This is a genomic window from Aquimarina sp. ERC-38 (genome assembly GCF_026222555.1).
In the GTDB taxonomy this organism is placed as follows: domain Bacteria; phylum Bacteroidota; class Bacteroidia; order Flavobacteriales; family Flavobacteriaceae; genus Aquimarina.
Window position 1 is genome coordinate 4,319,843 of record NZ_CP098511.1, and the last position, 57,671, is coordinate 4,377,513.

Below are 57,671 nucleotides of genomic sequence, written 5' to 3' on the forward strand. Positions count from 1 at the left end.
TTTTTTTTAAACCAGAAAAATAAGTATTTATCTAAATAAATTCTTAATGAAGCACCATTTATTCTCAAAATAATTCATTTTATCAGTGTGACAGAAAACAATTATCTTTGGGCTTATGGGATTAACAAACAACGATATTTTTAAAAAATTACGAGTAGCACATAAATTAAGAGATGATGATATTATTAAGATATGTTCGCTAGTAGATTTTAAGGTTACTAAAAGCGAACTGGGAGCTTTTTTTAGAAAAGAAGACCATCCAAAATATATGGAATGTGGGGATCAGATTTTACGTAATTTTTTAAATGGACTAATCATTCATCTTAGAGGTCCTATGCCTACAAAAAAGCAAGAAAAACATATTCCTTTAAAAAAGTAATAGTTGCTTTAACCCTTTTTAATCTATTTCTACAATTTCAATACAGGAAGGAGCCTGTACTTGTATTTCATCTTCTAATTTTTGTAACAAACCTGTAGTAGCATTTCGCCTGAAAAAAGTGACGTTATTTGAAAACTGATTCGCTACTATGAGTAGGTCTCCTGAAGATGATATTCCAAAATTGCGAGGATGTACCCCATAGGTTGGAATATGACCTATAATTGTTAATTTTCCGTTTTCCTGATTGATAGCAAATATAGCAACCGTATCTTCTTTAGGCCCCCGATTAGAAACATACAAAAATTTTCCATCTGGCGAACAATGAATATCCGCGGTTCGATATAAATCTTGCTCCTGTTGATAGGACAATATATCTTCTATAAATTCCAATTCACCATCTTTATAATTAAATTGCGAAACCATCCCATTTAATTCAGCTACCCCGTACGCAAAATTTCCATCAGGGTGAAAAGTAAAATGTCTCGGACCAGCACCGGGTTTGGCTATAAACTCTTTTTCAGGTTGTAGCACTAAAGGTTTCTGATAATTAGGTTTAAATTGTAAGCTATAAATTCGATCCCTTCCTAAATCTTGAACTAACAGATATTTTTGATCTGGTGTAAAATTAGAAGAATGGATATGCGCTTGCTTTTGTCGATTCTTAACTACATTGCTTCCAGGTTGGTCAAAAGTTATTTTTTGCGTATACAGTTGTAAACCACCATTTTTAGCTACAGAATATAGGGTCAATCCGGGATCTGTGTAATTTGAATTAGCTAGGTACGTTTCTTCTTGATTTAAAGCTAAATGCACCGGATTTCTTCCGCCGGAATCAACAGTTGATATCAAACTTAGTTTTCCGCTATTGATGTCTCTTCTAAAAGAAGCGATTTTTCCGGGAGTATCTCCCTGACTTTCGGAAACACTAAATAATATGGTTTTATTTTTATTAAACTTTAAAAAGGAAGGATTTACCAGGTCATCAATAACCTGAATTTCTTGAAGCGAATTCTCTCGGATATTAAATTGGTATACGTAGATACCTCTATCCGGATGTCCATCTGTATATGAACCTATATAAATATGCATCTTTTGTGCGTTACTATTTTTAAAATTTAGGAAAAAGCATGCAACTAAGAAAGTAGTATAGATACTTCTTAAATTTACTAACCCCTGTACATATCTGAATGTATTACTCATGTTACATTTCTCTCAAAAGCTAATCTACTAATTGTTTCGTGATATATATGACTTCTTAAAACAAATGTAATCCGGTACACTTTGATCTTATAAAATAGAGGTATGAAGAATGTACTAGTTCATTTTTAAAGTAAAATCAACAGTAAATAACATGGATCTTTATACAAAAAGCTATCAGTGGGATCTTCGGATTCCATTGATAGCTTTTATTTCTAACATAGTTTATTATTGTACCGCTTTTAAAGCGTTAATATTACCGTACCCAAAGCGTTTATCTCTTCTTGGATAAAATTCTCCTGACCTTTTTAATTTATCTAAAACCTGATTTCGGTTAAGACGTGGGTTTTTTGCCCAGATCAACGCTGCAATACCAGAGGTCATAGCCGTAGCAACTGAAGAACCACTGGAATAGCGAGTAGTTCCATTATTGAATCCTAAAACAGGTACGTTTCTGTCAGGATTAGACCTACGTTGCATAACAATGGTAAAGTCCATATTACCATCATGACATATATCACATCTTTTGTATCCATTATCACTAATTCCGGTAACCGCAACGGTTTCCCTCATACTAGCCGGAAAAATAATTCCGTACCAATTGGTAAAATTAGTAGAGGTTCCCCCCGCACAAATAATTAATTTTCCTTTGCTATAAGCGTATTTTACCGCATCCCTAATATTCCCTATGGTATATAAGAAACCAATAGACATGGATATAATTTTAACATCAGACCTATTTGCCAGTGCAACCAAAGCATTACTTACTCCTTTTCTTTCGTGAAAATCGTCAAGTAACACATCTGAAGTACCCCGGTATACTACCAAATTTGAATTATAAGCCACTCCTACCGGCATTCCTTTATTATTTCTTGGAGACCCTATTACTGCACTCATTTGTGTACCATGACCGCATCGATCTTCCGGACCATCTACCCCTTTTGCCCATGGCCATGGTGATTCAATATAGGTTCCAAAACGCTTTACTGACCTTCCCCTTGAAGCTCCATTATTGATGTCACCATTTAGTAATGACTGACTTGAAGACAACCCGGTATCAATAACCCCGATGGTTACTCCGGCACCAGTACTCTTTGCCCATGCTTGCGGAATTTTGTGAATAGCAAAATTCCAGGGTAGTAAAGCATTGGGTGTAATCTTGCTCACGTCTCTACTGTTTATAGGTTCGTTCACCATATCACAGCCTGCGTTTTTCTGCTGATAACCTTGTCCGGAGGGTGCAAACTGGTTGTATCCCATAGGATCCAAGTACCGTATTTGACTAGTTGACAAGAGTGCCTTTACCGTTTCGAGTTTAGAAATCGGGACATCAATAACATTTAACACTCCGTCTGTCTCTTCAAAACGTGATTTCAACACTCCTTCGTTTTCTGCGACAATATTCATAACATTTTGTCGTGCATTTAACGTACTTTTAGTTTTACTACCATTTGAGAAGCTTTCTCCTTTATCTCCGTAACCGACACTCAGTACTTCTCCGCCACGCATGACTGCACTATAGAGCATTTTAGCTTCGGCTTTTTTCCAGTCTACATCGCCGAAAGTTTTGATTTGATCTTCCATAAAAGCGTTAATTTCTTTTACCGAATACAAATCCTGGTCTTGTAAAACTTCAATTTCTTTTTCTTCTTTTGAGCATGCCATAAAAAGGTGTAAGCCCACACATAAAGCAATAATTTTTTTCATTTTTAAAATGTTGAGTTTAAAAGTAATTATTGATAGGAACCAAAAACTACTTAAATTAGTAAATTGATAAAAATATAGGCTAATTTAGTAATATTATTGTGAAATTCATTGTAAAATGGAGATCTAGATCACAAATTATTAACTTATAAAGCTATTAGTATTAACGCTATCGATAAATCTAAAAAAGAGAAGTAATTTTATAGAATTGTAAAATCAAAAGAATCCATTCTTAGTATTTTAAAATCTTACTTTTTCAAAAAGCTATTACAGATGTCATTAGTAATTTTACTTAAAAGTACGTTTGACCGAGCCGGTTATTTCGTCAAGGTCTTTTTTAACATCTTTAAATTGTTCAGAAACATTATTAGATACGGATTTTGGTAGTTCGGAATTGATACCGTTTTTTTCAGCACTTTTAGTGATTTCACTTTTAATATCATTAGTTGCATCCTTAACAATGCGCATTCCTTTTCCTAAGCCTCGAGCTATTTCGGGAATTTTATCGGCACCAAACACCATTACTACAATAAAGATGATAAATGCAATTTCAGTACCACTAATAAATAAAAAGGTGCTAAACATAGACTACAAAGATACGTAGAATCTTTTTTTGTAAAGTAAAGAGTATACCAAAAAATTGATGGATAGGGTACAGTTGTTTATTAATATTAATGTCTGGTAAAGATTTAAGACCCACCTGCGGATAGACGAGTCGCTATCGCTTCTAGAATCAAGGCTAATTATTATAACATTGAAAATTAAGATTATAAAATTATTCGCGTTAAAAGACAAACCGCCTTTATTCTACTATACTTTTTAAGCTATTATCTAGCTTAACCGAACACTAAGGGTATATGAACTAAAAAGGTTCGGTTTGTTATGAACAAACCGAACCTTGCTTTACTTTTTTAATAAGAGATTACTGCCCTTTTACCTTTTCTTTAAATTTTTCAAACCTACTAGGTTGATTAGAAGAAGGCCAGCTATTATTAGTAATATCAATATCTGCCGTTTCCAGATTAGGATCCACCGTGATTTTGGTAATTGCTTTTTCTGAGGCTATTGCTTTTTTGACCCGATCGTCATTTTTTCTCCAGATTTCTGCCGGATACGTAATCATTTCCTTAGTTCCGTCATCATAGGTATATTCTACAATTAAGGGCATTACCAATCCACCCGGTTTGTTAAAAACTACTTCGTAAAAATATTTAGGTTGTTTAATTGTAGCTCTCTCCTCTTTAGTAAAATTATCCATTAAATATTCATTCATAGTCACCGGATCTTCCAGAATAGCTCCATTTTCTTTTAGGCGTTTATAATCTTTACCTCCTTCTTCTACCATAAAGATATTGTTACCATAGGTTCTCACCGATTTACTTTGTGCATTTACCATGGCTGTTGCTTCCAGAGTAGGTACTTTTGATACTACGAATTTTTTTACCTCTTCTACCCCGATATCTGTATAGTCTGTCGTATAAAACCATCCTCTCCAAAACCAATCCAGGTCTACCGCAGAGGCATCCTCCATCGTTCTAAAAAAGTCCTCAGGGGTAGGATGTTTAAACATCCAGCGTTGCGAATAGGTTCTAAAAGCGTAATCAAAAAGATCTCGTCCCATTACAGTTTCCCGTAAAATATTTAATCCGGTAGCTGGCTTAGAATACGCATTAGGACCAAATTGATGGATATTATTGGATTGCGTCATAATAGGTGAGATACGGCGTTGATCGCCACTCATATACGGTACAATTTTAGCTGCCGGCCCCCTTTGAGAAGGATAAGCTTTATTAGGAGCAACCGCTTTAGGATAGTTTTCACCAAAATCCTGTTCGGCTACGTATTGTACAAATGTGTTTAATCCTTCGTCCATCCAGGTCCATTGCCGTTCGTCGCTATTAACGATCATAGGGAAGAAGTTATGACCTACTTCATGGATGATCACACTCATCATTCCAAATTTGGTACGATCGTCATACGAACCATTGGGTTCAGGACGTCCGTAATTCCAGCAAATCATAGGATATTCCATACCCTGATTTTTTGCATGTACAGAGATCGCTTTGTGATACGGATAATCAAAGGTCATCCGACTATAGGATTTTAAGGTACTTGCCACTACTTTAGTAGACCATTCTTCCCATAAAGGGTTTCCTTCTTTAGGATACAGCGATACGGCCATTACGTCTTTTTGACCTACTTTAACTGCCATCATATCCCAAATAAACCTTCGGGAAGAAGCAAATCCAAAGTCCCTGACCATTTCTGCTTTGAACTTCCAGGTTTTTTTATCTTCGGCAAATTTCTTTTCTTTTGCTTTTGCTTCTTTTTCAGTTACAATAAAAACCGGTTTGTCATAAGATTTCTTAGCTTTTTCATAGCGAGCCACCATTTCGTCAGTAAAAACTTCTTTGCGATTGCTCAGTCTGCCTGTAGCATCCAGGATATGGTCTGCAGGAACGGTAATATTTACTTCAAAGTTCCCAAAAGGCAAAGCAAACTCTCCTCTACCCCAAAACTGATGAACCTGCCATCCTTCAACATCGTTATAGACTGCCATCCTGGGATAGAATTGTGCGATTACAAAAGACCGGTTACCATCTTCAAACTCTTCATATCCCGACCGACCACGATCTTTAGTATGTTCATTAATATTATACCACCAATCGATTGAAAAAGTAAATTTTTCACCTGGTTTTAACTTCTTATCCATTTCAACCCGCATCATGGTGCTGTTGATCATATAGGTGATTTTTTTTCCATCTGCTCCTTTTACAGAAGTAATATTAAATCCTCCGTCAAAAGGTTCTGACAAATATTTCTTTTTAAAGAAAGTAGAAGGTGTTGCCGGATCAATACCATCACCCTGGATTAACGGTGTCTTAGAATTCTTTGCCCGCATGTTCTGATCCAGTTGTACCCATAAAAACTCTAAGGGGTCCGGTGAATTATTATGATAGGTTATGGTTTCTTTACCATATAACTTAGCGTTTTTATCGTCCAGTTCGATATCCATTTTATAATCAGCCTGTTGCTGATAATATTGAGGCCCAGGAGCCCCGGAACCGTTACGGTATACATTAGGCGTAGCAAACTCATCATATAGTTGCTTAAACTTGTTTTGATTGGTATGTCCTAAGGCTCTTTGATTAGTATTATTTTCCTGAGCATAAGAATTTGAAACTAATACCGCCATAAAAACGGCAATCATAAAATAAGCTTTCTTCATATGAAATCCTGTTGAGTTATTAATCTAAGTAATACTACTTCCTATGGCAAAATAATATATTTTAAAGGTTTATATTTTTATTCACCAAACTTTAACATGCCTTTAATTTCTTCATCCTGTAAAATGATACTTTTACGTTCCTTCTCGGTAATTACATGGATAATATTTTGTTGTTCAGAAAATAAATCTAACAACAGCGAATTTTCTACGGTAATTTGAGCTAATTCTTTTACATTATTTACTTCAAGATAACATAGTAACAAATCGTTCTCATATTCCATTCCTATAAAAACAGTTTCTACTTTCTGATCATTCACTTCCAGATTGAATTTCTTATGAAAATAGTTGTTTACGTATTTTTGAATTTCAGGTTGTTCTTTTTCAGGATCTAACCGAAAGTTCGTTCCAAAACGCTCGTTAAGCACCTTCTCGATATCATCAACAAAAACACGTGAAATAATTTGTAATGCTTTTTTTTCTTTTACAAATTCGATTTGGGTAACACTTACGTAAAATTTATGGAGGTTTATAAAAGAAACCAGTATAGAAATCAATAGTAAAAAAGAAACGTATTTAAAAAAACGGAAGTAAAAAGATCCCATACTTGATATATTATAAAGATCATGCCAAGATAGTTTAAAAATCAGTCAATAGCGATCGGTGTTTGTAGGTTTACATAATCTTTAGCTTTTTCCTGTAAAAATTCAAAGAGTTGATAGGTTTGTTCTTCTTTAATGTACTTTTTATACAAAGCATCTTCTTCACAGAAATACAAAAAATCATCTACGGAATCTATAGGTATTCCTAGTCCTTCAGAAAGTAAGCGTAGCGAAAGTACCTGTTTGGTTTTAGCAATCCTAGCTTCGGTTTTTTCAATTTCAATTAATTTTTTAATCATTTTAATCTTCCCGTTAAGCAGGTTTATAATCAAATCCAAAGGGATACCACTTGCAGAAGTAGTGGCCGTATACAATTTACGCTCAGCAGGTGTTTTTTCTTTTTTAGTCCTATAAGGTAACCCCAGATTTTTTGCGGTAAGTACCGGAGCGGAAGTAATCCCTCTTACGTCTTTATCTAACCTGCCGGATAGACTAATATTACTAATAGTTACGGGTTCCAGTTCTTGTGTTTGCGTAGTAAGCTGTACAATCAAATTCTGTTTACGAAAATCCGCCTGATTAATCACTACTATTTTTTGTTCGTATTGCACAGACGAGAATATAACAGAATCCCCTACTTTTACTGGAATGGTAAAATTACCAAATGCATCGTTAGTAGTTCCTAGGTTTTGAGTTAAGTTAATAATATTGATAGCATATCCCTGTAGCTGATCCGCTATAATTCGACCTTCAATCTCCTGTGCTTGTAGACCTTGCCAAGAAGAGATCAAACTAAAAGTTGTAAAAAGTAATTTTTTGACCATACTTTTAAAAAGACCTGGTCTCCTGAGAAATGTGACTAAAAAGGATCTATTTTTTTATGTGATCCTTATAAGCCTCACTTTGTACAATTAAAAATTCGATCAGATCTAGTTCTTTTCCTTTTTTCAGATAAGAAGCATTCAGGCCTTTTTGTTCGGCGTAATCCATAAAGTCATCAATTTGGGTCAACTCCAGATTTAGATTTTCTTTAAAAAAGCGATCGTCATACATTCTTTTTACTGCAACGTCCACGTTTTCTATAGTTTTTTTATTTTTTTTACTTCCGAAGGCTGCCTTAAATAAGTTAATAAAATTAAGTCCATATTTCATCCGAATCCCAAAAGGAATATTTGTTTCGGCAGTAGACAATTCATCCGGAGTCCAGCGATAATCAACGTCATTAATCGGTGCGCTTGCCTGCTCTTCTACGTTAGCTAAATTCCCATAGTTTACCGCTACCCGAGACACATCTGCCTTTACATTTCCGGAAAGGTCATAAGGCGTTACCACTACTTCATCCAATAGATTAACGGATTCATTAAGATAAACCGTCATCTTTTTAGTATCAATTATACTTTTATCCACTACCACCGTAAAGGTTTGATACTGCATGGCCGTAATTTCAATTTTATTATCCAGTGCTGCATTTATTTCAAACTCCCCCTTTTTATTAGTGATCGTAGCTTGATTTAAACTTTTATTATAAATTACAATCCCTTCTACATCATCTCCTACCGGAGCATTTATTTTTCCTGTAATGGTAATATCTTTTTCTTGAGCTATGACACATCCTACGGTCACCAGAAATAGTAATAAAAGAAGTTTAGTTTTCATAAATATTGAATAGTTTCAATCAAATTACCAAATTTTTGAAGATACACCATTAATTTTTTCACAAATAAATATATACTATCTAAAAACAAGAATAAATACTACAAATCTCTCCGTAAAAGTTAGAATTTTTAAGTTAACACGCTATATCAACCAAATTGATTTTTATCATTCTAGTATAGCTTTCTACTATCTACGATCTTACGTACCACTAATTATTATTTAGCTATAGTGTACCTTTACAAAAATTCTTTTTATGGCAAATTGTATTATCGCAAGTACTTCTTCCCTTTTTGGTCAACAACCTTTAGCATATTTTAAAGACACAATACAAGAATTGTATAAAGGGTGTAGAAAGGTACTTTTTATTCCTTATGCCCGTCCGGGCGGAAGAACCCACGATCAATACACAGCACTCGTGGTTCCTATATTTAAGGAACTCGGAATTACCTTAGTGGGTATTCACACCTTTGAAAATGCCGTACAAGCGATTCAAAATACTGAAGCTTTTTATACAGGAGGTGGTAATACCTTTATGCTAGTACACCAGTTATACCAAAACCAATTAATAACAAAATTAAAAGAAGAAATCTTAAAAGGAAAACCGTATTTAGGAACTAGTGCGGGAAGTAATATTTGCGGACTCACCATGCAAACCACAAATGATATGCCCATCGTACAACCTCAAAGTTTTAAGACTTTGGGAATTTTACCTTTTAATATCAACCCACATTATCTAGACCCTAACCCGGATTCTACACATAACGGAGAAACCCGGGAAACCCGAATTAAAGAATACCACGCGTTTAATACGCCCCCGGTAATCGGCCTGAGAGAAGGTAGTTGGATAAAAATAAAGGACGAAAAAATTACCCTACAAGGCAAGCTAACCGCACGGATTTTTGAGCAAAATAAAACCCCTTATGAAATTACCCCGGAGACGGATGTAAGCTTTTTAAAATAATTATGGAATACGCAGACATACTAAAAACCATTGAACAAGAGATTAAACAACAAAAACTTACCGGAAAAGTTGCTAATTATATCCCGGAACTGGCTAAAGTAGACCCAAATGCTTTTGGGATGCACGTACTTTGTAACGACGGGAGTCATTTTGGGTTCGGTGAACAACATACTCCTTTTTCTATTCAGAGTATTTCTAAAGTATTTATGCTTACCCTGGCTTTTAAGTATCTTGAAGAACAAGAAATTTTTAAGCGTGTAGGAGTTGAACCTTCCGGTGATCCTTTTAATTCGTTGATTCAATTAGAACAAGAAAAAGGAATCCCCAGAAATCCTTTTATCAATGCCGGTGCCCTTGTAATCTGTGATATTTTGCTGGAGGTTTGTGGCAACCCTCAAGCAGAATTGGTTAAAATGATACAAAGAATGGCTGATATAGATAAAGTTCCGATCAATCAGGATGTTTTTGATTCTGAAATGAAGTGTAGCCAACGTAATCAAGCGCTTATTAACTTTATGAAATCCTTTGGTAACATAAAACACGAAATAAACGAAGTATTGACGTTATACACCCATTTTTGTGCAATCGAATTAACCTGTGCGGAACTTGCTGGAAGTTTTACTGTTTATGCGAAAAACGGTAAGTTATCTGACGGAACACAACTTATTACCGCTTCTCAAACAAAACGGATTAATGCCCTGATGCAAACCTGCGGATTTTATGATGAAGCCGGCGAATTTAGTTACCGTATCGGTTTACCTGGTAAAAGTGGCGTAGGTGGCGGTATTGCAGCGGTACACCCTAATGAATTATCCGTAACTGTCTGGAGCCCCCCATTAAATAAAAAAGGAAATTCGGAATTAGGAATGTATGCCTTAGAACGTTTTACGACCTTAAGTGGAGTTTCGGTTTTTTAAATTGGATTTTAAAGTTGTTTGGCAATTGAATGATCATAGTAGTTTTCTGCATAAATTGATAAATCCCACAACATATCGTAAATTATGCCTGCTAATACGACTATGTATATAAGCTTATGAAAAAGTATTTGGAAGGTTTTATAGAAGCAATTACAGGAACGCTTAACTGGACCTGGCAATCCATATGTTTTGAAGTCCCCTGGTATACAAACTATTTTTATGGATTGATCGCTATTTCTTTGTTCGTTTGGGGTTTAGAAATTATATTCCCCTGGCGGAAAGAACAGGCGGTATTGAGAAAAGACTTCTGGTTAGATGCGTTTTATATGTTCTTTAATTTTTTTGCTTTTTCCATAGCCATCAGTGGGTTCTATAAAATATTACAACTAGTTTTTACAGATATAGGTATTCAGGAAAACTCACTGGCCCTTTTTGATCCATCGGATTGGCCTCTCTGGACGCAACTCCTGGTGTTTTTTATTGTTTTGGATTTTGTACAATGGTTTACACATACTTTATTGCATAAATACGCTGTTTTATGGAGATATCATAAAGTGCACCATAGTGTAAAAGAAATGGGCTTTGCCGCACACCTTCGCTATCACTGGATGGAAAATATTTTATATAAACCTTTAAAGACTTTTGCCGTTATGATCTTGTTTGGCTTTGAACCCCAACAAGCCTACGTTGCACATTTTCTTGCAATTACCATTGGTCATATAAATCATGCTAATATTAAAATTACCTGGGGACCTTTAAAGTATATTTTAAACAACCCGGTAATGCATTTATACCACCATGCCTACGAGCTTCCTGAAGGTACCTACGGAGTAAATTTTGGGATTAGCTTAAGTCTGTGGGATTACCTTTTTAAAACAAATTACATTCCTGAGGATAGTGGCACCATACCTTTGGGCTTTCCTGGAGACGAGGCTTTTCCTTCTTCTTTTATTGGTCAAAACACATACGGTTTTAAAAAAGGGCAACACTAATTTACAGCTGGATTAGGCTTAAAAGATAATAGAGCTCTTCATCTATTAAATCAGAACTTTTTTATTCCTTTGTGAAGCCATTGTGACCAATTTTTATCATAGGTATGCACTTCTTGGGTACTACCAGTATCATTGTAGACAGGTTGATCCTGATGTACCCATTCAAAAATACCACCATATAAATTAGAGACATTGGTAAATCCGGCATTCACTAATTTTTCGGCAATTTTCTCACTTCTATACCCTACGGTACAGTATACAATTATTTTTTGGTCTTTGGGAATATCCCTTACTTTTTTTAAAGCAAATGAATTATAACCTACCCAGGTAGCACCTTTAATACGACTTACTTTATATTCCTTTTTTTCCCGGGTATCCAGGTATATACAATCCTGTTCCATAGCAATATCTCCCGGTAGAACTTCCTGAACCTGATGGGTAAGTAACGAATCTAACATTTGTTCAAACCGGGGGTTCGTCAGCTTTGCCTGTCCGAAGGAGGTAAATGCTATTTGAATAACTAAAAGTAATAATCCAACTTTTCTCATAATCCTAATAATTTATCTTACTAAAGATAAGCCGAATTTAGAAAGGTTATATCTTTTATCTTACTTAATAGATAACACTTCCCAGACTATTCAGGGAAGTACGGCGAGCAATAGCGATCTTAAATCTTTACCAAACTTTAATATCTTAAATTCGATCTTATGAAAATACTTCAACTTGATGCTATTACTTACATAGGTATATGGTAAAAAAAGTGCGCTTCTGTAATTTTATCATTGACCACTTTATACAAACAGATTTCATCAAATTTTTGACGCCCTCTCTCTTTAAAAGTCACATCCATCATCATTCTTACGGCAAAATAACCATAAGCAACCAGTGGATCAGAAGTATAGTCTTCATGTACTTCTATGATAGAATTTTGCCATTCTTTAAACGCTTCAAGATGACTTGCTTTACCTTTAATTACTCCATTGGGAACGCCCTCCATCTCTTTACTTACAGCATCCTCAGCATACAGTTCTTTATAGGCTTCTTCTATCTTACCATTCTTACAATAATCGACTAACTTCTTTGCAATATCTTTAGTATTCATTCGTATAATTGTTACAATTCAAATGAAAACTATTAAAATATTTTGAAAGATAACATAGTATTCTTGTTAAAAAGCGATAAGAATATAAGTCTATGGGTTACTAAAAAAGACGTTTTTTGCGTAGAAATGGCACCCGTAAAGAGCTATTAAATTTCTAACTCTACCAAAAACATAGTATTTATTGAATCTATAAAATTAAAATTTTTCGGTACCATTTGGTGAAACAAAATTTTACTAAAAATGAATTGATTTTTATAGGTTATTATACAGTATTATCAACTATTTACTATTAAATTCAAGATATCATTATTCATTCTCTTAATTTTATGATTTACATTAAGGTTTCTACGGATCAGGTTTAATCAATTTTAAAAAAGCATTGTATCTTTATATTTGATAGAGCACATTTTGTGAGTATTTGATATTTTTAATATATTACTTTCTAGATTACTAACACACCAATACTTTTATTATGAAAAAGGGCAATTCCATCTTCTGTTTATTATTATTAATTGTCTTTTTATGTCATAATTTGCAAGCACAGCGTAAATCTCGAAAAGTAGATGACTGGAAAAAAGAGTGGACTTCCTTTACCCCTAATACTATTGAATATCCTGAAGTAGATACCATTATTAGTGGCAATATTGATAAAGACCTCCATTTATGTAGATATAAAACCTATGCACTTTCCGGAGACGTGTATGTCACGAATAATGCAAAATTAAGTATTGGCGCAGGAACTATTATTCGTTGTGACTCTCAAAATCCAACCAATCTTATTGTTACCAAAGGAGCAAAATTAGTAGCTATTGGGAGCAAACGTATTCCTATAGTTTTCACCTCAAATAAGCGAACGGGAAATAAAAAAGCAGGTGATTGGGGTGGCATTTATGTAATGGGTTCCGGAACTATATCGGATACTTCAGGACTTCCATCTGACTCATTACCTTCTTCTTTAAAATTAGGGGAGTATGGAGGTACGGACATAGATGAAGAAACGGTTATTATGAGATATGTACGGGTAGAATATGGTGGTAAGGTTACTAAAACTAACGCTGAGGGGGCAGCTTTAAATTTTTACGCCCTGGGAAATACTTCGTCCTTAGATAACGTGATGGTTAGTTACTCTCAAAACGATAGTTTTTCATTTACCGGAGGAGATGGTTATTTTAGTAAATTTATCTCTTATAAAACCGGAGATGATGATTTTTATATTCAGAGAGGTTTTAAAGGAGGAATCAAAAAGAGTTTAGTCTTACGAGACCTTACTACTCTAAATACGGATCATTCTTTTGCAATTGAAGCTAAAGGATTCTCTGTAGTTGAAGAAACTACAAATACGGAAGACATTGCCTTTGCTTCCTTTAGGAATTTTATTTTTGCAAATGAGATAGATGACCCAAATCAAGATACTATTAAAGCATTGGTATCCCTTCAAAATTTGGCAAAAGTCCATATCTACGATTCTACCATTTCCGGATTTTCTAATGTAGTTGCATTTGACAACAGTTATACGGATGATAACCAGGTAAGAAAATCATTTACCGTTAATAACTCCATTATTAATATTAACAAAGACGTCCTTATCCTTCCTTCACATATTGACAAGACTTTTGTAAAGAGTACCGTGAAATATAATCAATATACAGAAAACCCAATAAATTTTAAGCAACTTTTCACCAATACAACACCTGAAAATTTAGAAGATTTAGACGTGGACGAAACCTTTGTGAAATCCGCCCGATTATCCGGGATGGATTAGAAAATCCGAGTATATTTTAAATAATCAATTAACAACTCTATATCTAATTTACATTTTGTATAAACCTTCTAATTTCAGCTATCCGGAAGAGCTTTAAAACATACCATTAGATGGTAATTATTTACTACTTACCCTCTGTCAAATAAAATCTAGATCTTCTCAAATATATTGATATAATACCTGTGGAGTTATAGCACTATGTGACGAATGATGAACCGTTTCTCCATTACGAATCACGATAAATTGCGGAGATTCATGAAATACCTGAAATTCTGCAGCTATATCCTGAGAAATATCTTTGTGGTTTAATAAATCCAGGTAATACAGATCTACTTGTTCGCCTTCCAGGTCAAAACTACTTTCAAAATTACGCAATGCCATCTTACTGATACCACAACGGGTGGAATGCTTAAAAATAGCTTGGGTACGGTTTTTAGAATCCTCTCTAATTGTTTTTAACTGATCTGAGCTCTTTAATTCTTTCCAGGGAATTAACTTCTGATTTTCATTTTCTTTTTTATTCGAACTGGAATCTCCGAAGAGGCTTTTAAATATACCCATAACCATTAATTTTTTTATGTTTTAAACAAATATACCTTTATAAACTAAATTAATTTAACCCTTATCTAATTGTTTATAACAGTATTGTCCAACAACAGTCATTTAGTCAGTTAAATCTTACAATTATCAGACAATTTGACTGTAGTTCAATCCGGGTATATAATTTGAAGAACCTCAAAGAAACCAAAATAGTAAAGCACATGAATTTTAATAATTTTACCATAAAGTCCCAGGAAGCTATTCAACAAGCGCAACAATTAGCGCAAAGTTTGGGACATCAGCAAATTGAAAACGAACATATATTTAAAGCCATATTTAATGTAGATGAGAACGTACTTCCTTTTTTATTAAAAAAATTAAATGTAAACGTAACTCTTTTACAACAGGTCTTGGATAGCACACTTTCCAGTTTTCCTAAAGTATCAGGTGGAGAAATCCAATTGTCCAGAGAAGCCGGAAAAACGCTAAATGAAGCAAGTATCATCGCAAAAAAAATGAACGATGAATATGTTTCCATAGAACATTTAAGCCTTGCCATTTTTAAATCAAAAAGTAAAATTGCTCAGATTTTAAAGGACCAGGGGGTTACTGAAAAATACTTAACGGAAGCTATTCAGGAAATCAGGAATGGCGAACGGGTTACTTCACAGAGCGCTGAAGAAACCTATCAGTCTTTAAGCAAGTACGCTAAAAATTTAAATGAACTAGCCGAAAGTGGAAAGTTAGATCCGGTAATCGGTCGGGATGAAGAAATTCGAAGAATCTTACAAATATTATCCCGTAGGACTAAAAATAATCCCATGTTGGTAGGTGAACCGGGAGTAGGTAAAACTGCAATTGCCGAAGGATTAGCCCATCGTATTGTAGATGGAGATGTTCCGGATAACCTTAGAAATAAGAAGATTTTTTCTTTAGATATGGGGGCTTTAATTGCCGGGGCCAAGTTTAAAGGTGAATTTGAAGAACGCCTAAAAGCAGTAGTTAAAGAAGTTACCTCTAGTGAAGGAGATATTGTTCTTTTTATTGATGAAATACATACGCTAGTTGGTGCCGGAGGTGGACAGGGTGCCATGGATGCAGCAAATATCTTAAAACCTGCTTTAGCCAGGGGTGAATTACGTGCAATCGGAGCAACTACTCTAGATGAATACCAGAAATATTTTGAAAAAGATAAAGCTCTAGAAAGACGTTTCCAAAAAGTCATTGTAGATGAACCGGATACAGAAAGTGCCATATCGATCTTAAGAGGAATAAAAGAAAAATACGAAACCCATCATAAAGTTCGAATTAAAGATGAAGCTATTATCGCTGCGGTTGAATTATCACAGCGTTATATCACCAATCGTTTCTTACCGGACAAAGCTATTGATTTGATGGATGAAGCAGCTTCTAAACTACGGATGGAAATTAATTCAAAGCCGGAAGAGTTAGATGTTTTAGATCGAAAAATCATGCAGTTGGAGATTGAAATAGAGGCTATTAAGCGTGAAAATGATGAGAGTAAACTAAAATCTTTAAATGCAGACCTTGCTAATTTTAAAGAAGAAAGAAATGAAATTTATAGCAAATGGCAAAGCGAAAAAGAAGTAGTAGATGCGATTCAGAACGCTAAAACAGCGATTGAAGAATATAAGATGGAAGCCGAACGTGCGGAACGAAACGGTGATTATGGTAAAGTAGCCGAATTGCGCTACGGAAAAATTAAGGATACACAAGCAGAACTGGACGAGCTACAACAGCAATTGGATCAACAACAAAGTAAATCTTCCTTAATTAAAGAGGAAGTTACTAATGAAGATATTGCTGAAGTTGTGGCTAAATGGACAGGTATACCGGTAACCAAAATGTTACAAAGCGACCGTGAAAAATTGTTAGTTTTGGAAAAAGAACTACAAAAAAGAGTGGTTGGTCAGTATGAAGCCATACAAGCGGTAAGTGATGCCGTTCGCCGTAGTCGGGCTGGCTTACAAGATCAGCGGAAACCTATCGGGTCCTTTTTATTCTTAGGAACAACCGGGGTAGGTAAAACCGAATTGGCAAAAGCCTTGGCAGACTACCTGTTTAATGATGAAAATGCGATGACTCGAATCGATATGAGTGAATATCAGGAAAGGCATTCGGTGAGTCGATTGGTAGGTGCACCTCCGGGATATGTAGGTTATGATGAAGGCGGACAATTAACTGAAGCGGTTCGAAGAAAACCATATTCCGTAGTATTGTTAGATGAAATTGAAAAAGCACATCCGGACACCTTTAATATTTTATTACAGGTACTGGATGAAGGTAGGTTGACAGATAATAAAGGAAGAACGGCTGATTTTAGAAATTGTATTATCATCATGACGAGTAATATGGGAAGTCATATTATCCAGGATAAATTTGAGACGGTACCTGACGTGCATAGTGCTATGGAGGGTGCTAAAGTAGAAGTTCTAGGTTTATTAAAACAAACTGTACGACCTGAATTCCTGAACCGTATTGATGATATTATCTTGTTCGCTCCGTTGTCCCAGTCGAATATTAAAGAAATTGTTTCTTTACAATTACGGAATGTTTCCAGAATGTTAGCGCAACAGGGAATTACGCTAGATGCAACCGAGCAAGCTACAGAATGGTTGGCAGAACGTGGTTTTCAGCCGGAATTTGGAGCCCGACCAGTTAAACGAACCATACAAAAGGAAGTACTTAATAAACTTTCAAAAGAGATCTTAGCGGGTAAGGTAACGATTGACAGTATTATTCTACTTGATGCTTTTAATGACGAATTGGTTTTTAGAAATCAAGCAGAACTGGTTTCTTAAAGACTATACTTCTTTAATATATGAATCCCCATTCCTTTATAGTTTGGGGATTTTTGTTTTAAATATTATTAGTGTCAGGTTAGAATAAATAAAAGTTTATAAAGAATAGTAATATAAGGTGATACCAAACTTTAAAGTGTTTGTAAGTTGCTTTTTCACTTTTTTAAAAGTAATTCCTTCTTTAACATAAATATTGATTTTCAATACTATATGATTAGTCTTGATTCTTGTTTCTAGAAGCGATAGCGACCTGCTCATCTGCAGGCGGATCTTGAATCTTTACCGGACACTAATGTTTAAATAGATGGAATTAATTTAAGTTATCATGTTAAGTTCAAGGCGAGCAAATTTTAAAATAGTATTTTTCTACTTAAAATTTAATTCCGTATAAAGCTTGTTCATTTAAATGAGCGGGCTTTTTTTACATACATAAATATTAGATTTTTTCTACCTAAAATTCATAAAATTTAAAAATTATTGTACTTTTGGGAACCTTTTAACAAACTCGTAATTATGAATACAGGAATTAACTACCTAAAGCAAGTCGTAGCACTTGGCTTTATTTTATTACTTACATCAAATCTAGACATCACCGCACAAAACGGAGCGGTAGGTAAATTTGGGCGGCTACAAGTAAACGGAAACAAAGTAACTGCAGAAGACGGTACTGAAATCAGTCTCGCTGGAATGAGTTTATTCTGGAGCAATGCTGCCTGGACACTGAGTGATTTTTACAACAAAGAAACAGTAGATCATTTGGCTAATAACTGGAATGCTTCCATAGTAAGAGCTGCAGTTGGTGTTACTGAAACCTGGGATGGTGGTCGTGGCTATATTGGCAATGGGACTGATTTTTATGCAGCAGGAAGAGAATGGAAAGATGCGAAGGAGTTTAATTTAGTTCGTTTAGAAGCCGTGATTGATGCTGCTATTGCAAATGATATATATGTCATCGTAGACTGGCATACGCATGAAGCTGAAAAATATGTAAACGAAGCCGTAGAATTCTTTGGCTATATTTCTAAAAAGTACGGATCTAATGATCATATTATATACGAAATCTATAACGAACCTTATGGAGCCAGACAAGGTAATCCTAAAACCTCATGGTCAACTATTAAAAATTATTCACGACCTGTAATTGCAGAAATCCGTAAGAATGATAAGGATAATTTAATTGTGGTAGGTACTTCTACCTGGTCGCAGGATGTTGATGAACCTGCTGCAGATCAAAACTGGATAAACGATCCTAACATAGCATATGCCTTACACTTTTATGCCAATACTGCTGATCACCAACAACCTTTAAGAAATAAAGCGAAATTAGCTATGGATGCTGGTATTGCTCTCTTTGTTACAGAATTTGGATCTGTAAGTGCTGATGGGAACGGAGGTTTTAATCGAAACCAAACTAACCAATGGATTAATTTCTTAAAAAATAATAAAGTAAGTTTTGTAAACTGGTCTTTAAGTGACCTAAATGAAACATCCGCAGTAATAACTGCCAAAGCGGACCCTAGTAATCCCAGTAATTCTGATTTAAACGGAGTACAACGATTTTTAAACAACGATCTGACCGCTCCTGGTAATTTCATGAAAAGTATTGTACAACAGCAAAATACCTTATCTGCACCAGAGGTTATTTTAAATGGCGAACAAATTAAAATCTACCCGTTACCTGCTGAAGATAGGATTACTATTGAAGCAGAAGATATAATCAACACGATTTCAATCCTGGATTTAACCGGAAAATTATTGGTTACTCAACAAGTAAGTAAATTAAATCCTGAAGTTTCTACGGAAGCCTTGACTACCGGTAACTATATCTTAAAAATAGAAGCAAACGGAAAAACAGCAAGTGCTTTGATTACTAAAAAGTAAATTAAACTTTTAAGAAGTTGTAATTTTACAGAATGCCGGTAAGATTACATAGACTAACGCTACTTTTGTCAATACTATCGTTAATGATAGGTTGTAAAAGTAGCGTTACTTTTTTTAGTAATCCGGAAATTCAATTTTTGGATGAACATATCGTTACTAATGATTCCATATTCTCTGGTTCTTCTATCGGTGGTTTATCCGGTATTGATTATAACCCAATTTCTAATCATTTTAACCTGGTTTGCGATGATGCCTATAATCCGAGGTTTTATCAAGCTAATATTGCTTTTAAAGATTTTAAAATTGACACTATTATATTTGAAAAACTGACTAAGTTTGATACTACTTCTCAACTATTGGTAAATCGAAATGTATTAGATTTAGAAGGTATACGAATGTTTGATAATACGTTTCTTTTTTCTAGTGAAGGTTCCATTAATTATCAAAAAGAGCCTAGTATATTTCAAACGGACCGTAATGGAAAAATACTTTATTCTTACACACTTCCCTCCTATTTTTTAGCAGATAGTACGGCCATAAATCAACCTCGTCACAACGCGGTTTTTGAAGGTATTACTGTTTCTTTTGATAAAAAAGGCTTTTGGGCAGCGACAGAGCTTCCGCTGGAAAAAGACGGATACGAACCTTCATATAACTCTAACGGAGCACCTGTTCGTTTGACTTATTTTGATTTTAAGTTAAAAAAAGCAATAAAGCAGTTTATTTATTCTTTAGATAAACTATCAAAAGACCCAAAAGGTACATTTGCGGTAAACGGTGTAACCGAAATACTTCAAATTTCAAAAAAACAATTTTTAGTTCTGGAAAGAGAATATGTTGCAGGTTATGGTACCCAAGGAAACAACGTTCGGATTTACCTGGCAGACTTTACAAACGCTACTAATACATTAAACGACGTAGTTTTAAAAGAAAAACATATTCCAGCAACTAAAAAACTACTATTTACTTTTGAAAGCGTTCGGTCACAACTTACTCGTCAAATCGTAGACAATCTGGAAGGAATGACCTTTGGCCCTAAATTGCCAAACGGAAATTTATCCTTACTTTTAGTAGCAGATAATAATTTTAATCCCCCTGCACAGCAATTAAACCAGTTTATTTTATTGGAACTTAAATTTAACTAGTATGTATAAAGCACTCATTCTGCTTCCGTTTTTACTATTTCTTTTTGCCTGTCAGCAAATTAAAAAGGTAGATCAACCATCAGAAAAATCACAGGATAAAACCACTACTTACTATTTTATCAGACATGCCGAAAAGGAACTTCAAGGGGGTAATCCTGATCTTACGGAAGAAGGAAAGCAACATGCCAAAAAATGGGGTTCATACTTTACTAATAAAAACTTGGATGCTATTTACAGTACCGATTATAACCGAACCCAACAAACCGCACAGATAATTGCGGATCAATTAAACCTTAGCGTAACAAGTTATAATCCAAATGATAGTTATACGGAAAATTTTAAACAAAACACTCATCATAAAAATGTCCTGGTGGTAGGACATAGTAATACCATTCCTGATTTTGCTAATACTATTATTGGAGAACATAAATTTTCAGATATATCTGAGGATGACTATGATCAGCTTATCACTATTACAATTAAAGATTCAACCGTTACCAGTTCAATAGCTACTATAAATAACTAACCTTTGAAGTAAATCTAACAACAATCCTGTTCAAAAAACACCCTGATATTTTCTGTGTTTATTTCAGATAATAATTTCAGCTTTCCAGCTTCATATAACTTGTCTAATTGATGTAGCGAAATTGAAAGATCATCTGTTTTGTAATTTTTATAATCTACAAATCGAATCCCCTTGATCACCCTAGGATTAAAAGCCTCCCTAAATCGGATACCCCCGCCATTTACCGCATATTGATATGCCAGGTAATCTATGGTAAAATTTTCTTTATGAATCCAATATAAAAATACATCTTCAAAATCGGTTCCGCCACCTTCCTGGATAAAAGTTACTTCTACTTTATAATAAGGTTGATATTTGATCGTACCCTCCCCAATCAACTTTTTATTAACCGCCGGGGCATTAAGTCCGAAAGGTAAAGAAGCAAAATAATGTACCGAATTTACTCCATCGCTTATACGGGTTAACAAAGAATCAGTTACCAATTGCGGACAGTGATCCAGGTATCGTTCTAGTCCATTATTAGATACAATATCTTGCAGTAAACCTTCAGGTTTTATTACTGTTCTTTCTAAACGGTAGGCTCCTAAGTTACGCCAACTTTGATATTGATTTCCCCTAAAAGTAAATTGAATGGTTGCTTTATCGAATAACGCACCGCCAGCTTTTTCTATAGCTTTATCAATAATTTTATCTGCACTTACCTGTGCATTAAGAGTATTGGTAATTCCAAGAATTATTAATATTAAATATACAATTTGTACTATCTTTTTTATCTTTTTCATATGAAGAATTTTGCTAAGTATTTAGCGAACTTTTATTTTGCCGTAATAAGATAAGAAAACTTACGTCATACGATTGTTTTAAAGTACACTTCTGCCTTTTTACTAACTTGATATTATCTTAGTATTAACATTAACAAACATATAATTTTAGGTATTAGTGTTAGTTCTTAAAAATAAACTTATCAATATAACAGCCTTCATCTTAAGAATAGGAATTAATTATATTTCTACTCTTAAATATTAGTTCGCAACTCTTTAAAACAAAGTTTTGCCAGTAAAGGTTTACTACATTCTATCTATAATACAAAGATGCTTTTTGTAGCTTTGCATTTTTAAAAGACCAAAATATAAGAACACTTATAGCATGCTGCAACAAAATGTAAATATATTAAACCGAAAGGCAAAATTCGAATATGAATTTCTTGATACTTACGTTGCAGGAATAAAACTGGTTGGCACTGAAATTAAAGCTATTCGGGAAGGAAAGGCCAGTATTGCAGAGAGTTTTTGTGAATTTCATAACGGAGGTGAACTTTTTGTAATTAATATGCATATTCAGGAGTATTCGCATGCTTCACATTTTAACCATAATCCTAAAAGCGAACGTAAATTACTTTTAAACAAAAGGGAATTACGAAAACTAGAAAAAGAAGTTAAAAATTCAGGATTAACAATTGTACCTACCCGACTTTTTATTAATGAACGAGGTTTTGCTAAATTAAAAATTGCACTGGCAAAGGGTAAAAAATTATATGATAAACGAGAAACTATTAAAGATCGGGATAATAAACGTGCCCTGGATCGTATAAAAAAGAATTTTTAAGTTGAATTGAAGTGGCTTGATTAACCATCTATTTAAAAACTGCCTAGTCCTTTCTTTAGATATACTTATATTTTGAGCATTACGTTCAAATTAACATCGTTGATATTAAATTTAGCTGTTCTATTTTCAATAAATACTAGATTACCATACATAGGTTTTCCAATAATTCCAGCAACATTATTACAAAAATCTGGGTAATCTTTTAGAATTGAATAGTTATCGTCAAAGTTTAGATATTCCTTTAAATCTTTATCTGTAATAAAATCTTTTTGTAGATTAATAACATCAATGCAAATGATCAATTTATAATTATTTAATGTTACTAAATCTCGGTATGTTTTTTCTTTATTTGTTATTTTCGATAATTGAGGAATAAAATTCGTAATTGAAGTACAATAGGAATTCTGTTGATTTCCGTAATAGCCATTTCTCTTAAACAAATTTATTCTGTCATTTAATTCTTTCTCTATCGGGTTTATTTTTTTTACTTCAAAAATTATATTTTCACTTTCAGATTTCACCAACCAGTCAGGGGTTTTTCCATTTATTTTAGGTTCATAAATAACCTCTGAAAATAATTGATTTAAAGTATAGCCAAATTCCATTTCAGAAAAAATTGATAGTATGTTAATTTCATTTTTTTCTTTAATTAATTTCCTTGAAAATATTCCGTCATAGTTTAGATCTAAGAACTTAAGATTTCTTCTATAATCAGATTTATTATTAAGAATTTTCTTAGCTATTTCGTTCATTGTAATGCTTACAACCTTAATTTATAATTTTAAAAGTGGCAAAACTAAGAACTATTTAATTCTTATTCTCTAAAAGTGGTACAAATCTAAATTCTCCAAATTCGTGCTTTTCAAATTTAGTTTCACTTTTACGAACAAATAATGTCATAATTTGCGGATCATTACCTACGGGAATGACCAGGCGCCCACCGATTTTTAATTGCGCCAACAGGGGATTGGGAACAAAAGGGGCTCCTGCGGTTACAATAATGCCATCAAAAGGTGCATACCGATCCAGGCCTTTGTACCCGTCACCAAAAGAAAGGTGCTTTGGGCGGTAGCCTAATTTAGGTAAAAAGAGTTTAGCTTTTTTAAACAGTTCCTTTTGTCGTTCAATACTATATACTTTTACCCCTAATTCACATAGAACCGCCGTTTGAAATCCGGAACCGGTTCCAATTTCAAGAACCCTGTCTCCCGGCTTAATTTCTAACAATTCTGTTTGAAAAGCAACGGTATAAGGTTGAGAAATAGTTTGATTTGCACCAATAGGAAATGCTTTATCTTGATAGGCATGGTCTTCAAACCCTGAATCCATAAATAAATGCCTGGGAATTTTACCAATAGCATTTAGTATGGAAGTATCTTCAATTCCTTTTTCCATTAAAATAGTAAGCAATTGTTTGCGCTTACCAGCATGTTTTAATGTATCGCGGTAGATCATTTGAAATGTAGCAGTTAAGAAGTTAAAATTACATAAAGATTCTTAATTTTTACTAACAATTTTAAGAAAATTTTAGCTTTTTTTATATCTTCTTATTTTTGAAAGTATTATGACTTTACCTGTCAAATAATATTATTTTTGTGAAAAACCAAACATATGCTAAAAGCAGGAGTGTTGGGTGCGGGACACCTGGGTAAAATTCATCTTCGCTTGTTACAACAATCCGAATTATATGACCTTATCGGATTTTATGATTCTGATCAAAAAAATGCAATGCAGGTTGCAAAAGAATACGGATATCCTCTGGTAGCTTCTATTAAAGAACTGATTGACATCGTAGAAGTAGTGGTTATCGTAACCCCTACTCTTTTTCATTTTGACGTGGCAAAACAAGCTATTCTTGCCGGAAAACATGTATTTATAGAAAAACCGATTACAAATACGGTAGCAGAAGCCGAGGAACTGATTGCGTTGGCAAAACAGCAACAAGTATTAGGGCAAGTAGGTCATGTAGAACGTTTTAACCCGGCTTTTACTGCTGTTTTCGGACAAATTAACAACCCAATGTTTATTGAAGCACATCGATTATCTGAATTTAATCCCAGGGGTACGGATGTCCCGGTAGTTTTAGATTTAATGATTCATGACCTGGATGCTATACTCAGTGTAGTTGATGCTCCTATTAAAAATATCAGTGCCAGCGGTGTTTCTGTGATAAGCGAAACCCCGGATATTGCTAATGCTCGTATTGAATTTGAAAACGGATGCGTAGCCAATTTAACGGCAAGCCGAATTTCCTTAAAAAATATGCGCAAATCGCGTTTTTTTCAAAAGGATGCTTATATTTCTATTGATTATTTTGAAAAAAAATGCGAAGTGGTCAAAATGAAAGAAGCCCCGGAACAACCGGATGATTTTGCTATGATTTTACAAAATGCAGAAGGGGTAAAAAAACAAATTTATTTTGATAACCCTCATGTAGCAGAAAATAATGCTATCCTAGATGAACTGGAATCTTTTGCAAAAGCAATTAAGGAAGGTACTGTACCGGTAGTAACTTTAAAAGACGGAAAGCGGGCATTATCTGTAGCTTATCAGATTATGAATTGTTTTTAAATCTACTATTTACACAAATTAATCATTTATTATGAATAAAATTGTTGTTATTGGCGCCGGAACTATGGGCAATGGCATTGCTCATACCTTTGCTCAATATAATTACCAGGTAACGCTGGTAGATACTTCTTCAACGGCACTGGAAAGCGGAATGGCGAATATTACTCATAACCTGGACCGTATGGTTCAAAAGGAAAAGATTACTGATAAAGTAAAAGAACAAACTTTAGCTAATCTTATTACAGCTACTTCATTATCCAAATGTGTAGAAGATGCTGATTTGGTAGTGGAAGCTGCAACCGAAAATCTGGATGTTAAACTGGCTATTTTTAAAGAATTAGACAACTTATGTCCTGAAAAATCAATTTTAGCTTCTAATACCTCGTCTATTTCTATCACTCAAATTGCAGCGGTTACGCAACGGCCGGAAAAAGTCATTGGCATGCATTTTATGAACCCGGTTCCTATAATGAAACTAGTGGAAGTCATTAAAGGTTATTCCACTTCAGAAGAAGTGCTACAGGAAATTATGGAACTTTCTCAAAAACTTCAAAAAGAACCTGTTTTAGTCAATGACTACCCCGGATTTGTAGCTAATCGTATTTTAATGCCTATGATTAATGAAGCCATAGAGACCTTATATCATGGAGTAGCAGGCGTTCCGGAGATTGATACAGTCATGAAATTAGGTATGGCACATCCTATGGGGCCTTTACAATTGGCTGATTTTATCGGATTAGATGTATGCTTATCTATTCTGGAAGTATTGTACCGTGGGTTTAAAAATCCGAAATATGCACCTTGCCCGTTATTAGTAAACATGGTTCGAGCCGGAAAATACGGGGTAAAAAGCGGAGAAGGTTTTTACAATTATTCAACTTCTCGTAAAGCAGAAGTAGTGGCGAATCAGTTCAAAAGGTAATATCAATTAATGGCAAAAATACTTCCATTTAAAGCAGTACGCCCTCCGCGAGATAAAGTAGCTCTGGTAGCTTCGCGCTCTTATCAAAGTTATACTCCCGAAGAACGGGATTCCCGTATGGACTATAACCCGTATTCTTTTTTACATATCGTTAACCCTGGATATAAGTTCCAACAGGAAATTTCCGGCGAACAGCGATACACTTTGGTTCGTAATCGATATTTAGAGTTTAAGGAAGAAAATACCTTGCAACAGGATGCAACAGCTATGTATTATATCTACAAGATTATTAACCGTGAAGGAGAGTCTTTTTGTGGGATTATTGCTGCAGCCAGTACTTCGGATTATGAAAATAACGTAATTCGTAAACATGAAAACACACTTTCTGAACGAGAAACGGTTTTTAAAGATTATTTAAAAACTGTTGGTTTTAATGCAGAACCGGTTCTACTAACTTATGCGGATAATAAAGAAATACAAAATGTACTAGAGCAAATTTGTAAAGAACGTCCGGAGTATGAATTTACCACTACCTATAGAGATACCCATTATCTGTGGATGCTAAGCGAACCTGTAACTGTCGCGATTATAGAACAAATTTTTGATAAAATCCCGGTATTGTATATAGCGGATGGACATCATCGGTCGGCTTCCTCCTATCTACTTTCTAAGGATATTTCCGAAAACTCAGATGGAAAAAAGAAAGAATCGTATGATTATTTTATGAGTTATCTTATCCCGGAATCCCAGCTTCGTATTTACGAATACAACCGTCTGGTAAAAGATTTAAACGGATTGACCAAAGAAGCATTTTTAATAAAACTTGACTTCTGGTTTCGTATTGAAAATCGAGGCCTGGAAGTTTATCAGGCATCCAAAGAACATCATTTTAGTATGTACCTAGATGGCGAATTTTATTCGTTATACTTACGTAAAACTAGATATACCTTTGATAACGCACTTGACAAACTGGATGCCCAGATTTTATTTCAGACAGTATTGGACCCAATTCTGGATATCAAAGATTTACGAACGGACACCCGAATTGAATATTCACATGGTAAGAATGGTATTGTATATATTAAAAGCCTAGTAGATAAAGGTGAATTTGCCGTGGGATTCCACCTTTTTCCAGCAACTGTCGAACAAATGAGAGCCATTGCAGACCAAGGACTAGTTATGCCTCCTAAAAGCACGTACATCGAACCGAAATTAAGAAGTGGGGTCACGATTTATGAGTTTTAAATTTTAATGAAATTTCATTTTAACTGATACTTTTGAACAACTAATTAGAAGAAAAGTTTAAATTCAACACATAAATGTGACAGCTTAGCTGTTGATAAAAAGCCCCTACCATAGTTTTAGCCCTAGGGCTAAAACTATGGTAGAGTAGCGAAAAATCTCATACCTTTGGGTTGGAAAACTTAAAGAATATAAAGCATTTAACGCTGGAGGAAAATTACAAAATATCAGTACTTGCAAAACTTGAAATAAAAAAAGTGAAATAGCCCAGGAGTTAGGTCGAAGCCGTTCTACTATATATGCTTTATTTGTGTAATCAGGGAAAAAAGTACTAGAAAAGAGGCGGTAAGCAGGTGGGTAGGGGGTGCATCCCTAATAGAAGGGACATAACAGAACGCCCCCCAGTAGTAGACAAAAAAGAAAGGATAGGTGACCTTGAGATTGACCTGGTGATAGGTAAAGACCATAGAGGTGCCCTTGTCACTATAAATGATAGGGCTACAGGGATGCTAAGGATGGGACATATAGAAAACAAATCAGCCCGGGAAGTCCAGGTGAAAACGGAAGAACTACTGGAAGATTGGAAGCCTTTCATTAAAACTATTACCAGTGACAACGGGAAGGAGTTTGCAAACCATCAGGAAATAGCAGAGGAGCTTGACATTGATTTTTACTTTGCAAAACCCTACCATAGCTGACAAAGGGGTGCCAATGAAAACCTCAACGGGCTGATAAGACAATATTTCCCAAAAGGTAGTAGCTTTGCAGAGATAACTAAGGAAGCGGTAGAGAAAGTAGAAAACATTTTAAACAATAGGCCTAGGAAAAGGTTCGGGTATAAAACACCCAATGAGGTATACGCAACTTTTATCAACAAAACGCAAACTGTCGCATTTATAACTTGAATGTAGGTATGATAACTATCTACTCCACATTCTCAATCCCTAAGTGAAAAATTATAAATAACAATAAATAAAAAAGACTGCCCAAATAGTTTTTAGACAGCCTCTTTGTTTTACTAATAGCAAACACACATACCTCTCCAAATATAACCTCCGGTAGAACCACATCTTGAATAGCATACTCCAAAAGGTGAGGATGAACCACCTCCATTAATAGTTTTCTGTTCTGCTTTAGATAATACTTTTCCTAAATTTTTTAGATTTTTCATAATATAAATTAGTATAATAGATAAGTACTTAGTGAACATTTAAAGACACTCACATCTATGTCTATTTTTTACATATAAGGGGCTATATTCATTTTATAGTTTCATAAGTTTTTTATGAATATGAAAATTCAAAATTAGCAACTAATAAATCAATCAAATCTTCTACAAAATACAGCAAATCTTTTCTTTCATACATTTCAGGAAACGACCTCCCGTTGAGTAGAATTTTAGGTGTAAAGTTTATACCATTATTCTCACACCATTCCCTTTCCTTTTCTAATATCTCAATTACATTTTTAAAATTTAAAGGTTCATTCCATTTAGAAAACCATTCCTTGACTTGGACTCCTTCGTATATGGAGTGTATTGCTTCTTTAAAAAGTTTCTCACCTTCGACATGGTAAATTTCTATTAGTCTACTCGTAACTTTTACCAAGTCACTCTGCTCATTTTTTGTACTAATATTGAATAAAACAGTAATTTGAACATTTTTGTCATATGTTTCTAAAATATTTTCCACCAAATAATGAGCTGATTTACAATGTACACAAAACGGGTTAGTAATTAATGTAATATTGAGAGGAGCATTTCTATTACCAAAAACTATTTTAGATGAATTAATACTACTCATATCTAAGCTTTTAGAGTTTTGCAAAATAGCATTAAACAACTTAAAGTTCTTTTTAAATTTTACTGATTCAATTTTCAGTTTATTAAACTTCTGATTTTTTTTCATACTTGAAAAAACAAGAAGCCAAATACTAATCATACTAGTTAAACTAAAAGCGAATATTAGAATAGATACTATACTGACTGTATATTCAGAAATCTCAAAATTAGGTAATAGTATTAATTGAGCTAATAATACCGTAACAATACTTAAACAAAGTACACACCATTTGTGTAAAATGAATGCTTGATAATATAAAGAATAAATTATCGCAGGTATTGAAGCTATGCTAAGGTAGATAAGTAAAATTGGGCTTATTCCTGTAAGACTAAATAAAAACCATATAATGCATATTGTAGAAAAGTAAATTAAGCTAATTTCACTTATCTTAATATCCTTATAAATATATGATCCTTTAGAATTTAAAACAGATCCACAGCTTACTTTTTTACTATCTTCAGAACAAACACCACTAATAAATTTAGCATCACCATTAATTTCATATTGAACAATTAGTAAACTAGTTATAACGCCAACTAATGAAAGAAGGAAATGAAAACTTTCATAAAAGTTATTTTTAGTAATTAATACTAAAATAGCAAGTGATAGCATCGAAAGATAAAAGAAAGGCTTGGTGTAGTTCTTCTTGTTCTTTAATAAAACATTTTCAACTGCCTCAACGATAACTACAACTCCAGTAAATTGAAGTAGAAAATCATCAAAAGAAATAGTTTTTGATATTTTTTGACTAAATATTAATGTATAATCTGAATTTTTATTAATAACAAGAGCAAACCTAGTACCTTCCGAAGTCTTTACTTGTGCTATAAAATTTGAAGGGAGTTGAGATAATGTTGTTTTATCTAAAGGTAACTCAATTGCTAAATTTTGAATCTTAAAGTGGGTTAATACACCAGTTATTGCATGCAGACTTGGGTATGAAGGATGACTTTCAACTTGAAAAATTAATTCTTCAGAATCAATTTTCACTTTATTTTCTTGAAGCAACCTCTCTATAACGTATGCAATTGAGTTTTTCAAGTTGTATTTAATTAATATTACTTAAACTATTTAATTCCCTTAATTTATAAATTAAAAATATTTTTTTTTATGGGAAAAACCTATTTAAAAAATATAATAAAAACATAAAATTATAGAAATAGTCTTAACTATTGAATTACCCTCTTCTGAAAATTCTTTAAATATCCGCAAAGCCTCATAATCCTGTAATGTTAGCAATGACTAATCTTTCGAAGAGTTCATCTTTGAAGTACCTTCAATTAAGTTTGTAGACAAATTCATTAAGGTAGAGCTGTAGGTACTTGCCTTTAATTTTATGGTAGTTAACCAGTAGGTTCCTTTTAGCATTGCTAATAAAGATGTGTACCCCTTTAGTGTTTCTTTGGTAGATTTTTCTGTAATGTGTAGCTCTACATAGTCTGCAATATCAATGTACGAAGTACTCTCATCGGTAAATTCAATACTTTTTTCATCCAGTGAGCCTTTTATGGTATCTTTTACTTCTTGGGATTTGTGGGTGTTAAGTACCTTTGCTTTAAAATAGCGATCTTGCTTGGATACTTTCCCTATGTTCGGATCTTCTAAAGGGGTGCTCTCAGACATTACCGCTACGTTTTGTTTGCCCGCTGTACCACGGCCACGTTTTGCCTTAGATTGCTCTAACTCTGAGGGTTCAACAGTAAAATAACCTTCGTTCATCTCTATCATTCCTTCTAGACTATATCTAGCATCACGGTTGCCCATTGCTATTCGTAGTTTATGAGTCATTGCCCAAACAGGTTCATAACGTTTTAACCCTAATTGGCGTTACATTTCTTTGGATGAAAAACTTTTCTTTGTCGTACTCATTAAAAACATAGCCCGGTACCATATTAAAAAAGAAAGGTTAGAGTTTTGCATGATCGTACCACTTCGAAGTGAGGTACGGCTACGGCAAGACTTACATTCGTAGCTCCACCTGCTTTTGATCCAGTAGTGCTTATCACCACCACACCTATGGCAAATTACCCCAATCTTATCACATTGTTCTTTAAAATGTTCCCTACAGGTGTCTTCATCCCCAAAGTGGGCAGTAAAAGTAAATATGTTCATGTCTGCTACTATCTTATAATCAATACAATACACAAAATTATAGGCAATTATGGATATTCAAAAATTAAAATAACAATTTGGAACTAGACTTCTAAAACAGTAAACTAATATAAATTTTAAAAGAAGTTATGATCTCTTTTAATTATCTGCTATTTTTACGGGATTGTCAAAACCAAAAACCTATGTCGGTAACACCGGTACTTCATCTATCTAAAGCTTCTATTTATCAAAGAGATAATCTAATTTTATCAGACGTAAATGTTACGGTTCATAAAGGTGATTTTGTATATCTGATTGGTAAGACCGGAACCGGGAAGAGTAGTTTTATGAAAACCCTGTACGGTGATATTCCGTTTACAGAAGGTGAAGGGACTATCGTGGATTTTGATTTATCTACGTTAAAAGAAAGTCAAATTCCTTATTTACGAAGAAAATTAGGGATTGTATTTCAGGATTTTAAATTATTAAATGACCGGACGATAAAAGATAACTTGCTTTTTGTATTAAAAGCAACCGGTTGGACGGATCAAAAAGGTATGTCTAGTAAAATAGATGAGGTTTTAGGTAAAGTAGGAATGAAAACCAAAGATTTTAAGTTCCCTTATCAATTATCCGGCGGCGAACAACAGCGAATTGCTATCGCCAGATCCTTATTAAATGATCCGGAATTAATTTTGGCTGATGAACCTACCGGGAATCTTGACCCTCAAACTTCGGTGGAAGTGATGGAGGTATTACAAGAAATAAATAAAAACGGAAACACTATTTTAATGGCTACGCATGACTATGCTTTGTTATTAAAATATCCCTCTAAGACCTTAAAATGCGAAGGCAATAAGGTGTTTGAAGTAGTACAGCGTAAAGAATAATTAATCCCATTTACTTTGAGACTACTAACCCCAGATGATTTTATTGATGTTTACGTAAAACTAAAACAAAGGGGGTTTGGTTTTATACGTTCTAAATTTACTACAGATTCTTTGGAACGAACAAAAAGTGCATTTAACGATACGGATATACAAACATCTAATTTTTGGTCCATCCCAAAAATAAAAGAACGATGGAATCTAAAGATTACCGGGAATTCCGGATTTCGTTACGAAGACTTTGTAATGCAAGAATTTTTTGAAGAAAAACATAACCTAAAAATGTTGTCTCTAGGAAGTGGTAGCTGTGATCATGAACTGTATTTTGCTCACTACAAAAACTTTGCAAAAATTACTTGTGTCGATATCAATGACCTCCTTTTTGAACAAGCGAAACAAATTGCTTTAGATAGACAGCTAGAAAATATGGAATTTGTATTGAAAAGCATCTACAATATGGACTTTAAAGCTGAAACCTACGATATCATATATTTCCATGCATCCTTACATCATTTTGAAAAATTGGAGGATTTATTAGGTAATCAATTAAAGAATGTATTAAAAAAAGAAGGTAAGCTGATCATCAATGAATTTGTTGGTCCGGATCGTTTACAATTTCCAAAATATCAAATTCAGGCAATTAATAAAAGTCTGTCAAAGATACCTGCTAAGTACCGAATACGTTTTAAGACTTCGCTTATCAAAAAAAAAGTGACCGCACCAGGATGGTTACGGATGTATATCGCAGACCCATCAGAGTGTGTAGCTTCCAGCCAAATACTCCCAATCATCTATAAACATTATAATAAAATTTACGAAGCTCCCTATGGTGGTAACCTGTTAATGTTAGTTTTTAAAGATATTGCGCATCATTTTATAAAAACGGATAAAGAGAAGGAAGCGGTTTTACAGGAAATTTTTAAGGAAGAAGATCAATATTTGGAAGTGTACCCCAGTGATTTTATTTTTGGGGTTTACGAAAAGAAGAATTTACACTAATCTAACACCCTACTTGTTTCTGAAGGAAAAGTAGCTTTAATGTATTGATCAATTAGTAATAGCAGTGCGATAAACAAAGTCCAGTGATGATAGAAGATATATCGGTTTTCAGAATGGGAAACCAAACCAAGTAATAAAAGGCTACAAAATGTACAAAGTGTAGTAAAAACAAAAAATAAACCTATTTTATTCCTAGGGTTTTTAAAAAGTAAAAACACCCCAGTTATCAAAAGAGAAAAGTATAGCAAGAACATTTTAGTATTTCCTAGTGCATACCTAATATTTTGAATATAAAGCACTGTCCACTGCTTATAATTATCGATCAGTAATGGCCAAAACATACTCTTAAATAATTGTTCAGCTTCCAGTAAGCGGTCTTTCCTACTCTTATTGGGATCAGTGAACTGGTTTACCGCAATTTCATGTAACGTTTGATTACAAATTCGGGAAAACCTGGTTTGGTAGAGTCCATAGAGTATGTAGTAATCAGTTTCAGGTAAAGAAGAAGCTAATAGTTGTTTACGCTTTAATTCAGCCATTGCGGTGGTAAAAAACTGTACTTCTTTATCTGAGGTAAATAATTGTACATCTTTTTCATCTGCTACAAAAAAAGCAGCCGCCGCCGGCATATGGGCACCAGGCATATTGGTAAAAGTACCAAAAGCAATATAATTAAATGTTCTTTCAAAAAACGTGGTAACCACAGGTAAACATATGATGGTAAGAAGTAAGAATAAGTACTTTTTATGTTTGGACTTATACCATAGAAATGATATAAGTATGATTAAGACCGGTACCATAGCTAAAAACTGGTTACGGGTAATGATAAGTAGAAATAACACCAACAACGCTTTTGTAAAATATTTATTTTTTTCCTGTATTAAAAATTGAAGTGTATATACATTAAAAAGTAAAAATAGAGGATACGTTAGTGCCTCTGTTAAAATTTTATTTGCAGTGAGATAGGTAGATACCAAAGGAGTAATAAAAATAACTAATACAATAGTAGAAAATACTGAGTTCAGGTTAAAAAGTATGGTTAATCTTTGGGTAGCAAAAAGGCATACAGAAAGATTAAAGATTAATTGAGCTATTAATAGAGGAATCTCGAAATAATTACCAAAAACCGAAGTAAAAAAGGAAGCAAAAAGCATATATCCGGGGGATCGGCTAAAGATAATTGTGGTGAATGCTAAACTATCCGGGTCGTATAAAATACCGGTAAATAGGACTTTTACAATGACTATAAGTACAATTAAAGATTTAAAAATTACATCCCATTGACTAAACAGTTTTTTCATTCCGGATTTTTCTTTGCGTCTGGTTTATGATAAACATGTGGGTTTTTTACAATGCCTTTGCTAAAGACCTTGCGAACCGCCATACGTAGTTGCGCATCTATCTTTAATAACTGATTCTGGAAGCTTTGCCCGGGTCTGGCTCTAAAAGTAGTTACATGAAAACTTTCTTTGTTGTCTAATGGATGATTAGAAAAATAATAATTAGAAACACAACAACGCACTCTATCGGTAGTAACCTTACTTACGGAGTGCCAGGATTTTTTATGCGTAGCCATAATCACCAATCGGTTAAACCGTGCATCTATGGTTAAGGGTTTTCCTTTTACCCCATTAGGCCAGAGTTCGAGGTTTCCCCCATTTTTCGGATTCCAATCCGGGGTTATATAAAACAATAAATTTAAAACACGCCATTGTTTTCGGTCTTTATCATGTGAATTATCCAGATGAGGTTGTAGATAATTACCTTGTCCCATCATAGAAATACCCCCTGCATACAAATGACTATCCGGGTATACCTTTTCTAACTTACAAATGGAAGCAATAAGGTGAACCACCTTAGGTTCTTGGAATGCATAAATCACCTCCTCTAGTAGAGGATCGTATTGATCCATCTGGGCCGCCACGTGTTTAAACTCTTTTAAACTCTTTTTTTGCCTGGTTTGAGATATATTCGGAAACTTGTTGAAAATCCGGAGTGTTATTTCTTCAGGTAGTAAGTCATCTATAAAAAAATATCCGATATCATTCGAGGAAGTGGCAAACTGTTCTTTTAGTTTGTCTTCCTTATCTTTGATAGCTTTATAAATAAGTTGACTAATTTCAAAACGATTCATCCTGACGTTTTCTTAACAAGAAAATTAAAAATAACTATATTCTTTCAGTAATCCTGTATGCTTTCTATTTTAATTCCTGTTTACAATTACAATTGTGTTGCTTTAGTAAAAGAATTACAGAAGCAGGCTGTAGAAACATCAATACCATTTGAAATCATTGTAGGTGATGACGGATCCAATTTATTTACTAAAGAAAATAAAGAAATCAATAATTTAAAGTTTTGTACTTTTATAGAAAATCCTAATAATATAGGCCGAAGTGCCCTGAGAAATAAATTAGCCAAATTAGCGCAGTATTCTTATTTACTTTTTTTAGACGCAGATACTTTTCCTGTTTATAAAACATTTATTACCAACTATTTAAAATCTATTACCCCTAAAACGGAAGTAATTTCCGGCGGGCTTCAATATGACAAGGCTTATACCCCAAAAGATCACGAAATCCTACGGTATACATTTGGAATGCACCGAGAAGAAATTCCTCTTGAAGTTAGGGAGAAGAAACCTTATGCTACTTTTTTAAGTTCCAATTTTTTAATAGCCAAAAAGCTTTTTAATACGGTTTCTTTTAATAGTACCATACCTAATTTAGCTTGTGAAGACATTGTTTTTGCTATGGATTTAAAGAAAAAAGCCATAGAATTAAAACATACGGATAATCCGGTATTTCATAACGGTTTAGAAACCAATGCTATTTTTCTACAAAAATCAATAGACTCTCTACGTAGCCGAAAATATATGGTTCAGAAAGGCCTGTTAGACCCTAATTTAACAAAAATTACTTCTTTGGCTAATCAACTGGAAAAATTTTGTATTTCGGGAATGATTAAAATAGTATACAGGTTATTTAAGTCAACCTTAAAACGAAACATACTTTCTAAAAACCCATCGTTGAAGTTTTTTGACTTTTACCGATTGGGTTATTATCTGTCGGATAACGAAGAAATTAATTAAAACAACATCAACTTACAGCAGATGTAATATGGAAGTAAGAAATTCATAAATCTAGCAGATTCCAACCACTCCTACTTTTTATAAGATAGAAAATCCGTAAAGTCCCGTATATAATCTTCTTCGTCAAAGGTTGCGGATGCTAATACCAGACAAACGGAACCTGATGAAAAATCTTCTAATTTTCTCCATATGCCCGGTACTAAAAGGAGTCCTTTGTCCGGTTTATTTAAAGAAATTTCTTTTTGCTCTTTTCCATCATGCAATAACACGGTAAAACTTCCACTTAAGGCTATAATAAACTGTTTCAGTTCTTTATGTGCATGACCTCCACGAACCGCATCACTCGGTACATCATATAGGTAATACACCCGTTTACTTTCAAAAGGGAGTATTTCCTTCTCAATTACTGCAATGTTACCCCGTGGGTCTTTAATTTTAGGAATTGTAAGTATTTTACAATCATCAATACGGGTGGTTTGAATTAGGTCCTTGATGTGAGCAGGTTTTTCCATTGTTTGGCAATATAATCCATTTTAAATTTTTCGACACTGGGTACAGTTCCTTTTTTACAGTTTTTATAAAAATCGGGCTCCTCCACCATTTTATTTAAAGCTCCTACAAATTGAACCGAATCTTTAAACGGAACTAAAACCCCGTTAATTCCGGTTTCTATTATTTCAGAGGGTCCGGATTTGCAATCTACTGCGACTACGGGGGTACCTAAAACAAGGGACTCTACTAATACCATTGGAAAACCTTCGAAGTTACTGGTTAGGGTCGTAAACAAGGCATTTTGGACATATGGAAAGGGATTTGAAGTAAAATCTTTAAATATAACGTGTTCTTCTAACTTTAATGAGCGAATCAAATTTTTGATTTTCACCTTATCCGGACCATCTCCCACTATCATTAATTTAATATTTTGTAATGGTAAAATAGAACGTTTATAGTTGTTAATTAAAAAAGTGTAATCCTTAGATTCATCTAGAATACGCCCGTATGACAAAATATAAGGTTGCTCCTCTTCTACTGTAAATGCATTTGCCTGTTGATAAATTTCAGTATCAAAAGCATTATAAATACAAGATATTCTTTTAAATCCGTAGATATTAGAAGCATGTGCTATACTATCTTTAGAAACACCCACGATATGCCTGGCATGCCTGTAAAGTATTCTGGTCAATGTTTTTTGCCTGGGAAAATAAAGAGATAAGTTAAAATTATGTAGCATAAAAATTGTCTTTCTCACAGGAAAAACAATACCATTGAAGATGATCTGTTTTAAAGTACTTTCGCGAGCTCTGGTATCTATGATGACGTCAAAGTTTTCCTCTTTTAATATGTGTCTAAACAACTTTGTTCTTAATACTTTACCGAGAAGTCCATTTTTTATTTTAAGTAGATCATCCAAAATAATTAATCTACCCGAATAACTGTAAGTTATAGTAGCAGAATCACTAATAAGAACCACATTGAAATTTTGATTTACCAGCATTTTTGATAAAATAGCACTTGACTTTTCAGCGCCCCCATCGGCTAAAGAAGAAACTACAATACCAATTTTCATTTTTAATTATTGATTTGAAGATTTATAAAAGTATTTTCTAAAAATAAAAACAATGACCATTAGATAAATTACAAAATTTCCTAAATGCGCCATGGAAGCTCCTACAAAACCAAATTCATCAATTAATATTGTACTCAAAACGTATAAACTGATAAAAGAAAGCAGTTCACTAATTACATATTCCCAAAACATCTTTTTGGCTAATAATTGACAGGCGATGGTGATGGCGATGATTTTTAATAAATCTCCTGATAATTGCCAGATAAACAAAGCTTGCATCGATTGAAAATCCTCAGTAAATAACAGAGAAATAATATATTTTTTTAAAATAAATAACAATGCAAACCCTACTATAAATACAGGAAGCACAGTTTTTAAAAATTTACCTACTTCAATTCTAAAAGTTGACGTATGATCAGCATTAGACAGTTTGGGTAACAGATATAGTGAGATTAAAGTAGTAACAAATAGCATGTACTGATTACTGATTCGCTGCATTGCTTCCCAAAATCCAGCTTTAGTCACTCCTTCTACCTGGGCAATATAATTGCGAATATAAATATATACCATAGGAAATATAATAGCAGATAACAACGCCATGATCCCGTATGCACTCAGGTTTTTTATATATTTTTTTGAAATTTTATTAGCTTTTAAAAAAACAACTAAATTTCGCTGATAAAGTATAATAGTTAAAGTAAGCAGTAAAGATATAGCAGGATTGATAACTAAGGCATATAAGGCGCCAAGCAAGGCGTATTGCCAGATTAAGAAAAAGGTAATTGTAAAACCTACAATACTACCTGCAATATTTAATATTATAAAAATCTTATATCGGGAAAAACCATTAATAATAGCCAGGCACATTATATTAGAAGCATAGAAAGGAAGTGCTATAGCAATATATTTAAATAATTCTGGGTTACTAAACGTTGAACCAAAAATCCATTGATCCCAAAAATCCGGCCAAAAATACATCCAGAATGACATGGACATGGTAACTACAAAACAGATATAATAAGAAGTAGATAGCATTGCTACCAGTTCTGTTTTATTCCTTTTCAATTCTGACACATACTTTACAAACCCATTGTAAAGCCCTAGAGTAGCTACCGTTTGTATGGAAGCTAAGAAATTACGGAGATTTCCTAAAATAGCCATTCCCTCCGCACCCAGATATAAAGCAATAATCTTGGAACTTGCAATACTACATAAAGAGGTAATCAGCACTCCCACCGAATTGACGGAACCTATCTTTACCAGGTTGTTTTTTCTAAAATTTTTTAATATTGGACGTAACAAGTTAAAACCCTTATCTTATTTAACTGAGTGTATGACAAATTTTAACAGTTAACTTTAAAACGTATCTCCCCTCCCTTAAAGAAATTGGAACTGAAAAATAAAATTTACCATACACCTGTTTAACTCTACAATGCTAACTATAGATTGTAAAACAAATGTTAACGGAAAGATACTTAAATTAACGAGGTGGTAAATAATAGTATTGTATTTTTTTGATTTTACATACTAATTACCTTTAAAAAGGCAAATTATTCGATATTTACATTTATGAAGATATTATTATTAGGTGAATTCAGCAGACTTCATAATTCGCTTAAAGAGGGATTAATAAAATTAGGCTATGAGGTAATACTTGCCGGTAGTGGTGATTCTTTTAAACAATATCCGGTTGATATCAACCTGGATGCAACTTTTATAAAAAAATCTCGGTTACTTACTTTTGTTAGACATGCTTTTTTTAAGATTACCCGCTTCGATCTTGCCAGTATAGAAACCTATTTACGATTTAGAAAAATAAAACACGTAGTAACCCATTTTGATGTAGTACAATTGATAAACGAATTTACTTTTAATACCACTCCTATTGTTGAAAAAAGATTACTAAGACATTTATTTGATAAACATAATAATATTTACATTTTGGCTTGTGGAGATGATTACACCTTTATTTCTTACTTACTGGCAGATTCATTTCCCCATAGCACCTTAACTCCGTATTTAAAAGATAAAACACTTAAAAAACAATATATACATACCCTCAACTACATTTCTTCGGAACGTAAAGAAATTAGTCAATTAATTCGGAAAAATATAAAAGGAATTATACCAGTTAGTGTGGAATATCTGGAAGCTTATAAAAATGAGAGAAAAGTAGTACCCATGATTCCAAATCCTATAAATATTGAGAAAATTAAGTATTCGGAGTTAAAAAACGAGAACGTTATAAAAATTTTTCATGGAATCAATAGCGCCAATATTCTAAAAAAAGGCAATCAATATTTCACAACTGCTCTTGATATTATCAAACAAAAATATCCTTCAAAAGTTGAAATTACCATTGTACAGGACGAACCTTATGAACTATACATACGCCAGCTGGAAAAGACACATATTTTATTAGATCAGGTATATGCACATGATCAAGGCTATAACGCCCTGGAAGCTATGGCAATGGGTAAAGTGGTATTTACCGGAGCCGGAGCATATTTTCAAAAGTATTACCAACTAGAAAAGAAAGTAGCGATTAATACTTCTCCGGATGTAGATCGAATTGTTTCGGATCTGAGTTTATTAATTGAAAATCCAGATCGATTAATAACTATAAGCAAAAATGCCAGATGGTTTATTGAACAATATCATGATTTTCAAAAGATTGCAAAAACCTATACCACTACATGGACTAAAATAAATGAAAGCGTTCAAAGCAGTAACTCTAAATAGTCCTGATAATAAATATTACAGCCCAGCTCTTCTTTTTGCTTTAACAATCCGAAATTTTGGTCTGTTACACTTCCCATATCAAAATAAAGATAATTCTCCCTCTTGAAATCATCTATGAGGCTCATAAATAAATAATCAAGGGCGTACTTCTGTTCTCCCACTTCTGAAGTTGCCCCGTATTGTGATTTGACTACGTTTTTATCCTTAAAAATAGTAATCCCCGCTAAAATATTATTATCAAGATATACATTGTACTGTAAGATATTATTTGGGAAATTTGATTTTAAGTTTGTAATTTCAGGTAACGTATGCACTGGTTTTACCTTGTGCTTTTCTTTTAACCTGGGAATTAGAATTTCTTCCCAAAAATCATTTAGCTCATCTACCTTTCTTATCTGTAAATTAAAATCCTTGGCCTTTCTAAATTTCTTATGTTTACTCTTATGAAATTGTAAAGGAACTTTATAATCTATTGCTAAATTTAGATCCCTGCGTACTGGTAAACTGCCTTTCTCGTATAGAAAAAATTCCATTTCATTACTTGGAAACTGATGATAAAAACGTGGAATAGGCTTTACAAGAAGTTTTGTAATTTGTTGTTTCTTAAAATAATGTAATAAAGCATTAATTATCTGATCAACTTTTTTTCCACCTATATTGTTTTTTAAAACCAAACCCCCGTACGTCAATCCTTGATGAGAATATACGGTATGACCAACTACGTTTGCAGGGAAAAGTGCGACAAGTTTATTCTTTTCATAAACCAGTAAAGAAAAATCAACAAACCGATCCGAATGATACTCCATAAATTCACGGTAGAATAAAAAGGTTCCATTCTTTGATTGAGAAACAAAATTATTCCAATCTGATCGATCTGACGAAGTATATTTCTTTACCGAATACATGTGCCCTTTACTTTAAAAATGAAAATACGGATTTTAATAAAGCTATAGCTAAGTGAATATAAAATGGTATAGAATATTTACAAAAAATCCTATCATTTAATGTTAATTCAGCTATAGAACCAGATAAGTATAAAGTTTAGAATCCTTGAACTTAACGTAAAAAAATTGCCCGATTTTGTAAAACGGGCAATTTATAACTTATTAAATTATTTGTTAAAGTGGTCTAGAGATTATGAACTACTTATACAATTTTATTTCTCTTTCGATCTACCTCAGTTAAATGCACTTTTCGTAATCTTAAGTGATTAGGGGTAACTTCAACCAGTTCATCTTTTTGAATATATTCTAAAGCTTCTTCTAAAGAAAATTTAATCGCCGGAACAATCTTAGCCTTATCATCAGCTCCCGAAGATCGAACGTTACTTAACTTTTTAGTTTTTGTTACGTTTACCGTCATATCGTCTCCACGTGAGTTTTCTCCGATTACCTGACCTTCATAAATATCTTCGCCCGGATCTACAAAAAACTTACCTCTGTCCTGTAATTTATCAATGGAATATGGAATCGCGGTTCCTTTTTCCATAGATACTAACGAACCGTTAATCCTTCCGGGGATATCACCTTTTAAAGGTTGGTATTCCTTGAAACGGTGCGCCATAATGGCTTCACCTGCTGTAGCCGTTAATAATTGATTACGTAACCCAATGATTCCACGTGACGGAATTAGGAATTCGCAAACCATACGGTCTCCTTTAGCTTCCATACTTAGCATCTCCCCTTTTCGCATACTTACCATTTCTACCGCCTTTCCGGATACATGCTCCGGTAAATCGATGGTTAATTCTTCAATAGGTTCGCTTTTTACACCATCTACTTCCTTAATAATTACCTGAGGCTGTCCGATCTGCAATTCGTATCCTTCTCTACGCATGGTTTCAATCAGCACGGATAAGTGTAATACTCCACGTCCGTACACTAAGAATTTATCCGCACTATCCGTTTCATTTACCCGTAGGGCAAGGTTTTTTTCTAATTCCTTGTCTAGGCGTTCTTTAATATGTCTTGACGTTACAAATTTTCCATCTTTCCCAAAAAACGGAGAATCATTAATGGTAAATAGCATACTCATGGTAGGTTCATCAATACTAATAGTTTTAAGACCTTCCGGGTTTTCTGCATCAGCTACCGTATCTCCTATTTCAAACCCTTCTAATCCTACCAGGGCACAAATATCACCAGCTTGTACTTCCTGTACTTTTTTACGGCCTAAACCTTCAAACGTATGTAATTCTTTAAATTTTGATTTTTTAATACTTCCGTCCCTCTTTACCAGAGCAACCGGCATTCCTTCTCTTAACTGCCCCCTTTGCAAACGACCAATGGCAATACGACCGGTAAAAGATGAAAAATCCAAAGAGGTAATTAACATTTGAGTGGTTCCTTCTTCAATTTTTGGTGAAGGAATATGTTCAATTACCATATCTAATAAAGGCTCGATACTATCCGTTTCATTCTTCCAGTCTTCGCTCATCCAGTTATTTTTGGCAGAGCCATAGACCGTAGGAAAATCTAACTGCCATTCCTCAGCACCCAATTCAAACATTAGGTCAAATACTTTTTCATGAACTTCATCCGGGGTACAATTCTCTTTATCCACTTTATTAACAACCACACAAGGTTTTAAGCCCAGATCAATGGCTTTTTGTAATACAAAACGGGTTTGTGGCATAGGCCCTTCAAAAGCATCTACCAATAGTAGTACCCCATCTGCCATATTTAATACACGTTCTACTTCTCCCCCAAAATCGGCGTGACCCGGTGTATCAATAATATTAATCTTAGTTTCTTTATAAATGACACTTACATTCTTTGAAGTGATGGTAATCCCCCGTTCGCGCTCCAGGTCATTATTGTCAAGAATAAGATCTCCGGTATTTTCATTCTCACGAAACAACTGACAGTGGTACATTATTTTATCAACTAGCGTTGTTTTACCGTGGTCAACGTGAGCAATTATCGCAATATTTTTAATAGCAGTCATATACGCCTTATTTTAAGGCTGCAAAAGTACATAATATTTTACCAGTATTTTTAAGAAAACGGATTAATTACATTGTCCTAAAATTCAGTAGACTAGAAAAGTCATGAATTTTTATTAGTACTAAAAACATAACCTAAATTGAAGTTTAAGATTGGTACTACAGAATGGCCTAAATTACTAAACGCATACCCCACTCCAAAGTCCAAACCTAAATTAAGGCGCTTCCAGTACGTCCTTTGAAACCCGTACACTGCACCAATCTGAGCTACATAATTTTCACTAATATCAATATTTCCTATTACAACAGTACCAGGAACTATGGAAGAAGTAATTCCTACATAATTTGCAGAATTTTGATTTATGTTTTTACCCTTTCTAATACGTCTTTTAAAGTTATAATAATATCGATAATAGGGTGAAAAAGTTAAAAATATGCCGTAAGCTTCTCCCCTAAAATCCCCTGTAGTATAAATCAGTCCGGTGCCTAAATTAAATCCTAGAGTACTATTGTTTGATATGCCTATTTCATAATCAAGACTTGGGGTAAATAGTAGATTAGCTTTAAATTGGTGTTTTTCTACATGTACATCCTGAGCGGATAGCGGAATACAGGCAACAGTGAGACAGGTGATAATAGCCCAAATTAATTTCATAGTTAGTTGTTTTTTAAGGTTAATTCTTGGGCAATCAATTTTTATACCAATAACAAGGATTCGTATAGATTTAGCTAACCTCGATAAACACTCTTTTATCCTTCAATACATCTATTTTAAGTTGTAAAAAACTCGGGATAACTTGTGGGCTTACCTACTCTTGAAAACAAGAAAAACGTATCTTCGTTCCATAAAAAACACCTATGGATTTACACCGAATTCCAAAGCTTAAAAATCTTGATAGCAATAACTTTTTCCTGTTAGCCGGACCTTGTGCTATTGAAGGCGAAAGTATGGCGCTTCGTATTGCCGAAAAAGTAGTAAGCATTACGGATAAGTTACAAATTCCATATATTTTTAAGGGTTCTTTTAAAAAAGCCAACCGAAGTCGGATTGATAGTTTTACCGGAATCGGAAATGAAAAAGCACTTAAAATTTTGCAGAAAGTAAGTGAAACTTTTGATATCCCAACGGTTACTGATATTCATGAAAATGAAGATGCTAACCTGGCGGCAGAATATGTAGATGTTTTACAAATACCTGCCTTTTTAGTACGTCAAACAGACTTAGTTGTTGCCGCTGCAAAAACAGATAGGATTGTAAACCTTAAAAAAGGCCAGTTTATGAGTCCGGAAGCGATGCAACATGCGGTAAAAAAGGTAAAAGATAGTGGTAATGACAAGGTAATGATTACTGATAGGGGCACTATGTTCGGGTATCAGGATATGATTGTAGATTTTAGAGGGATTCCCACTATGCGCGAATATGCAACGACCGTACTAGATGTAACTCATTCGTTACAACAACCCAATCAAAGCAGTGGAGTTACCGGTGGACGACCGGATATGATCGAAACCATTTCCAGGGCGGGAGTGGTTAATAAGGTGGATGGTTTATTTATTGAAACCCATTTTGATCCGGCTAATGCAAAAAGTGACGGAGCAAATATGCTCGATTTAAAGTACCTTCAACAATTACTGGAAAATTTAGTGGCTATCCGACAAACTATCAATCGATTAAAATAGCGCTATGGCTACACAAACTTTTTAAGGGAAGAAAGTTCCGTTAACACCTCGATCACATCATTATCATTAATATCTTCTACGGTATAAATCTGAAGCGAACGTAGCTTTTTTCGACCTTCTCCTGCAATTAACAAGTGAGATGTATCTGAAAGTTCATCCCCATAAGGAATACCCAGGTCTACAAATTTTTTTCTAAAGTTTAAAAAACAAAACATTTTATCATTCAGATAGTAAAAAGGTAGATGCCATTTGTATTTTAAAGTTACCTCTGGAATCGTTAAGGTGATAATTCCATCCAGATGAAGTAAAATGCTTTGAAAAGGTTCCGGTTTTTGAAATATATAATTCTGTGCTGGATTCATAATATGATAAATAGCTATTAAAACTTGTAGCAAATACAAATTTATTGATACTTGATATGGATAGTGAAAATAATTTATCAATTTTGTAAAAAATATATTTTTAGATGAAAAAAGTTCTTATTCTTTCTCAATGCTTCCTTTTTGTTTTTTTGATGTCATGTAAAGAAGAGGTTAAAGAAATAAAGCAAACTAAAATTGAATTTCAAAAAGAAGGAGAACTTATTATTTACAGCAAGCAAGACAGTATTTTTAAACAAATTAAGAATTTAGATATCGAACTTGCCGAAGATGAATACGAACAGCAAACCGGACTTATGCACCGTACCTCCATAAAAAACAATCAGGGGATGCTTTTTATATTTGACAATAATGAAGTCAGAAGTTTTTATATGAAAAATACGCTGATACCCCTAGATATTATTTTTGTAAATGATCAAAATTATATCGTAAGTTTTCAGAAAAATACACAGCCGCTTAACGAACAATCACTACCATCAGAAGTTCCCGCAAAATATGTGTTGGAAATAAATACCGGGCTTGTAGATCAATGGAAGTTAAAAGCAGGTGACTCTATTTCATTTAACAAGCAGTAACGCTATCCTTTTGGTTTGCAGCTAAGATCATAATCATATAAGAGCATAGTCCCAGTGTGCATTTTGTAGTTTAACCGATTAATAGTCACAAATAAGCTACTTATGAACAAGACTGTAAAGACAACAGCACGAACGGGTTATGTAGCTAAAGGTGTAGTGTACACCATCACTGGAGCTTTAGCCTTAATGACTGCTTTAAATGTAGGCGGACAAAAAGCCGGAAAACTCCAGGTCATTGACTTCTTAGAAAAACAGTCTTTTGGAAAAATTATATTAGGCATATTGGGCCTAGGACTAGTTTGTTACGCCGTCTGGCGTTTTATTCAAGCATTTCAAGACCCAGAAGATATAGGAACGGATTTGAAGGCTATGATAAAGCGTTTTAGTTTCGGACTTAGTGGCCTTTTCTACCTGGGCCTAGGAATATATAGTATTGTAGAGATTTTTGAAAAAACCAGTTCCGGAGGAAGTAATTCTTCCTCCGTTCCGTACGAGTACCGTTCTTACCTTTTTATTATTATAGGGATCGGACTGGCTATTAAAGGAATCTACCAATTTATCAAAGCCTATAAAGGTGATTTTTTAGATAAATTTAGTTTAAAATCTATGTCCAGCAGAAAAAGGCGTAGATCTATTAAAACCGTTGCTTATTTAGGATTATGTGCCAGAGGGGTTGTGGTAGGTATTGTGGCGTATTTCTTTATCAAAGCCGGAATGAACAGCAGTTCCGGATCGGTAGGTGGTACTTCCGAAGCTTTTTCTTTTATTCAGCAAAATACAACAGGATCCTGGTTATATATACTGGTGACCGCCGGTTTAACCTGCTACGGAATTTATATGTTTTTTATGGCTAAATATCGCTATTTTAAGGATTAAACTGCCCGTATATAAATCATCTACTACGAGGCTTTTAAGAAGAAGTTATTTTGATTATACCTTAATAGGCTTACAATTACTGATAGTAACTACACAGAAACTTACATACAATTACCAATCATTTCCGTTGATAAAATTCAGAAATGGTCTGAGCCGTTTTCTTATGTCGCGGACTGAAATTAAGCCATTGTATAGCATCGGCTTGATCATCTTCATTAATATCATATTCCCAAAAGTAAGCACCCCTACACCAGGGTTGATCCATAACGCTACTTAAAAACGCACGGTAAGCCAATTCCTGGTCAGCTTCAGAATATACTTTGGTAAGCACATCAAGTTCTTTAAACCACGCCCAGGGTTCATCTGTGTTATCTTCTATACTCCGAAAACCAAATTCGGTAAACAGTACCGGTTTATTATAGCGGGTAGAAAAATCAGCCAAGGTATCCAAATAAGGCTGTAACCCGGATTTTAACTTAGATAAGCTTTTTTGATTTTTAATTTTCATAGGAAAATACCCCTGTACTCCAATATAATCCAACGCCTTCCAAAAAGAAATATCCTGATATTCCTTATCCCAGTTGGCTGCATAGGTTAGTTTTCCTTTATAAATAGCCCTGATCTCCTTGATCAATTGTAACCATTTTTCTTCATGATCTTTCATAACCGTATAGAATTCGGTACCAAAACAGTAAACCGAAGCTTTTCCTTCTTGGGCAATACGGGCGTAATTAAGAGCTAGCTTACGATAATCTTTAAACCAACGTTTAGTTTCTTCTTCATTATAGTCAAATTCGGTACGCCATCCGCTATCTACCCATAAATGTGGTTTTAACATGGTTTTCAATCCGTTTGAAGTACACCATTTCAAGATTTCAATCATCGTACTATCCTTTTTACGGAAGGTAGGTAGTTCTTCTATATGATTGATGGAAGGTTTTTTAATATCGCTTTGATATTCAAAAGGAAGTACCGCCACATGGGTAATCCCGTAGTATCGGATGGAATCTATGGAATTTTTATTCAAAGCTTCCCACCCAAATACATTGGCTCCCCGGTGCCATTCGGGATTAACAACCGCTGTAGTAATGGTAAGGTTTGATGTATAAGCCGGAAGTGTATAGTGATATTCTGTTTTTTGGTCGTTTATTTTAACCCATTTTAAAGTACCGTAAATAATGGCAAATATGGATCCTATAACTACTACCGAATATAAGATGGCTTTACTTTTTTTATACTTATACCAATAATGCTTTACAATTAAAATTCTCGCTCCATATGCAGCAAGTAATAAAAGTAGCACGCCCAAACAATTCCAAAATAAAGTGGTAAATAACGGGCTAAACCATTCGGTTAAAGATACGTTTGCCAGTTTTTTATTAATACCTAAGACAACAACTCTTATCGTTATAAACAAGACAAAGAAAAGAGAAATGATCCATATTAAAACTCGGAGGGATTTTTGTATCAAGAGGTTAGTTTTTACTATAGTCTCTATTTTGTTATAAACATTACAAATGATGGAAAGGCTGGTAAAATAAGTGAATTTATTTACAGTCTATATTAATAAAAAATTTTAGTCTAAAAACCATAAAATATTGAGTTAGAGCAGAGGGTCTAGTATCTTGAATTAGATTTAAGATTAGTTATTGTTTTCATTTATTACCAACCGCAGTTCAATACAAACAGCTGATAAAAAGCCTTTAAATTAAGTAACTTTTCATAGTAAAATAACGATAAACACATCAAAATAAAGCTTTTAATCGAAAATTATCTTGTCTTCGATACAATTTTCTATCAAAAATCACTCGGACTGACGCTAATTTTCTCACAATAAGTTTAAAATAAGAAAAACAGTAAAATTTACACGTTTTTAATAAATGTATAAAAGTTTCAAAACTCATATAAAAGCAAAACCCCTTTTCAACTTTACACTGAAAAGGGGTTTAAACTTTATTATTAAATTAAAATCATCAGCTTATGCCGGTACTTCTTCTAGTTTAGGTTTCTTTTCTTTTAAACCTACTTTATTTACCGTATCCCTCATAATCGGAGTTGCAATAAATAAGGAAGAATAGGTTCCTACTAACACCCCTATAATTAATGAGAACATAAATCCACGTAAAGGCTCTGCAAAAATAAAGATAGCCACCAGTACTAATAAGGTAGTCAATGATGTATTTAACGTACGGCTTAACGTACTGTTTAAAGCTCCGTTAATATTTTCATCTAACGTCCAGGTTTTATGCTCCTGGAAATATTCTCGAATCCGGTCAAAAACAACCACCGTATCATTTAAGGAATATCCAATAACCGTAAGGATTGCGGCAATAAACGCCTGGTCAATCTCCATGTTAAACGGCATAAATTTATATGTAAGGGAGAAAATACCTAACACCACTAAAACATCATGAAATACTGCGGCAACGGCTCCTAAACTAAACTGCCATCTCTGGAACCTAAATAAGATATATAAGAATACTACAATTAGAGATCCAATTACCGATAATAAGGCAGAATTTTGAATATCATCCGCAATAGTTGGTCCTACCTTCATAGAAGACATAATACCCACTTGCTTATCTTCTTCTCCGCTAGTAAATTGATCATAAGTTAAACCAGCCGGTAAATAAGGTTTTAAGGTTTGATACAAGGTATTTGAAATTTCTTCATCTACCGCTGACCCGGTTTCATTCACTTTATATTTAGTCGTAATTTTTAACTGATTATTTGCTCCTAAAGTTTTAGCCTGCGCACTTCCAAAAGCACCTACCAGGTCACCTTCTACCTTAGTAGGCGTTACATCATCTGCAAAACGTACGGTATAGGATCTACCTCCTACAAAATCAACTCCCTGATCCAATCCTTGGGTTATTAAAGATATGGCACCTCCTATAATTAATACTCCGGAGATAATATAAGCCAACTTTCTCTTAGCTAAAAAGTCCACATTCATTTTTGTAAACAGGTTCTTAGTAGCTCCCGTAGAGAAAGCCAATTCTTTTCCGTTCTTTCCGTATCCGTCAATAAACAATCGGGTGATGAAAATTGCGGTAAATAACGAAGTTAAAATACCAATCAATAAGGTAGTGGCAAATCCTTTAATTGGACCAGTTCCAATCAGTAATAAAATCAAACCTGTTAATCCCGTCGTGATATTTGCATCAAGAATGGAAGACAAAGCGTTGTTAAAACCATCTTTAATGGCATCTTTTTGAATTTTCCCTTTGGCTAATTCTTCTTTAATACGTTCAAAGATCAGTACATTCGCATCCACCGACATCCCTATGGTCAGTACAATACCTGCGATCCCGGGTAAAGTCAATACCGCTTTTAGTCCGGCTAATACCCCAAAAATGAACAGGATATTTACTACTAATGCAACATCAGCAAAAAGACCAGCTTTTCCGTAATAAAACACCATCCAAATTAGGATCAGTACTAAGGCAATAATAAAAGACATAATCCCACTGTCAATAGCTTCCTGTCCTAGTGATGGTCCTACTACTTCACTCTGAATAATATCTGCAGATGCCGGTAATTTACCCGCACGTAATACATTGGCCAAATCTTTTCCTTCTTCTACATCAAAATCCCCTGAAATTTCACTACGTCCTCCACTAATTGGACCGGAAGTTACACCTGGTGCGGAGTATACAATATTATCCAGGACAATAGCTATACGTCCCTGAGTATTGAAGGCATTCCCGGTCATTTCTTCCCACTTTTTAGCTCCTTTCCCATCCATTTGCATGGTTACCACTACATTATTTGTCTGACCGTAGGATTGTGCAGCATCGGTAATAACCGCACCGCTTAATTCCGGTCTGCTATCCCTGTTTCCTCGTAAAGCGTACAAGTCTACTACAGTAGCGTCTTTTACCGGTTTACTCCAGGCAAACTTAGTATAACGTAAACTCTGTGGTAATAACTTAGCTATATCAGGTCTTCTAATATATTGACCGAATTTGGCCGTATCCCGAATGGCTACAGAAACCATTCCCCCGTTAGTAGGAGCTCCAATTAGGTCCATAATTGGATTTACTTCAGCTTCTATTGCTGTAGAATCTTCTGCATCTTCCAATAAGTCCGCAATTGCATCTTCTTCATCAACATCTGTAGCCGTACTATCTGTTGCAGTGCTATCTACTTCTTGAGCAATGGCAGCTATTTCATCAACTACTTTTTCTTTATCTGTAGCTTCTTCAGTTGTTTCTCCTTTTTGAGCATCCTGTTCCTTTTTTACAATCGTATTAGCAGATTGTAAAAAGCTAAAAAGTTGTTGTGAAGGTTCAACTTCCCAAAACTCTAACTGTGCGGTACTTTGTAATAATTTCTGAACCCGGTCTACATCTTTGGCTCCTGGTAATTCTACCAGAATACGTCCGGATTCTCCTAAACGCTGAATATTGGGTTGAGTTACCCCGAACTTATCAATACGTTTCCGTAAAACTTCAAAAGCAGAAGTTACGGACTCGTCAATTTTTCTTCGTAAAATAGGTTTTACCTGATCGTTTAATTGATCATAAGTAATCTCGTCGCTTAAATTTTTATTAGCAAAAATATCGGGTGAAGCCAGTGTTGCATCCGGTATTTTCTCAAACTCGGTAAAAAAGTCTTCCAGATAAGTGTTCTGACTGTCTTTTTGAACTTCATCTGTTGCTGCTAAGGCTTGTAAAAAAGCTGGATCTTTTGAATTGTTAGCCAATCCTTTTAAAATATCCTTTACGGAAATTTGAAGGATCACATTAATTCCTCCTTCTAGGTCTAATCCCTTATTAAGTTCCTTATCTTTTGCCTGAAAATAGGTGATTCCGGCAAAAATGGGTTCTTTTCCGATAGAATCCAGATAGGTTTCTTCAGCTTCCTGCCTTAGTTGTGAATAGTTCTCAACAGATTCGGGGTACTTATTAATTGCGTATGCTTCTGCATCTTTTTCTTTAGAGTAGGTAAAATAGGTATAGGATAATTGATATAAACAGACTAATCCGAATAATATCGCAAACACCCTTACGAGTCCTTTATTTTGCATGGTATTAGTTTTTAGTTCGGTTAGTTATACATTAGAAGTATTACCGAACTGTGATTATTAAATTTTTGAATAGAATTTTAAATGGAAAATGGAATGTCCCTTAAGAAACTGGGCCTGCCCGGGTATCCGGTAGTATGCTCACTACAGGAAAAAAAGTGCTATATGTAGTAAAAAATGTTTTTTTAAGAAGCTGTTGTTTATCGAAAGCATCAGCGTACGTGTAACCGCTGAAAAAGAGGTGATTCTTTAATTGAAGCGGATCAATTTTAATTCGTTCGAATTGTAGAATACCTAATTGCGATGTAATTTTTGTATGAGGTGCGTCTTGATCAATTTTATGGACTGCTACCGTATAATCGTAATCAAGTGTTTGCTTAAATGGTGTTCCTGATTCCTGGTGAGAAGTTTCCTTATCTTTAATATAATCGATATGACGAGAGCTTGCCAATCTTTTTTCAATAGTAGTAACCGCATTATCACTATAATAAGATAAGGTAAGGCTACGGTTCTCTTTATTAGCAAAAACGGCAACTTTAGTAATCCCAATTGCCCGTAGTTCTCTTTGTACCGTAGCAAGGGTACGTTTAGCTTCGGATTGGTAACTAGTGGTTGTATCAAATTGAAGAACAATCTCTTGATTAGGTACATACGAAGGTTGTTGTAAGGCAATTATAAATGCCAACAAACCTATAAAAGTAAGAACATACCCTTTTCTAAACATGGCGCAAATATAAAAAATAGGACCGGATCGGAATAAAGTTTACACGTAAATTTCCAATTTGGTCCTATTTTATAAAGTTAAAAGTCCGTTTGGGTGTCTATAATTCTAAAAGTCCGTTTGTTTTTTTAACACCCTCCGCACTTTCGGCTAATTTATTTTTTTCGGCATCAGTCAGTTCGATTTCGACTATTTTTTCAATTCCGTTTTTTCCAAGAACCACTGGTACTCCGATACATAGGTCATTTAACCCATATTCACCTTCAACTAGCGTAGAACAAGGAAAGATTTTTTTCTGATCACAAGCAATTGCTTGTACTAATCCTGAAACTGCCGCTCCAGGAGCATACCATGCAGAGGTACCTAATAAACCGGTAAGTGTAGCTCCACCTACTTTAGTATCTGCGGCTACTTTTTCCAAGCGATCCGTATCTATAAATTCTGATACCGGTACGCTATTTCTGGTTGCCAATCGGGTTAAAGGTACCATTCCCTTATCACTATGCCCTCCAATGACCATACCGTCCACGTCAGAAATAGGGGCTTCTAAGGCTTCGGCTAATCGATATTTGAAACGGGCACTATCCAGGGCGCCGCCCATCCCTATGATTTTATTCTTAGGTAAATCCGTAGTTTTATGAACCAGATAGGTCATTGTGTCCATTGGGTTACTTACTACGATAATAATGGCATCCGGCGAATGTTTAATCAGGTTTGAAGAAACATCTTTTACAATCCCGGCATTAATACCAATCAATTCTTCTCGGGTCATTCCCGGTTTCCTGGGAATACCTGATGTAATTACAGCAATATCGCTATTAGCAGTTTTTGAATAGTCACTAGTAGATCCGGTAATTTTAGTATCAAATCCGTTTAAGGAAGCGGTTTGCATTAAATCCATGGCTTTCCCTTCTGCATAGCCTTCTTTAATATCTAACAAAACAACTTCTGAAGCGAAATTTTTAATGGCAATATACTCGGCACAACTTGCCCCTACGGCTCCCGCACCTACTACTGTAACTTTCATATAAGAAAAATTTTATGATTTATGATTAGAATTGCGAAAATACGAATTATAGAAGGATCTAATTCCTTTATGCTTCTTAATTTACTTTAAATTTTAGCATAATGAACTATAAATATCTCTAAATAAAATCTTAAATTCGGAAACTATAACTTAAACATCAATTAATTATGAAACACCACTACGTATCAATTTTACTTTTTTTAAGCATCTCTTTATTTGCACAGCGCACCGCTACAAAAACACTAACATTTGATTCAAAAGTTCAGGATTTGATTATTGTTCCTTTCAACGGAATCGCTGCGATTTCGGATAATTCAAAGGTTCATGGTTACAACCCTGATACACAAGAGTTAGTTTGGTCTATAGATATCCCTAAATCAAATGGGGTTGCAATTGCATCAAAAGGTCTTGCAAATGCTTCTTCTCTACTATCTATAAACGGTGGCGACGGTAACGACTTTGTCGTCATCCCGGACACTCCGTTCTTACAGAAGTTTTTTGACAACCGATTGTATATCATTAATAGCTTTAATGGAGATATCTTATTTGCTCCAACAGAAGACAAAGAATCTTTCTTTCAGGCCGAATATTTATTTGATGAAGATGCTATGTTACTAAGAGGGCTTCAGGATAAATCATTAGTAATAGCTAAATACAGTTTAAAAGAAAAGAAATATTTGTGGAAAACTACTGTATCTGAAAAATTTGGGAACTTTTTTACAAAGTTATCATCTGCCATGGGTGAAGACCCAACTGCTGGAAAAGACGAAATGCAATACAGTGAAGACAAGGTTTTTATCCTGGCAAAATCAAAATTTTATGTATTAGATAAAAAAACAGGAACCTTATTGTGGAAAGTAGAAGATACTAAGAAGAATGTAGATAGTTTTTTTAATAGCCTGGATGGAGCTTATGTGTTGTTGACTGAGGTAGTCGGACTTTTAGGAACTAAAGAAATGCTTGATTTACGAGATGCCGCTACAGGAAACAAAATCTGGAAAGACCCGATCAAAACTAAATATCTGGTACTTTTTGAAGATTGGCAGGATAAAATGCTTCTTGCTCATTATCGTGGTTTTAATTTTTATGACTATAAAACGGGTGAAAAACTGTGGGAAAAAGATCCTAAGGGGAGTGGAATTAAATCGGTTATTCCTATTGATCAGGATTTTCTTTACGTATATGATGATGAAATGATGTTATTAGATAAAAATGGTCAGAAAAAGTGGAAGAAAGATATAAATATTAGCGATGATGAAGAAGATCCAATATTTTTCTTGGAGAAAACAGATAATGGTAAAATTCTTTATGTTACCGCTACTTATGCTAATCTGGTAGATTATACTACTGGTCAAAAAATATGGAAAAAAGATTTAAAGTTGAAAAATGATCGGCCTACCTTTGCTAAATACGATGAGAAAATAGGTGATTTTGTTATTTATAATGATGAAAAACTCTACCGTTTTAATAAAGCTACTACGGAACGTCCTGAGCCTTTTGCCAAGTTAAAACTGAAAAATGAAAAGTTAATTACCAGCATGGAATTATTCCCGAATAATGTATCTATTACCGGTCAAAGTGAAGTAGTAGTTGTAGCTAATAGTGGAAGCGTGGTTTTTCATAATAAATATGTTCAACCTGGAGAATTAGCTCGAAAATTTGGAAAAGTTGCACTACAGATAGGTAGTGTCGCTGCTGCGGTAGCTACTACCGAGGTAACAACTTCGGTTACCTACCGGGATGCAAACGGAAATACGATCACTCAAACTTCAGAACCACAAGCCTTATTTGGTAAACGGGCACAAGCTATTGGAGAGGCAGGCTACTTTGCCGGGGCTTTTTCACAACAATTTGTTCAGGATCGATTTAATGCTTTACAGGAAAATGAACGCGACGTCATCATTTTTGCAAAAGGAGATAATAAAGAAAGGCTTTTAATTAAAGTTAACAAAGAAAATGGAAAGGAAGAAGACAAAATTATTGTTGAAAACACAAAACCTGTATACGATTATGATGCTGTTTCAGGTGATCTTTACTATAGCAAGGGGAATGAAGTAATGATTTTTAAAAGTTTATAAATTATTACCTATCACCGCTATTAAAAGGTGCCTGCTTTCTTTAAGTATGCACCTTTTCTATTAGTATTAAAACCTATAACTACCTACCACCCCACTTTAAGGCCCAAAGTAATGGTACTGTAGTTTTGTAAGGTGTAATCTAAATGTGCAGTTGCAATTTTATAAGTATAGGTAGTCCCTAAGGTAGCTCTTAATCCGGATTCTTTATTTACCGCACTTACCGGATCACTAACCGTAGAGTTTTCAAAACCTAGCTCCGGAATTTCATAAACACCTAAGAGGTCCGTAGTTGTTCTACCGGCAAATAACCCAAAACCCCCGTAAAAATTAAGGGCTTTTCTTTTAGTCGATATAATTCCTGAAAAAAGCCATGACCCCCCGTTCATTTCAATGGATTGTTCCGTACCCTCCAGAGTTAGATCTTCATTTGTAAAATCATAAGTTGACCTAAAATTGGTATAACTAATCACAGCACCAATATCTACGGGAAATCGTCTCCAACTATAAATGGAATGCGTAAGTTGATTTTGAATCCCAAAGCCCAGTACCCGGAGTTTGGTTCGATCCGCTATCTTCATTTTAGGCATGTACCGCATTTTTAATTCAAAACCTTTAATTAATCCTATAGAACCCTGTATATAATTTACCATAAACCGGGAGACTTCGCTATTATCCGGTCCGGATGGTAAGGTAATATCGGTATCACCCCCGTTACTATTGGTAATATCAACCACGACTTCACCGGGATTTTGTCCCAGGATATTAGCTACGGATTGTACCGTACCTCCCGTCCTAAAGGCTAAATTAACGTAATCCAATTCATTTAGGTTGAATCTTGTTTTTTCTTCTCTTACAAAAGAAAGAGAAGTAACCAGACCTATATCAAAATCTAAGAATTCCTTGGTTTCTGCAGTGGTATACCAACCGTTGACCGTATTATTAATCAAACTTTCTGCCCCGGCATTAAAGTAATCTTCACTAAACCGAGTGGCGTCTGCTATTCCTAATCGTAAAGTACCGTCAATAGTAACCTGGGTGTATCCGGTTAAAATTCCGCTAAAGAATATAAAAAGCACAAATAACCAACGAAAAGATATGGGTAGGTTTACAGTTGTCATAGGTTTGATTTAGGCTTTTGCAATATAAAAAATATCCTTAGATAATAATCTGAATATTTTGCATAAAAAAACCGAACGCTACTTCATATAACGTTCGGTTTTTCTATTTATGATATGCAATTTTTATACGTCAATATTAGCATAAACCGCATTTTTCTCAATAAATTCTCTGCGCGGCGGAACCTCATCTCCCATTAACATGGAGAATATACGATCTGCCTCAGTAAGGTTGTCAATACTTACCTGCCTTAAGGTTCTAAATTCCGGATTCATAGT

General features: G+C 34.3%; 52 protein-coding genes and 1 pseudogene (1 of these 53 cut by a window edge). 22 read left to right on the forward strand and 31 right to left on the reverse strand.

All coding sequences use genetic code 11. The features are described 5' to 3' along the window. Positions 1-115: 115 nt before the first annotated feature. Positions 116-379 carry a DUF1456 family protein gene (locus tag NBT05_RS17895; protein ID WP_265771263.1) on the forward strand — a complete coding sequence of 88 codons (264 nt, stop codon included), beginning with the start codon at positions 116-118 and terminating at the stop codon, positions 377-379. 18 nt (positions 380-397) lie between these two features. Here NBT05_RS17895 and NBT05_RS17900 read toward each other — a convergent pair whose 3' ends face one another. The 7 genes from NBT05_RS17900 to NBT05_RS17930 all read right to left on the reverse strand — a co-directional run bounded on the left by NBT05_RS17900 (position 398) and on the right by NBT05_RS17930 (position 8,764). After that, on the reverse strand, positions 398-1,468 hold the full coding sequence (locus NBT05_RS17900; RefSeq protein ID WP_265771265.1) for a lactonase family protein: 1,071 nt from the start codon (positions 1,466-1,468) through the stop codon (positions 398-400). A gap of 336 nt (positions 1,469-1,804) precedes the next feature. Continuing rightward, entirely contained in the window at positions 1,805-3,283 is a 1,479-nt protein-coding gene (locus tag NBT05_RS17905; RefSeq protein ID WP_265771266.1) for a S8 family peptidase, read from the reverse strand. Positions 3,284-3,568: 285 nt separating this feature from the next. Continuing rightward, a complete protein-coding gene (locus tag NBT05_RS17910) occupies positions 3,569-3,865 on the reverse strand; it encodes a Sec-independent protein translocase subunit TatA/TatB (protein WP_265771267.1) in 297 nt (98 codons plus the stop codon). A 337-nt stretch (positions 3,866-4,202) separates the two neighbouring features. Then, entirely contained in the window at positions 4,203-6,509 is a 2,307-nt protein-coding gene (locus NBT05_RS17915; RefSeq protein ID WP_265771268.1) for a M1 family metallopeptidase, read from the reverse strand. Between the two features lie 77 nt (positions 6,510-6,586). After that, positions 6,587-7,111, reverse strand: a complete 525-nt coding sequence (locus NBT05_RS17920; RefSeq protein ID WP_265771269.1) for a DUF6702 family protein — start codon at positions 7,109-7,111, stop codon at positions 6,587-6,589. A 41-nt stretch (positions 7,112-7,152) separates the two neighbouring features. Beyond that, positions 7,153-7,932: a hypothetical protein gene (locus NBT05_RS17925; protein ID WP_265771270.1), complete on the reverse strand. Its 780-nt coding sequence runs from the start codon at positions 7,930-7,932 to the stop codon at positions 7,153-7,155. Positions 7,933-7,978: 46 nt separating this feature from the next. Next, positions 7,979-8,764 (reverse strand): carboxypeptidase-like regulatory domain-containing protein, encoded by a 786-nt coding sequence (locus tag NBT05_RS17930; protein WP_265771271.1) that lies wholly within the window; start codon positions 8,762-8,764, stop codon positions 7,979-7,981. A 253-nt stretch (positions 8,765-9,017) separates the two neighbouring features. Between NBT05_RS17930 and pepE the strand changes: the two genes are divergently transcribed. The 3 genes from pepE (at position 9,018) to NBT05_RS17945 (ending at position 11,634) form a co-directional block, all read left to right on the forward strand. Further along, complete coding sequence (gene pepE / locus NBT05_RS17935) at positions 9,018-9,725, forward strand: dipeptidase PepE (protein WP_265771272.1); 708 nt, start codon at positions 9,018-9,020, stop codon at positions 9,723-9,725. 2 nt (positions 9,726-9,727) lie between these two features. Further along, complete coding sequence (locus NBT05_RS17940) at positions 9,728-10,642, forward strand: glutaminase (RefSeq protein WP_265771273.1); 915 nt, start codon at positions 9,728-9,730, stop codon at positions 10,640-10,642. Between the two features lie 116 nt (positions 10,643-10,758). Then, positions 10,759-11,634, forward strand: a complete 876-nt coding sequence (locus tag NBT05_RS17945; RefSeq protein ID WP_265771274.1) for a sterol desaturase family protein — start codon at positions 10,759-10,761, stop codon at positions 11,632-11,634. Between the two features lie 50 nt (positions 11,635-11,684). On the opposite strand, the gene NBT05_RS17950 is transcribed toward NBT05_RS17945, so the two are convergent. Both NBT05_RS17950 and NBT05_RS17955 read right to left on the reverse strand, forming a co-directional pair. Continuing rightward, complete coding sequence (locus tag NBT05_RS17950) at positions 11,685-12,182, reverse strand: rhodanese-like domain-containing protein (RefSeq protein ID WP_265771275.1); 498 nt, start codon at positions 12,180-12,182, stop codon at positions 11,685-11,687. Between the two features lie 188 nt (positions 12,183-12,370). Continuing rightward, positions 12,371-12,736 (reverse strand): SnoaL-like domain-containing protein, encoded by a 366-nt coding sequence (locus NBT05_RS17955; RefSeq protein ID WP_265771276.1) that lies wholly within the window; start codon positions 12,734-12,736, stop codon positions 12,371-12,373. A gap of 472 nt (positions 12,737-13,208) precedes the next feature. On the opposite strand from NBT05_RS17955, the gene NBT05_RS17960 reads away from it, so the two are divergent. Then, complete coding sequence (locus tag NBT05_RS17960) at positions 13,209-14,498, forward strand: hypothetical protein (protein WP_265771277.1); 1,290 nt, start codon at positions 13,209-13,211, stop codon at positions 14,496-14,498. A 159-nt stretch (positions 14,499-14,657) separates the two neighbouring features. Here NBT05_RS17960 and ytxJ read toward each other — a convergent pair whose 3' ends face one another. Further along, the gene (gene ytxJ, locus NBT05_RS17965) at positions 14,658-15,059 is read right to left on the reverse strand and encodes a bacillithiol system redox-active protein YtxJ (RefSeq protein WP_265771278.1); all 402 of its coding nucleotides are present in this window, start codon (positions 15,057-15,059) and stop codon (positions 14,658-14,660) included. Positions 15,060-15,259: 200 nt separating this feature from the next. On the opposite strand from ytxJ, the gene clpB reads away from it, so the two are divergent. The 4 genes from clpB to NBT05_RS17985 all read left to right on the forward strand — a co-directional run bounded on the left by clpB (position 15,260) and on the right by NBT05_RS17985 (position 21,412). Beyond that, positions 15,260-17,860, forward strand: a complete 2,601-nt coding sequence (gene clpB, locus NBT05_RS17970; protein ID WP_265771279.1) for an ATP-dependent chaperone ClpB — start codon at positions 15,260-15,262, stop codon at positions 17,858-17,860. A 513-nt stretch (positions 17,861-18,373) separates the two neighbouring features. Then, the gene (locus NBT05_RS17975) at positions 18,374-19,741 is read left to right on the forward strand and encodes a cellulase family glycosylhydrolase (protein ID WP_265771280.1); all 1,368 of its coding nucleotides are present in this window, start codon (positions 18,374-18,376) and stop codon (positions 19,739-19,741) included. An 83-nt stretch (positions 19,742-19,824) separates the two neighbouring features. After that, a complete protein-coding gene (locus NBT05_RS17980) occupies positions 19,825-20,886 on the forward strand; it encodes an esterase-like activity of phytase family protein (protein ID WP_265771281.1) in 1,062 nt (353 codons plus the stop codon). 1 nt (position 20,887) lies between these two features. Further along, the gene (locus tag NBT05_RS17985) at positions 20,888-21,412 is read left to right on the forward strand and encodes a SixA phosphatase family protein (RefSeq protein ID WP_265771282.1); all 525 of its coding nucleotides are present in this window, start codon (positions 20,888-20,890) and stop codon (positions 21,410-21,412) included. Between the two features lie 14 nt (positions 21,413-21,426). Here the strand turns inward: NBT05_RS17985 and NBT05_RS17990 are convergent, their stop codons facing one another. Then, positions 21,427-22,194, reverse strand: coding sequence for a DUF6503 family protein (locus NBT05_RS17990; protein ID WP_265771283.1), 768 nt, complete (start codon positions 22,192-22,194; stop codon positions 21,427-21,429). A 364-nt stretch (positions 22,195-22,558) separates the two neighbouring features. On the opposite strand from NBT05_RS17990, the gene smpB reads away from it, so the two are divergent. Beyond that, positions 22,559-23,017 (forward strand): SsrA-binding protein SmpB, encoded by a 459-nt coding sequence (gene smpB, locus NBT05_RS17995; protein WP_265771285.1) that lies wholly within the window; start codon positions 22,559-22,561, stop codon positions 23,015-23,017. Between the two features lie 65 nt (positions 23,018-23,082). On the opposite strand, the gene NBT05_RS18000 is transcribed toward smpB, so the two are convergent. Together NBT05_RS18000 and NBT05_RS18005 are read right to left on the reverse strand one after the other, a co-directional pair. Then, positions 23,083-23,769 (reverse strand): hypothetical protein, encoded by a 687-nt coding sequence (locus NBT05_RS18000; protein ID WP_265771286.1) that lies wholly within the window; start codon positions 23,767-23,769, stop codon positions 23,083-23,085. 55 nt (positions 23,770-23,824) lie between these two features. Continuing rightward, positions 23,825-24,472: a protein-L-isoaspartate(D-aspartate) O-methyltransferase gene (locus NBT05_RS18005; RefSeq protein ID WP_265771287.1), complete on the reverse strand. Its 648-nt coding sequence runs from the start codon at positions 24,470-24,472 to the stop codon at positions 23,825-23,827. A gap of 156 nt (positions 24,473-24,628) precedes the next feature. Here NBT05_RS18005 and NBT05_RS18010 point away from each other — a divergent pair, with 156 nt between their 5' ends. The 4 genes from NBT05_RS18010 (at position 24,629) to NBT05_RS18025 (ending at position 28,450) form a co-directional block, all read left to right on the forward strand. Further along, complete coding sequence (locus NBT05_RS18010) at positions 24,629-25,588, forward strand: Gfo/Idh/MocA family oxidoreductase (RefSeq protein WP_265771288.1); 960 nt, start codon at positions 24,629-24,631, stop codon at positions 25,586-25,588. A gap of 31 nt (positions 25,589-25,619) precedes the next feature. After that, a complete protein-coding gene (locus NBT05_RS18015) occupies positions 25,620-26,510 on the forward strand; it encodes a 3-hydroxyacyl-CoA dehydrogenase family protein (protein ID WP_265771289.1) in 891 nt (296 codons plus the stop codon). Positions 26,511-26,519: 9 nt separating this feature from the next. Next, complete coding sequence (locus tag NBT05_RS18020; RefSeq protein WP_265771290.1) at positions 26,520-27,755, forward strand: DUF1015 domain-containing protein; 1,236 nt, start codon at positions 26,520-26,522, stop codon at positions 27,753-27,755. 350 nt (positions 27,756-28,105) lie between these two features. Beyond that, positions 28,106-28,450 carry an IS30 family transposase gene (locus NBT05_RS18025; RefSeq protein ID WP_265771291.1) on the forward strand — a complete coding sequence of 115 codons (345 nt, stop codon included), beginning with the start codon at positions 28,106-28,108 and terminating at the stop codon, positions 28,448-28,450. A gap of 320 nt (positions 28,451-28,770) precedes the next feature. On the opposite strand, the gene NBT05_RS18030 is transcribed toward NBT05_RS18025, so the two are convergent. The 3 genes and pseudogenes from NBT05_RS18030 to NBT05_RS18040 all read right to left on the reverse strand — a co-directional run bounded on the left by NBT05_RS18030 (position 28,771) and on the right by NBT05_RS18040 (position 31,705). Continuing rightward, positions 28,771-28,923 (reverse strand): hypothetical protein, encoded by a 153-nt coding sequence (locus tag NBT05_RS18030; protein ID WP_265771293.1) that lies wholly within the window; start codon positions 28,921-28,923, stop codon positions 28,771-28,773. Between the two features lie 112 nt (positions 28,924-29,035). Continuing rightward, positions 29,036-30,634, reverse strand: coding sequence for a vitamin K epoxide reductase family protein (locus NBT05_RS18035; protein WP_265771294.1), 1,599 nt, complete (start codon positions 30,632-30,634; stop codon positions 29,036-29,038). Positions 30,635-30,869: 235 nt separating this feature from the next. Beyond that, positions 30,870-31,705, reverse strand: a pseudogene (locus NBT05_RS18040) (IS1595 family transposase). A 182-nt stretch (positions 31,706-31,887) separates the two neighbouring features. Here NBT05_RS18040 and NBT05_RS18045 point away from each other — a divergent pair. Then, a complete protein-coding gene (locus tag NBT05_RS18045; RefSeq protein WP_265771295.1) occupies positions 31,888-32,574 on the forward strand; it encodes a cell division ATP-binding protein FtsE in 687 nt (228 codons plus the stop codon). A gap of 15 nt (positions 32,575-32,589) precedes the next feature. Then, positions 32,590-33,570: a class I SAM-dependent methyltransferase gene (locus NBT05_RS18050; RefSeq protein ID WP_265771296.1), complete on the forward strand. Its 981-nt coding sequence runs from the start codon at positions 32,590-32,592 to the stop codon at positions 33,568-33,570. Here the strand turns inward: NBT05_RS18050 and NBT05_RS18055 are convergent. After that, positions 33,567-34,871, reverse strand: a complete 1,305-nt coding sequence (locus NBT05_RS18055; protein ID WP_265771297.1) for a hypothetical protein — start codon at positions 34,869-34,871, stop codon at positions 33,567-33,569. The genes NBT05_RS18050 and NBT05_RS18055 overlap by 4 nt on opposite strands. Further along, positions 34,868-35,704, reverse strand: coding sequence for a 2OG-Fe(II) oxygenase (locus NBT05_RS18060; RefSeq protein ID WP_265771298.1), 837 nt, complete (start codon positions 35,702-35,704; stop codon positions 34,868-34,870). Before NBT05_RS18060 ends, NBT05_RS18055 begins: the two co-directional genes overlap by 4 nt. Positions 35,705-35,761: 57 nt before the next feature. Here NBT05_RS18060 and NBT05_RS18065 point away from each other — a divergent pair, with 57 nt between their 5' ends. After that, entirely contained in the window at positions 35,762-36,658 is an 897-nt protein-coding gene (locus NBT05_RS18065) for a glycosyltransferase family 2 protein (RefSeq protein ID WP_265771299.1), read from the forward strand. 71 nt (positions 36,659-36,729) lie between these two features. On the opposite strand, the gene NBT05_RS18070 is transcribed toward NBT05_RS18065, so the two are convergent. The 3 genes from NBT05_RS18070 to NBT05_RS18080 are packed head-to-tail and all read right to left on the reverse strand — an operon-like array spanning position 36,730 to position 39,527. Next, positions 36,730-37,170 carry a sugar 3,4-ketoisomerase gene (locus tag NBT05_RS18070; protein WP_265771300.1) on the reverse strand — a complete coding sequence of 147 codons (441 nt, stop codon included), beginning with the start codon at positions 37,168-37,170 and terminating at the stop codon, positions 36,730-36,732. Further along, positions 37,140-38,225 (reverse strand): glycosyltransferase, encoded by a 1,086-nt coding sequence (locus tag NBT05_RS18075; protein ID WP_265771301.1) that lies wholly within the window; start codon positions 38,223-38,225, stop codon positions 37,140-37,142. Before NBT05_RS18075 ends, NBT05_RS18070 begins: the two co-directional genes overlap by 31 nt. Positions 38,226-38,231: 6 nt before the next feature. Next, the gene (locus NBT05_RS18080; RefSeq protein ID WP_265771302.1) at positions 38,232-39,527 is read right to left on the reverse strand and encodes an O-antigen translocase; all 1,296 of its coding nucleotides are present in this window, start codon (positions 39,525-39,527) and stop codon (positions 38,232-38,234) included. A gap of 267 nt (positions 39,528-39,794) precedes the next feature. On the opposite strand from NBT05_RS18080, the gene NBT05_RS18085 reads away from it, so the two are divergent. Beyond that, positions 39,795-40,967: a glycosyltransferase family 1 protein gene (locus NBT05_RS18085; RefSeq protein ID WP_265771303.1), complete on the forward strand. Its 1,173-nt coding sequence runs from the start codon at positions 39,795-39,797 to the stop codon at positions 40,965-40,967. On the opposite strand, the gene NBT05_RS18090 is transcribed toward NBT05_RS18085, so the two are convergent. The 3 genes from NBT05_RS18090 to NBT05_RS18100 all read right to left on the reverse strand — a co-directional run bounded on the left by NBT05_RS18090 (position 40,946) and on the right by NBT05_RS18100 (position 44,566). Beyond that, a complete protein-coding gene (locus NBT05_RS18090; RefSeq protein WP_265771304.1) occupies positions 40,946-41,872 on the reverse strand; it encodes a FemAB family protein in 927 nt (308 codons plus the stop codon). The genes NBT05_RS18085 and NBT05_RS18090 overlap by 22 nt on opposite strands. Before the next feature lie 241 nt (positions 41,873-42,113). Beyond that, the gene (typA, locus tag NBT05_RS18095) at positions 42,114-43,913 is read right to left on the reverse strand and encodes a translational GTPase TypA (RefSeq protein WP_265771305.1); all 1,800 of its coding nucleotides are present in this window, start codon (positions 43,911-43,913) and stop codon (positions 42,114-42,116) included. Positions 43,914-44,014: 101 nt separating this feature from the next. Next, the gene (locus NBT05_RS18100; protein WP_265771306.1) at positions 44,015-44,566 is read right to left on the reverse strand and encodes a DUF3575 domain-containing protein; all 552 of its coding nucleotides are present in this window, start codon (positions 44,564-44,566) and stop codon (positions 44,015-44,017) included. A gap of 203 nt (positions 44,567-44,769) precedes the next feature. Between NBT05_RS18100 and kdsA the strand changes: the two genes are divergently transcribed. Further along, positions 44,770-45,591 (forward strand): 3-deoxy-8-phosphooctulonate synthase, encoded by an 822-nt coding sequence (kdsA, locus tag NBT05_RS18105; protein ID WP_265771307.1) that lies wholly within the window; start codon positions 44,770-44,772, stop codon positions 45,589-45,591. An 8-nt stretch (positions 45,592-45,599) separates the two neighbouring features. Here kdsA and NBT05_RS18110 read toward each other — a convergent pair whose 3' ends face one another. After that, positions 45,600-45,953 (reverse strand): DUF1801 domain-containing protein, encoded by a 354-nt coding sequence (locus tag NBT05_RS18110; protein WP_265771308.1) that lies wholly within the window; start codon positions 45,951-45,953, stop codon positions 45,600-45,602. A gap of 104 nt (positions 45,954-46,057) precedes the next feature. Between NBT05_RS18110 and NBT05_RS18115 the strand changes: the two genes are divergently transcribed. Both NBT05_RS18115 and NBT05_RS18120 read left to right on the forward strand, forming a co-directional pair. Continuing rightward, on the forward strand, positions 46,058-46,546 hold the full coding sequence (locus NBT05_RS18115; protein WP_265771309.1) for a DUF192 domain-containing protein: 489 nt from the start codon (positions 46,058-46,060) through the stop codon (positions 46,544-46,546). Positions 46,547-46,648: 102 nt separating this feature from the next. Beyond that, positions 46,649-47,422 (forward strand): DUF1206 domain-containing protein, encoded by a 774-nt coding sequence (locus tag NBT05_RS18120; protein WP_265771310.1) that lies wholly within the window; start codon positions 46,649-46,651, stop codon positions 47,420-47,422. A 118-nt stretch (positions 47,423-47,540) separates the two neighbouring features. On the opposite strand, the gene NBT05_RS18125 is transcribed toward NBT05_RS18120, so the two are convergent. The 4 genes from NBT05_RS18125 to mdh all read right to left on the reverse strand — a co-directional run bounded on the left by NBT05_RS18125 (position 47,541) and on the right by mdh (position 54,199). After that, on the reverse strand, positions 47,541-48,893 hold the full coding sequence (locus NBT05_RS18125; protein WP_265771312.1) for a glycoside hydrolase family 113: 1,353 nt from the start codon (positions 48,891-48,893) through the stop codon (positions 47,541-47,543). Between the two features lie 507 nt (positions 48,894-49,400). Next, positions 49,401-52,454 (reverse strand): protein translocase subunit SecDF, encoded by a 3,054-nt coding sequence (gene secDF, locus NBT05_RS18130; protein ID WP_265771313.1) that lies wholly within the window; start codon positions 52,452-52,454, stop codon positions 49,401-49,403. Between the two features lie 100 nt (positions 52,455-52,554). Then, positions 52,555-53,175, reverse strand: coding sequence for a hypothetical protein (locus tag NBT05_RS18135; protein ID WP_265771314.1), 621 nt, complete (start codon positions 53,173-53,175; stop codon positions 52,555-52,557). Between the two features lie 97 nt (positions 53,176-53,272). Then, positions 53,273-54,199: a malate dehydrogenase gene (gene mdh, locus NBT05_RS18140; RefSeq protein ID WP_265771315.1), complete on the reverse strand. Its 927-nt coding sequence runs from the start codon at positions 54,197-54,199 to the stop codon at positions 53,273-53,275. A 167-nt stretch (positions 54,200-54,366) separates the two neighbouring features. On the opposite strand from mdh, the gene NBT05_RS18145 reads away from it, so the two are divergent. Beyond that, positions 54,367-56,277, forward strand: a complete 1,911-nt coding sequence (locus NBT05_RS18145; protein WP_265771316.1) for a PQQ-binding-like beta-propeller repeat protein — start codon at positions 54,367-54,369, stop codon at positions 56,275-56,277. Positions 56,278-56,360: 83 nt separating this feature from the next. On the opposite strand, the gene NBT05_RS18150 is transcribed toward NBT05_RS18145, so the two are convergent. After that, positions 56,361-57,395, reverse strand: a complete 1,035-nt coding sequence (locus tag NBT05_RS18150) for a DUF6588 family protein (RefSeq protein WP_265771317.1) — start codon at positions 57,393-57,395, stop codon at positions 56,361-56,363. A gap of 123 nt (positions 57,396-57,518) precedes the next feature. After that, positions 57,519-57,671: the 3' portion of a DNA topoisomerase (ATP-hydrolyzing) subunit B gene (gene gyrB / locus NBT05_RS18155; protein WP_265771319.1), read on the reverse strand. 1,782 nt of this gene lie beyond the right edge of the window; only the last 153 of its 1,935 coding nucleotides appear in the window; its start codon lies beyond the right edge, outside the window; its stop codon occupies positions 57,519-57,521.

Bases quoted from the DNA above. Each gene is read 5' to 3' on its own strand.
- NBT05_RS17895 (WP_265771263.1), top strand. From the start codon at position 116: ATGGGATTAACAAACAACGATATTTTTAAAAAATTACGAGTAGCACAT.
- NBT05_RS17900 (WP_265771265.1), bottom strand. From the start codon at position 1,468: ATGCATATTTATATAGGTTCATATACAGATGGACATCCGGATAGAGGT.
- NBT05_RS17905 (WP_265771266.1), bottom strand. From the start codon at position 3,283: ATGAAAAAAATTATTGCTTTATGTGTGGGCTTACACCTTTTTATGGCA.
- NBT05_RS17910 (WP_265771267.1), bottom strand. From the start codon at position 3,865: ATGTTTAGCACCTTTTTATTTATTAGTGGTACTGAAATTGCATTTATC.
- NBT05_RS17915 (WP_265771268.1), bottom strand. From the start codon at position 6,509: ATGAAGAAAGCTTATTTTATGATTGCCGTTTTTATGGCGGTATTAGTT.
- NBT05_RS17920 (WP_265771269.1), bottom strand. From the start codon at position 7,111: ATGGGATCTTTTTACTTCCGTTTTTTTAAATACGTTTCTTTTTTACTA.
- NBT05_RS17925 (WP_265771270.1), bottom strand. From the start codon at position 7,932: ATGGTCAAAAAATTACTTTTTACAACTTTTAGTTTGATCTCTTCTTGG.
- NBT05_RS17930 (WP_265771271.1), bottom strand. From the start codon at position 8,764: ATGAAAACTAAACTTCTTTTATTACTATTTCTGGTGACCGTAGGATGT.
- pepE (WP_265771272.1), top strand. From the start codon at position 9,018: ATGGCAAATTGTATTATCGCAAGTACTTCTTCCCTTTTTGGTCAACAA.
- NBT05_RS17940 (WP_265771273.1), top strand. From the start codon at position 9,728: ATGGAATACGCAGACATACTAAAAACCATTGAACAAGAGATTAAACAA.
- NBT05_RS17945 (WP_265771274.1), top strand. From the start codon at position 10,759: ATGAAAAAGTATTTGGAAGGTTTTATAGAAGCAATTACAGGAACGCTT.
- NBT05_RS17950 (WP_265771275.1), bottom strand. From the start codon at position 12,182: ATGAGAAAAGTTGGATTATTACTTTTAGTTATTCAAATAGCATTTACC.
- NBT05_RS17955 (WP_265771276.1), bottom strand. From the start codon at position 12,736: ATGAATACTAAAGATATTGCAAAGAAGTTAGTCGATTATTGTAAGAAT.
- NBT05_RS17960 (WP_265771277.1), top strand. From the start codon at position 13,209: ATGAAAAAGGGCAATTCCATCTTCTGTTTATTATTATTAATTGTCTTT.
- ytxJ (WP_265771278.1), bottom strand. From the start codon at position 15,059: ATGGGTATATTTAAAAGCCTCTTCGGAGATTCCAGTTCGAATAAAAAA.
- clpB (WP_265771279.1), top strand. From the start codon at position 15,260: ATGAATTTTAATAATTTTACCATAAAGTCCCAGGAAGCTATTCAACAA.
- NBT05_RS17975 (WP_265771280.1), top strand. From the start codon at position 18,374: ATGAATACAGGAATTAACTACCTAAAGCAAGTCGTAGCACTTGGCTTT.
- NBT05_RS17980 (WP_265771281.1), top strand. From the start codon at position 19,825: ATGATAGGTTGTAAAAGTAGCGTTACTTTTTTTAGTAATCCGGAAATT.
- NBT05_RS17985 (WP_265771282.1), top strand. From the start codon at position 20,888: ATGTATAAAGCACTCATTCTGCTTCCGTTTTTACTATTTCTTTTTGCC.
- NBT05_RS17990 (WP_265771283.1), bottom strand. From the start codon at position 22,194: ATGAAAAAGATAAAAAAGATAGTACAAATTGTATATTTAATATTAATA.
- smpB (WP_265771285.1), top strand. From the start codon at position 22,559: ATGCTGCAACAAAATGTAAATATATTAAACCGAAAGGCAAAATTCGAA.
- NBT05_RS18000 (WP_265771286.1), bottom strand. From the start codon at position 23,769: ATGAACGAAATAGCTAAGAAAATTCTTAATAATAAATCTGATTATAGA.
- NBT05_RS18005 (WP_265771287.1), bottom strand. From the start codon at position 24,472: ATGATCTACCGCGATACATTAAAACATGCTGGTAAGCGCAAACAATTG.
- NBT05_RS18010 (WP_265771288.1), top strand. From the start codon at position 24,629: ATGCTAAAAGCAGGAGTGTTGGGTGCGGGACACCTGGGTAAAATTCAT.
- NBT05_RS18015 (WP_265771289.1), top strand. From the start codon at position 25,620: ATGAATAAAATTGTTGTTATTGGCGCCGGAACTATGGGCAATGGCATT.
- NBT05_RS18020 (WP_265771290.1), top strand. From the start codon at position 26,520: ATGGCAAAAATACTTCCATTTAAAGCAGTACGCCCTCCGCGAGATAAA.
- NBT05_RS18030 (WP_265771293.1), bottom strand. From the start codon at position 28,923: ATGAAAAATCTAAAAAATTTAGGAAAAGTATTATCTAAAGCAGAACAG.
- NBT05_RS18045 (WP_265771295.1), top strand. From the start codon at position 31,888: ATGTCGGTAACACCGGTACTTCATCTATCTAAAGCTTCTATTTATCAA.
- NBT05_RS18055 (WP_265771297.1), bottom strand. From the start codon at position 34,871: ATGAAAAAACTGTTTAGTCAATGGGATGTAATTTTTAAATCTTTAATT.
- NBT05_RS18060 (WP_265771298.1), bottom strand. From the start codon at position 35,704: ATGAATCGTTTTGAAATTAGTCAACTTATTTATAAAGCTATCAAAGAT.
- NBT05_RS18065 (WP_265771299.1), top strand. From the start codon at position 35,762: ATGCTTTCTATTTTAATTCCTGTTTACAATTACAATTGTGTTGCTTTA.
- NBT05_RS18070 (WP_265771300.1), bottom strand. From the start codon at position 37,170: ATGGAAAAACCTGCTCACATCAAGGACCTAATTCAAACCACCCGTATT.
- NBT05_RS18075 (WP_265771301.1), bottom strand. From the start codon at position 38,225: ATGAAAATTGGTATTGTAGTTTCTTCTTTAGCCGATGGGGGCGCTGAA.
- NBT05_RS18085 (WP_265771303.1), top strand. From the start codon at position 39,795: ATGAAGATATTATTATTAGGTGAATTCAGCAGACTTCATAATTCGCTT.
- NBT05_RS18090 (WP_265771304.1), bottom strand. From the start codon at position 41,872: ATGTATTCGGTAAAGAAATATACTTCGTCAGATCGATCAGATTGGAAT.
- typA (WP_265771305.1), bottom strand. From the start codon at position 43,913: ATGACTGCTATTAAAAATATTGCGATAATTGCTCACGTTGACCACGGT.
- NBT05_RS18100 (WP_265771306.1), bottom strand. From the start codon at position 44,566: ATGAAATTAATTTGGGCTATTATCACCTGTCTCACTGTTGCCTGTATT.
- kdsA (WP_265771307.1), top strand. From the start codon at position 44,770: ATGGATTTACACCGAATTCCAAAGCTTAAAAATCTTGATAGCAATAAC.
- NBT05_RS18110 (WP_265771308.1), bottom strand. From the start codon at position 45,953: ATGAATCCAGCACAGAATTATATATTTCAAAAACCGGAACCTTTTCAA.
- NBT05_RS18115 (WP_265771309.1), top strand. From the start codon at position 46,058: ATGAAAAAAGTTCTTATTCTTTCTCAATGCTTCCTTTTTGTTTTTTTG.
- NBT05_RS18120 (WP_265771310.1), top strand. From the start codon at position 46,649: ATGAACAAGACTGTAAAGACAACAGCACGAACGGGTTATGTAGCTAAA.
- secDF (WP_265771313.1), bottom strand. From the start codon at position 52,454: ATGCAAAATAAAGGACTCGTAAGGGTGTTTGCGATATTATTCGGATTA.
- NBT05_RS18135 (WP_265771314.1), bottom strand. From the start codon at position 53,175: ATGTTTAGAAAAGGGTATGTTCTTACTTTTATAGGTTTGTTGGCATTT.
- mdh (WP_265771315.1), bottom strand. From the start codon at position 54,199: ATGAAAGTTACAGTAGTAGGTGCGGGAGCCGTAGGGGCAAGTTGTGCC.
- NBT05_RS18145 (WP_265771316.1), top strand. From the start codon at position 54,367: ATGAAACACCACTACGTATCAATTTTACTTTTTTTAAGCATCTCTTTA.
- NBT05_RS18150 (WP_265771317.1), bottom strand. From the start codon at position 57,395: ATGACAACTGTAAACCTACCCATATCTTTTCGTTGGTTATTTGTGCTT.